Annotated in this window: 56 protein-coding genes and 6 tRNA genes (1 of these 62 cut by a window edge); 38 read left to right on the forward strand and 24 right to left on the reverse strand. The window is 63.9% G+C overall.

Translation table 11 applies throughout. From position 1 onward, the window contains the following. Positions 1 to 1616: carbamoyltransferase HypF (gene hypF / locus V6K60_RS10940; protein WP_332450559.1), on the reverse strand; the 1616-nt coding region annotated here is incomplete at its 3' end. Between the two features lie 57 nt (positions 1617 to 1673). Here hypF and V6K60_RS10945 point away from each other — a divergent pair. The 3 genes from V6K60_RS10945 to V6K60_RS10955 are packed head-to-tail and all read left to right on the forward strand — an operon-like array spanning position 1674 to position 4985. Then, positions 1674 to 2186: an ArsR family transcriptional regulator gene (locus V6K60_RS10945; protein ID WP_332450560.1), complete on the forward strand. Its 513-nt coding sequence runs from the start codon at positions 1674 to 1676 to the stop codon at positions 2184 to 2186. After that, on the forward strand, positions 2170 to 2979 hold the full coding sequence (locus V6K60_RS10950) for a DUF7839 domain-containing protein (RefSeq protein WP_332450561.1): 810 nt from the start codon (positions 2170 to 2172) through the stop codon (positions 2977 to 2979). Before V6K60_RS10945 ends, V6K60_RS10950 begins: the two co-directional genes overlap by 17 nt. Continuing rightward, a complete protein-coding gene (locus tag V6K60_RS10955; RefSeq protein ID WP_332450562.1) occupies positions 2976 to 4985 on the forward strand; it encodes a DEAD/DEAH box helicase in 2010 nt (669 codons plus the stop codon). Before V6K60_RS10950 ends, V6K60_RS10955 begins: the two co-directional genes overlap by 4 nt. A 50-nt stretch (positions 4986 to 5035) precedes the next feature. Here V6K60_RS10955 and V6K60_RS10960 read toward each other — a convergent pair whose 3' ends face one another. The 9 genes from V6K60_RS10960 to V6K60_RS11000 form a co-directional block, all read right to left on the reverse strand. Next, positions 5036 to 6229: an MFS transporter gene (locus V6K60_RS10960; protein WP_332450563.1), complete on the reverse strand. Its 1194-nt coding sequence runs from the start codon at positions 6227 to 6229 to the stop codon at positions 5036 to 5038. A gap of 108 nt (positions 6230 to 6337) precedes the next feature. After that, on the reverse strand, positions 6338 to 7174 hold the full coding sequence (locus V6K60_RS10965; protein WP_332450564.1) for a hypothetical protein: 837 nt from the start codon (positions 7172 to 7174) through the stop codon (positions 6338 to 6340). Further along, a complete protein-coding gene (locus tag V6K60_RS10970; RefSeq protein ID WP_332450565.1) occupies positions 7171 to 8019 on the reverse strand; it encodes a polymer-forming cytoskeletal protein in 849 nt (282 codons plus the stop codon). Before V6K60_RS10970 ends, V6K60_RS10965 begins: the two co-directional genes overlap by 4 nt. Positions 8020 to 8033: 14 nt before the next feature. Next, a complete protein-coding gene (locus V6K60_RS10975) occupies positions 8034 to 9269 on the reverse strand; it encodes a 2,3-bisphosphoglycerate-independent phosphoglycerate mutase (protein ID WP_332450566.1) in 1236 nt (411 codons plus the stop codon). Positions 9270 to 9314: 45 nt separating this feature from the next. Next, positions 9315 to 9743 carry a hypothetical protein gene (locus V6K60_RS10980; protein ID WP_332450567.1) on the reverse strand — a complete coding sequence of 143 codons (429 nt, stop codon included), beginning with the start codon at positions 9741 to 9743 and terminating at the stop codon, positions 9315 to 9317. 127 nt (positions 9744 to 9870) lie between these two features. Further along, on the reverse strand, positions 9871 to 10464 hold the full coding sequence (locus V6K60_RS10985; RefSeq protein ID WP_332450568.1) for a 30S ribosomal protein S3ae: 594 nt from the start codon (positions 10462 to 10464) through the stop codon (positions 9871 to 9873). Positions 10465 to 10496: 32 nt separating this feature from the next. Next, a complete protein-coding gene (locus tag V6K60_RS10990; RefSeq protein WP_332450569.1) occupies positions 10497 to 10742 on the reverse strand; it encodes a KEOPS complex subunit Pcc1 in 246 nt (81 codons plus the stop codon). Continuing rightward, complete coding sequence (locus V6K60_RS10995; protein WP_332450570.1) at positions 10739 to 11956, reverse strand: DHH family phosphoesterase; 1218 nt, start codon at positions 11954 to 11956, stop codon at positions 10739 to 10741. The genes V6K60_RS10990 and V6K60_RS10995 overlap by 4 nt, the downstream gene beginning before the upstream one ends. Before the next feature lie 6 nt (positions 11957 to 11962). After that, complete coding sequence (locus V6K60_RS11000; protein WP_332450571.1) at positions 11963 to 12421, reverse strand: 30S ribosomal protein S15; 459 nt, start codon at positions 12419 to 12421, stop codon at positions 11963 to 11965. 244 nt (positions 12422 to 12665) lie between these two features. Between V6K60_RS11000 and V6K60_RS11005 the strand changes: the two genes are divergently transcribed. Both V6K60_RS11005 and V6K60_RS11010 read left to right on the forward strand, forming a co-directional pair. Continuing rightward, positions 12666 to 14882, forward strand: a complete 2217-nt coding sequence (locus V6K60_RS11005; RefSeq protein ID WP_332450572.1) for a sensor histidine kinase — start codon at positions 12666 to 12668, stop codon at positions 14880 to 14882. Between the two features lie 45 nt (positions 14883 to 14927). After that, a tRNA-Gly gene (locus V6K60_RS11010) sits at positions 14928 to 14998 on the forward strand. Positions 14999 to 15024: 26 nt separating this feature from the next. Here V6K60_RS11010 and V6K60_RS11015 read toward each other — a convergent pair. Next, positions 15025 to 15792, reverse strand: a complete 768-nt coding sequence (locus V6K60_RS11015) for a V4R domain-containing protein (protein ID WP_332450573.1) — start codon at positions 15790 to 15792, stop codon at positions 15025 to 15027. 134 nt (positions 15793 to 15926) lie between these two features. On the opposite strand from V6K60_RS11015, the gene V6K60_RS11020 reads away from it, so the two are divergent. The 5 genes from V6K60_RS11020 (at position 15927) to V6K60_RS11040 (ending at position 20739) form a co-directional block, all read left to right on the forward strand. Then, positions 15927 to 17141 carry an FprA family A-type flavoprotein gene (locus V6K60_RS11020; RefSeq protein ID WP_332450574.1) on the forward strand — a complete coding sequence of 405 codons (1215 nt, stop codon included), beginning with the start codon at positions 15927 to 15929 and terminating at the stop codon, positions 17139 to 17141. A 260-nt stretch (positions 17142 to 17401) separates the two neighbouring features. Continuing rightward, positions 17402 to 18460 carry a lysylphosphatidylglycerol synthase transmembrane domain-containing protein gene (locus tag V6K60_RS11025; RefSeq protein ID WP_332450575.1) on the forward strand — a complete coding sequence of 353 codons (1059 nt, stop codon included), beginning with the start codon at positions 17402 to 17404 and terminating at the stop codon, positions 18458 to 18460. Positions 18461 to 18560: 100 nt separating this feature from the next. Beyond that, positions 18561 to 19238 carry a DUF5612 domain-containing protein gene (locus V6K60_RS11030; protein ID WP_332450576.1) on the forward strand — a complete coding sequence of 226 codons (678 nt, stop codon included), beginning with the start codon at positions 18561 to 18563 and terminating at the stop codon, positions 19236 to 19238. After that, entirely contained in the window at positions 19238 to 19816 is a 579-nt protein-coding gene (locus tag V6K60_RS11035; protein WP_332450577.1) for an L-threonylcarbamoyladenylate synthase, read from the forward strand. The genes V6K60_RS11030 and V6K60_RS11035 overlap by 1 nt, the downstream gene beginning before the upstream one ends. Beyond that, entirely contained in the window at positions 19813 to 20739 is a 927-nt protein-coding gene (locus tag V6K60_RS11040; RefSeq protein ID WP_332450578.1) for a DNA polymerase subunit beta, read from the forward strand. The genes V6K60_RS11035 and V6K60_RS11040 overlap by 4 nt, the downstream gene beginning before the upstream one ends. Here the strand turns inward: V6K60_RS11040 and V6K60_RS11045 are convergent. Then, entirely contained in the window at positions 20736 to 21398 is a 663-nt protein-coding gene (locus tag V6K60_RS11045; RefSeq protein WP_332450579.1) for a CRISPR-associated protein Cas4, read from the reverse strand. The genes V6K60_RS11040 and V6K60_RS11045 overlap by 4 nt on opposite strands. Positions 21399 to 21548: 150 nt before the next feature. On the opposite strand from V6K60_RS11045, the gene V6K60_RS11050 reads away from it, so the two are divergent. Together V6K60_RS11050 and V6K60_RS11055 are read left to right on the forward strand one after the other, a co-directional pair. Continuing rightward, complete coding sequence (locus tag V6K60_RS11050) at positions 21549 to 21845, forward strand: DUF3467 domain-containing protein (protein WP_332450580.1); 297 nt, start codon at positions 21549 to 21551, stop codon at positions 21843 to 21845. Positions 21846 to 21907: 62 nt separating this feature from the next. Then, positions 21908 to 21979: transfer RNA gene (locus V6K60_RS11055), tRNA-Thr, on the forward strand. Here V6K60_RS11055 and V6K60_RS11060 read toward each other — a convergent pair. Further along, positions 21961 to 22986, reverse strand: a complete 1026-nt coding sequence (locus tag V6K60_RS11060; protein ID WP_332450581.1) for a sensor histidine kinase — start codon at positions 22984 to 22986, stop codon at positions 21961 to 21963. The two genes, V6K60_RS11055 and V6K60_RS11060, sit on opposite strands and share 19 nt — an antisense overlap. A 236-nt stretch (positions 22987 to 23222) precedes the next feature. Further along, entirely contained in the window at positions 23223 to 23888 is a 666-nt protein-coding gene (locus tag V6K60_RS11065) for a dihydrofolate reductase family protein (RefSeq protein WP_332450582.1), read from the reverse strand. Positions 23889 to 24001: 113 nt separating this feature from the next. Between V6K60_RS11065 and V6K60_RS11070 the strand changes: the two genes are divergently transcribed. Both V6K60_RS11070 and V6K60_RS11075 read left to right on the forward strand, forming a co-directional pair. Beyond that, the gene (locus V6K60_RS11070; RefSeq protein ID WP_332450583.1) at positions 24002 to 25198 is read left to right on the forward strand and encodes a deoxyguanosinetriphosphate triphosphohydrolase family protein; all 1197 of its coding nucleotides are present in this window, start codon (positions 24002 to 24004) and stop codon (positions 25196 to 25198) included. 183 nt (positions 25199 to 25381) lie between these two features. Then, a complete protein-coding gene (locus V6K60_RS11075) occupies positions 25382 to 26188 on the forward strand; it encodes a lipase family alpha/beta hydrolase (RefSeq protein ID WP_332450622.1) in 807 nt (268 codons plus the stop codon). On the opposite strand, the gene V6K60_RS11080 is transcribed toward V6K60_RS11075, so the two are convergent. Further along, entirely contained in the window at positions 26142 to 26483 is a 342-nt protein-coding gene (locus V6K60_RS11080) for a hypothetical protein (RefSeq protein WP_332450584.1), read from the reverse strand. The genes V6K60_RS11075 and V6K60_RS11080 overlap by 47 nt on opposite strands. Positions 26484 to 26951: 468 nt before the next feature. Between V6K60_RS11080 and V6K60_RS11085 the strand changes: the two genes are divergently transcribed. From V6K60_RS11085 to cysE, 9 genes are all read left to right on the forward strand, one after another. After that, positions 26952 to 27023, forward strand: a tRNA-Cys gene (locus V6K60_RS11085). A gap of 18 nt (positions 27024 to 27041) precedes the next feature. Further along, positions 27042 to 28415, forward strand: coding sequence for an O-phospho-L-seryl-tRNA:Cys-tRNA synthase (gene pscS, locus V6K60_RS11090; RefSeq protein ID WP_332450585.1), 1374 nt, complete (start codon positions 27042 to 27044; stop codon positions 28413 to 28415). Next, on the forward strand, positions 28412 to 29707 hold the full coding sequence (locus tag V6K60_RS11095; RefSeq protein WP_332450586.1) for an O-acetylhomoserine aminocarboxypropyltransferase/cysteine synthase family protein: 1296 nt from the start codon (positions 28412 to 28414) through the stop codon (positions 29705 to 29707). The genes pscS (V6K60_RS11090) and V6K60_RS11095 overlap by 4 nt, the downstream gene beginning before the upstream one ends. Position 29708: 1 nt before the next feature. Continuing rightward, entirely contained in the window at positions 29709 to 31178 is a 1470-nt protein-coding gene (gene metX / locus V6K60_RS11100) for a homoserine O-acetyltransferase MetX (RefSeq protein ID WP_332450587.1), read from the forward strand. Then, positions 31175 to 31648 carry a DUF1890 domain-containing protein gene (locus V6K60_RS11105; protein ID WP_332450588.1) on the forward strand — a complete coding sequence of 158 codons (474 nt, stop codon included), beginning with the start codon at positions 31175 to 31177 and terminating at the stop codon, positions 31646 to 31648. The genes metX and V6K60_RS11105 overlap by 4 nt, the downstream gene beginning before the upstream one ends. Beyond that, positions 31636 to 31923 (forward strand): DUF1894 domain-containing protein, encoded by a 288-nt coding sequence (locus tag V6K60_RS11110; RefSeq protein WP_332450589.1) that lies wholly within the window; start codon positions 31636 to 31638, stop codon positions 31921 to 31923. The genes V6K60_RS11105 and V6K60_RS11110 overlap by 13 nt, the downstream gene beginning before the upstream one ends. Next, the gene (thiI, locus tag V6K60_RS11115) at positions 31920 to 33056 is read left to right on the forward strand and encodes a tRNA uracil 4-sulfurtransferase ThiI (protein WP_332450590.1); all 1137 of its coding nucleotides are present in this window, start codon (positions 31920 to 31922) and stop codon (positions 33054 to 33056) included. Before V6K60_RS11110 ends, thiI begins: the two co-directional genes overlap by 4 nt. 23 nt (positions 33057 to 33079) lie before the next feature. After that, on the forward strand, positions 33080 to 34009 hold the full coding sequence (gene cysK / locus V6K60_RS11120) for a cysteine synthase A (protein ID WP_332450591.1): 930 nt from the start codon (positions 33080 to 33082) through the stop codon (positions 34007 to 34009). A 4-nt stretch (positions 34010 to 34013) separates the two neighbouring features. Beyond that, positions 34014 to 34967 carry a serine O-acetyltransferase gene (gene cysE, locus V6K60_RS11125; protein ID WP_332450592.1) on the forward strand — a complete coding sequence of 318 codons (954 nt, stop codon included), beginning with the start codon at positions 34014 to 34016 and terminating at the stop codon, positions 34965 to 34967. Positions 34968 to 34974: 7 nt separating this feature from the next. Here cysE and nadA read toward each other — a convergent pair whose 3' ends face one another. Continuing rightward, positions 34975 to 35922, reverse strand: coding sequence for a quinolinate synthase NadA (gene nadA, locus V6K60_RS11130; RefSeq protein WP_332450593.1), 948 nt, complete (start codon positions 35920 to 35922; stop codon positions 34975 to 34977). Between the two features lie 52 nt (positions 35923 to 35974). Here nadA and V6K60_RS11135 point away from each other — a divergent pair, with 52 nt between their 5' ends. Next, a complete protein-coding gene (locus V6K60_RS11135) occupies positions 35975 to 36364 on the forward strand; it encodes a hypothetical protein (RefSeq protein WP_332450594.1) in 390 nt (129 codons plus the stop codon). 9 nt (positions 36365 to 36373) lie between these two features. Here V6K60_RS11135 and V6K60_RS11140 read toward each other — a convergent pair whose 3' ends face one another. After that, positions 36374 to 37366 carry a radical SAM protein gene (locus V6K60_RS11140; RefSeq protein WP_332450595.1) on the reverse strand — a complete coding sequence of 331 codons (993 nt, stop codon included), beginning with the start codon at positions 37364 to 37366 and terminating at the stop codon, positions 36374 to 36376. 191 nt (positions 37367 to 37557) lie between these two features. Here V6K60_RS11140 and V6K60_RS11145 point away from each other — a divergent pair, with 191 nt between their 5' ends. Together V6K60_RS11145 and V6K60_RS11150 are read left to right on the forward strand one after the other, a co-directional pair. Further along, the gene (locus V6K60_RS11145; protein ID WP_332450596.1) at positions 37558 to 37752 is read left to right on the forward strand and encodes a MoaD/ThiS family protein; all 195 of its coding nucleotides are present in this window, start codon (positions 37558 to 37560) and stop codon (positions 37750 to 37752) included. Between the two features lie 4 nt (positions 37753 to 37756). Beyond that, on the forward strand, positions 37757 to 38674 hold the full coding sequence (locus tag V6K60_RS11150; protein ID WP_332450597.1) for a TIGR00269 family protein: 918 nt from the start codon (positions 37757 to 37759) through the stop codon (positions 38672 to 38674). A gap of 17 nt (positions 38675 to 38691) precedes the next feature. Here the strand turns inward: V6K60_RS11150 and larE are convergent, their stop codons facing one another. Then, positions 38692 to 39486, reverse strand: coding sequence for an ATP-dependent sacrificial sulfur transferase LarE (larE, locus tag V6K60_RS11155; protein WP_332450598.1), 795 nt, complete (start codon positions 39484 to 39486; stop codon positions 38692 to 38694). A 510-nt stretch (positions 39487 to 39996) separates the two neighbouring features. Between larE and V6K60_RS11160 the strand changes: the two genes are divergently transcribed. The 4 genes from V6K60_RS11160 to V6K60_RS11175 all read left to right on the forward strand — a co-directional run bounded on the left by V6K60_RS11160 (position 39997) and on the right by V6K60_RS11175 (position 42337). Next, positions 39997 to 40068, forward strand: a tRNA-Cys gene (locus tag V6K60_RS11160). Positions 40069 to 40239: 171 nt separating this feature from the next. Then, positions 40240 to 40986, forward strand: coding sequence for a HesA/MoeB/ThiF family protein (locus V6K60_RS11165; protein ID WP_332450599.1), 747 nt, complete (start codon positions 40240 to 40242; stop codon positions 40984 to 40986). Then, a complete protein-coding gene (locus tag V6K60_RS11170) occupies positions 40983 to 41261 on the forward strand; it encodes a MoaD/ThiS family protein (protein WP_332450600.1) in 279 nt (92 codons plus the stop codon). Before V6K60_RS11165 ends, V6K60_RS11170 begins: the two co-directional genes overlap by 4 nt. A gap of 1004 nt (positions 41262 to 42265) precedes the next feature. After that, positions 42266 to 42337, forward strand: a tRNA-Cys gene (locus V6K60_RS11175). A gap of 72 nt (positions 42338 to 42409) precedes the next feature. Here V6K60_RS11175 and V6K60_RS11180 read toward each other — a convergent pair. Further along, positions 42410 to 42589 carry a hypothetical protein gene (locus tag V6K60_RS11180; protein ID WP_332450601.1) on the reverse strand — a complete coding sequence of 60 codons (180 nt, stop codon included), beginning with the start codon at positions 42587 to 42589 and terminating at the stop codon, positions 42410 to 42412. A gap of 142 nt (positions 42590 to 42731) precedes the next feature. Here V6K60_RS11180 and V6K60_RS11185 point away from each other — a divergent pair. The 4 genes from V6K60_RS11185 to V6K60_RS11200 all read left to right on the forward strand — a co-directional run bounded on the left by V6K60_RS11185 (position 42732) and on the right by V6K60_RS11200 (position 46142). Further along, positions 42732 to 42802 (forward strand) — tRNA-Cys (locus V6K60_RS11185). Positions 42803 to 42814: 12 nt separating this feature from the next. Beyond that, positions 42815 to 44179 (forward strand): O-phospho-L-seryl-tRNA:Cys-tRNA synthase, encoded by a 1365-nt coding sequence (pscS, locus tag V6K60_RS11190; protein ID WP_332450602.1) that lies wholly within the window; start codon positions 42815 to 42817, stop codon positions 44177 to 44179. A gap of 11 nt (positions 44180 to 44190) precedes the next feature. Next, positions 44191 to 45486, forward strand: a complete 1296-nt coding sequence (locus V6K60_RS11195; protein ID WP_332450603.1) for an O-acetylhomoserine aminocarboxypropyltransferase/cysteine synthase family protein — start codon at positions 44191 to 44193, stop codon at positions 45484 to 45486. 119 nt (positions 45487 to 45605) lie between these two features. Then, a complete protein-coding gene (locus tag V6K60_RS11200; RefSeq protein WP_332450604.1) occupies positions 45606 to 46142 on the forward strand; it encodes a threonyl-tRNA synthetase editing domain-containing protein in 537 nt (178 codons plus the stop codon). A gap of 300 nt (positions 46143 to 46442) precedes the next feature. On the opposite strand, the gene hgcB is transcribed toward V6K60_RS11200, so the two are convergent. From hgcB to hgcC, 3 genes are read right to left on the reverse strand one after another with little or no spacing between them, the layout of a single operon-like run. Next, positions 46443 to 46754 (reverse strand): mercury methylation ferredoxin HgcB, encoded by a 312-nt coding sequence (hgcB, locus tag V6K60_RS11205; protein ID WP_332450605.1) that lies wholly within the window; start codon positions 46752 to 46754, stop codon positions 46443 to 46445. Continuing rightward, complete coding sequence (gene hgcA, locus V6K60_RS11210) at positions 46754 to 47788, reverse strand: mercury methylation corrinoid protein HgcA (protein WP_332450606.1); 1035 nt, start codon at positions 47786 to 47788, stop codon at positions 46754 to 46756. Before hgcA ends, hgcB begins: the two co-directional genes overlap by 1 nt. A gap of 8 nt (positions 47789 to 47796) precedes the next feature. Continuing rightward, positions 47797 to 48072 (reverse strand): HgcAB-associated protein HgcC, encoded by a 276-nt coding sequence (gene hgcC / locus V6K60_RS11215; RefSeq protein ID WP_332450607.1) that lies wholly within the window; start codon positions 48070 to 48072, stop codon positions 47797 to 47799. Between the two features lie 375 nt (positions 48073 to 48447). Here hgcC and V6K60_RS11220 point away from each other — a divergent pair, with 375 nt between their 5' ends. From V6K60_RS11220 to V6K60_RS11230, 3 genes are read left to right on the forward strand one after another with little or no spacing between them, the layout of a single operon-like run. Continuing rightward, positions 48448 to 49338, forward strand: a complete 891-nt coding sequence (locus V6K60_RS11220; protein ID WP_332450608.1) for a nitrogenase iron protein NifH — start codon at positions 48448 to 48450, stop codon at positions 49336 to 49338. A gap of 26 nt (positions 49339 to 49364) precedes the next feature. Beyond that, positions 49365 to 50918: a nitrogenase component 1 gene (locus V6K60_RS11225; protein ID WP_332450609.1), complete on the forward strand. Its 1554-nt coding sequence runs from the start codon at positions 49365 to 49367 to the stop codon at positions 50916 to 50918. A gap of 1 nt (position 50919) precedes the next feature. Then, positions 50920 to 52275 (forward strand): nitrogenase component 1, encoded by a 1356-nt coding sequence (locus V6K60_RS11230; RefSeq protein WP_332450610.1) that lies wholly within the window; start codon positions 50920 to 50922, stop codon positions 52273 to 52275. Between the two features lie 196 nt (positions 52276 to 52471). Here V6K60_RS11230 and V6K60_RS11235 read toward each other — a convergent pair whose 3' ends face one another. Continuing rightward, on the reverse strand, positions 52472 to 52726 hold the full coding sequence (locus V6K60_RS11235) for a winged helix-turn-helix domain-containing protein (protein WP_332450611.1): 255 nt from the start codon (positions 52724 to 52726) through the stop codon (positions 52472 to 52474). Positions 52727 to 53142: 416 nt separating this feature from the next. On the opposite strand from V6K60_RS11235, the gene V6K60_RS11240 reads away from it, so the two are divergent. After that, positions 53143 to 54645: an ASKHA domain-containing protein gene (locus tag V6K60_RS11240; protein ID WP_332450612.1), complete on the forward strand. Its 1503-nt coding sequence runs from the start codon at positions 53143 to 53145 to the stop codon at positions 54643 to 54645. Between the two features lie 4 nt (positions 54646 to 54649). On the opposite strand, the gene V6K60_RS11245 is transcribed toward V6K60_RS11240, so the two are convergent. Then, positions 54650 to 55243, reverse strand: the 3' portion of a protein-coding gene (locus tag V6K60_RS11245; RefSeq protein ID WP_332450613.1) for a cobalamin B12-binding domain-containing protein. Its footprint extends 147 nt past the window's final position; only the last 594 of its 741 coding nucleotides appear in the window; its start codon lies off the right edge, out of view; it ends in the stop codon at positions 54650 to 54652.

Raw genomic sequence — 55243 nt, forward strand, 5'->3', positions numbered from 1 at the left:
AGCATCCGCTCCGGGAACCGGGTGGCGAGGTCGCCGCCCGGCATCGGGACGACCTCCAGGTGGGCGACCCGGTCGAGGTGCGGGACCGTCCCGCTAAAGACCTCGCCGCCCCAGATCGTGGCGTCGTCGCCGTAGCCCACGCCGTCGATCGCGATCCCGACGCACTCCTCCCGGGTCGCGGCGGCGATGTGCGCCCGGTGGTGCTGGACCGCGAGGAGTTCCGCCCCGGCCGCCTCGGCAACCTCGCGGGCGTAGCGGGTCGAGAGGAACTGGGGGTGGAGGTCGTGGACGATCAGATCGTATCGTGCGTCAAGAAGCCCCCCGATCCGCTCCGCCGTCTCCTGCAGGTAGGCGAGGGTCTGGGGGTTCCTGACGTTCCCCACGTGGGGCGAGGTGATGCAGAACCCGTTCCGGTAGACCGAGACGTTCGCGTTCAACTCCGGCCCGACACCGAGGATGGTTGCATCCCCGAGGTCGATCGCCGCCCGCTTCGGGGCAAGGCCCCGGGAGAGACGGATGATGTAGCCGTCCCGGACGACGGAGTCGTCGCACCGGTTGACGATCCGGCGATCATGGGTGAGGATGTAGTCCACCTCCTCCGAGAGCCGGCCGAGGGCGATCTCAAGATCCGTGATCATCGGGTAGCCCGGCAGGTTCGCGCTCGTCATCACCAGGAGCGGGTGGGCGAGGTGGGCAAAGAGGAGGTGGTGCAGCCCGGTGTAAGGGAGCATGCACCCGATGGTGTGGAGTCCTGATATCGCCGGGAGCGAGGTGGGGTCCAACTTTTCGAGCACCACGATCGGCCGCTCCCGGGAGTGGAGAACCCGTCGCTCCTCGTCCGAGACGACCGCTATCCGCTCCACCTCCTCTGCGGTCGCCATCACCGCGAGCGGTTGCTCCGTCCGGCCCAGGCGGCGTTTCAGCTCCCCGGCCGCCCCCTCGGTACAGGCGATGTGAAACCCCCCGATCCCCCGGATGGCGACGATCGAGCCCCCGTCGAGGAGGGCGGCCGCCTCCCGGATGGGATCGGCAGCAGCAACCGGCGTCCCATCGGCCTTAAACAGAGCGAGACGCGGCCCACAGGCGGCACAGGCGATCGTCTGGGCGTGGTGGCGCCGACAGGACGGGTCGGTGTACTCGCTCTCACAGGCACCACACATCGGAAACGCCGTCATCGACGTCCGCTCCCGGTCGTAGGGGATGGCGGTGATGATGCTGTACCGGGGCCCGCAGTTGACGCAGGACGTGGCCCAGTAACCCTCGTACCGCCCTCCCGGCGTGAAGATGTCGGTGATACAGTCGTCGCAGGTGGCAATGTCGGCCGGGATGAATCCCGAGCGGCTCCCGGAGCCGCTCTCAAGGATGGTAAACGTATCGGGCGGGGTATCGCGCAGATCCTGGACCTCCACGGAATCTATGTGAGATAACGGCGTCCCCCGGGAAACAGCCGCAAGGAACTCCTCGAAACGGTCTCCGAACGCGTGGATCTCCACCTCGCTCCCGAGGTTTTTGACCGTCCCGGTGATCCCGAATTCCCGGGCCTTTGCATGGACAAAGGGGCGAAAACCGACTCCTTGAACGATGCCCCGGATGATGATTGTGCCACGTGTACGCATTGAGTATTCAGCAAAAATTTATGGAGTTATAGAACGATATAATAATAGGGTATCGCATTGACGGGACATATTAAAATTCTCAATGATCCGGTTGAACTGGTTCCTCTTCTTATAACGTTCAATAATGCTGATTATAAAAAGATCTATGAACTCTTAAACAAAGCCTGGCTGACCGAGGAGGAGCTCGGGACCTATGCCGGGACCTCGATGGTGACCGAGTGCCTCTCCATCCTCAAGAAGGGCAACTTGATCGAAGAGCAGTGGCGGATGCCGAAGCCCGGAGAAAAGCCGACGAAGGAGTACCGTGCGACATATAGCAAGTTCCGGGCCAGCTTCCAGTGTTCTATGGGTGATATCGGGGACCTGCTGCACATCGCCATATCAAACGACGAAGGCCTCCGGACGATTGTGGATTCGGTCGAGCAGGAGATCCAGGCCGGGACCACCTCGATCAGCGACATATCCAGGAAATACGGCGTGAGCCCGACCTTCATCCGTGGGCTGGCGAAGAGGATCAACGGCCTTGACGTGAAAGGACAGGGAATGGTGTTGCTTGACCGACATCAGTGACGATCCTCTCCACCTCATTCTGCGCAGCAAACGGGAGTCGACCCGGTTCCAGATCCTGGTGGAGATCGCCGAGCACCAACCAGCCGTCCGCCAGCAGGAGATCGCCGGGAAACTTGGCGTGACGCCCCAGGCGGTCTCCGAGTACATCCGGGAGCTCGCAGACGAGGGCCTGGTCACCGCACATGGCCGGGGCCGGTACGAGGTGACGAAGAACGGGATCGAGTGGGTCCTGCGGCACGCCGAGGCGCTTGAGGCCTATGCCCGTCACGTCAACCGGGACATCATCCAGCAGGTGGCGGTCTGGACGGCCATCGCCCGTGACGAGATCCAGAAAGGGGATACTGTCGGCGTCTTTATGCAGGACGGGTGGCTCTACGCGACGAAGGAGGAGCAGAGCGCCACCGGCACCGCGACCATGGATGCGGTTCCCGGAGAGGATCTCGGTGTCGCCCGGTTAAACGGCATCATCGAGCACAGGGAAGGGCTCGTTCATGTCTGCAAGGTGCCGCGGGTCGAGCGGGGCGGCTCGCGACACGTCAGGACAGACCTTCTTCAGGAGGCCGTCCGGGACGTGGAGATGGTGGCCGCCGTCGGCCTCGAGTCCTACGTGGCCCTCCGGAAGGCAAACATCGATCCCGATATGTTCTTCGGATCCCGGGAGGGGGTCATCGAGGCGGCGTTCCACGGCCGGGAGTGCGCAATACTTATTGTTGATGAGGAGTTTACCGACTTCCTCAAGCGACTGGAGACGGTGGGGCTCACCTATACGATCCACGACCTGATCGCGCCATGAAGGTTATCGTCCAGCCCCAGAAAGGCACGTATAAACTGTTGTTCGTTGAAGGCGGCCGTGTCGAGGGCTCGGGTTTCGTCGACCTGATCGCGACCCCGAAGGGCCAGCGGCCCAAGAACTTCAAGATGCGCCGGCGCGGTAAACAGCTCAAGCCCACCCCGACCCGTGACCTGATCACGCTCTTGCGCCGGTCTTCAGTCCAACTTGCGGGGAAGAGCCCGGAGTTTGAGTCGTTCCTTGCCGACCTCCAGATCGCGTCTTCGCGGATCAACATCTGCCGGCTCTGCCAGCTCGAGGATCGATTCGTTCCCGTCGACAAAACGACGGGTGTCCGCTACGGCGGCGAGTGGATCTGCATGGACTGCGCAAAGCGTGAAATGCGCCGGGAGCTCGGCTACCTGGGCAAATTCGGCGGCTCCGTCCTGGTCCACCTGGAGAAACTCCTTACCCAGGTCCGTGACCTCGATCGGGTGCTGGCATCGGTGGGCCCCGAGCACCCCGACCGGAAGCGGACCCTCTTTGACCGGCTCGAGGCGCATGAGGTCCAGAAGACCTCCCATATCACCGAACTCCCGCTGCCCCCCGCGTTTGCGAAAGCTTCCGGGGTCGAGCACCTGATGCCCGTCCAGCAGCTCGCCGTTCAGGACGGCCTCCTCGAGGGGCAGCACCTCCTCGTCGTCTCCGCCACCGCGAGCGGCAAGACCTTCATCGGCGAGATGGCCGGGATGAAGAACTTCCTCGAAGGACGGGGGAGGATGCTCTTCCTGGTCCCGCTGGTCGCGCTCGCCAACCAGAAGTACCAGCGGTTCCGCGACCGCTACGGTCACCTGGTGAGGGTCACCCTCCAGACCGGGATGAGCCGCCTCAACCTCCCCGAGACCCGTCCGGCAGGAGAACGGGACGTCCATGCTCCCGTCGTGGTGGGGACCTACGAGGGGATCGACCACGCCCTCCGGACGGGGAGATCCTTGAAGGACATCGGGACCGTCGTGATCGACGAGGTCCAGATGCTCGAGGACCCCGATCGGGGTCATCGTCTCGACGGGCTGATCGCCCGGCTCAAGCATATCGCCCCGGAAGCCCAGTTCCTCTACCTCTCGGCCACGATCGGGGCCCCGGGGCTGCTCGCCGAGAAACTCCGGGCGAACCTGGTCCGCTACGCGGACCGGCCGGTTCCGCTCGAACGGCACCTCATCTTCGTGGAACGGTCCAAGAAGATCGGGTTCATCAAACAGGTGGCCGCCGAAGAGTACAAGATCAGGTCATCGAAGGGCTACCGGGGCCAGACGATCGTCTTCACGAACTCCCGGGCCCGCTGCCACGTCATCGCCGACTCTCTCGGCAAGAACGCCGCCGCTTACCACGCGGGGCTGACCGCCCAGGAACGCCGGGACGTGGAGCGTCGGTTTACGAACGGCGAGATCGCGACCGTCGTGACCACGGCGGCGCTCGCCGCCGGCGTCGACTTCCCGGCGTCCCAGGTGATCTTCGACGCCCTTGCGATGGGCATCCAGTGGCTCACCGTCCAGGAGTTCCACCAGATGATGGGCCGGGCGGGCCGGCCCGACTTCCACGACCTCGGCCGGGTGGTCATCCTTGCAGAGCCCGGCGGGTCCTACTCCCGGACGTCTGGGAAGACCGAGGAGGAGGTCGCCGTTGGTCTCCTGCGGGGCGAGATGGAGGAGGTCGCTCCCGAGTACGACATGGAGCAGAGCACGGAAGAGTTCGTGGCGAACGCCGTCGTCTGCGGCGGCGACGAGCAGGAGGTGATCCGTATGACCCACACGATGGTCGGGACGCTGGAGCCGGCCCTCCCGACGCTCCTCGACTACGGGCTGGTCCGACGGCGTGCCGGCCGGATCGAACTCACGGATATGGCCCGGGTGATGGCCGAGCACTTCATCGGCGCCGAGCGCCTGATCGAGATCAAGGACCTGGTCCGGCGGATGGACGACGCCGCCGAGGTCGTCGCGGAACTCGAGTGCGCCGAGAAGAAGGAGCCGTAGGGACGGTACCCGGACCTCCTCCGGTGGAGCAGTGAGGGTGATGGGGTCGTTCACCCGGGCCCCGGAGCCTCTCCCGCGGTGCCTTCACGAGCACTTCTCCGCATCATCACGGCGAAGACCGCCGTTCCGAGGAGGCTTATCACCCCGCTCACGTAAAAGACGGCGTCGAGCCCGATGTAGTCCATGAGGACGCCCCCCATCAACGGTGCGATGATCATGCCGATGCCGAAGACCGTGTTGTAGGCACCCATCGCGGTTCCCATCCCGAGGGTCCGGCCTGCGCCGACCGTCAGGGCCATGATGGCCGGCTGCTGGATGGCGCCCCCGACGCCCACGAGGGAGGTGAACAGGAGCAAGGGCAAAAACGACCCCGAGAGCGGGATCACACCGAGCGATACCGCTGCTACGGCCGACCCCACGACGATCAGGGCGACCTTGTTCCCGGTGTCGGTGAGCCTCCCGATCGGGACCTGGAGGAGCGCCATCAGGAAGGTGTTCGCGGAGAGGACGATGCCCACCTCGGTCGGGCTGATCGCGATCAGGGGGGCGAAGACCGGGATGAAGACCATCATGCCCCCGCGGCCGAGGGCGCTGATGAAGGTGAAGACCAGAACCCCCCGCATGACCGGCAGCGTGAAGATCTCCCACATCGGGACGGGTTCCACCTTCGGGATCTTCAGATGGCCCGGTTTTGCCTCCGGGAGCGAGACGGCGACGAGGAGCGTGGCGAACGCCGAGAGGCCGGCCATGACGTAGAAGACCGAATCCATCCCGAACGCGTCGTTTAAGAACCCACCGAGGAGCGGTCCCACCCCCATGCCGAGGAACATCGATATGGAGAAGTTCCCCATATGGCTCCCTTCCTTGCCCTTCTCCGAGAGGTCCGCGATGTAGGCCATGGCTATCGGGACGACCATGGCCGAGGCGATCCCGTGGGCAAAGCGGACCACGGTGAGGGAATAGACGCTGTCGGCGAGGATGTAGGTGAGCGAGAGGGCGGCGTAAGCGAACATGCCGATGAGGATGATCCACTTCCTCCCCCGCCTGTCCGATATCCGCCCGATGATGGGCATGAAGACCGACCGGGAGAGCGAGAAGGCCGAGAAGATGATGCCGAGCCAGATGCCGGTTGCTCCGAGGTTTTCTGCGTAGATGGGGAGGAGCGGGCTGACGACACCGAGCCCGAGCATGGTGGCAAAGACTGAGATGAATAAGACGTTGTATACTCGTTTGGCAGTATTCATGGGATAGTTACCTGATCTGGCGCCGGGGTCTCCTGACCGGTCTGCGGTGAGTTCGGTTGCGAGGAAAAAAGTTGGCGGCACTCCACCTTATACGTTCGGTAGCCGGGATCACACCCGGCGCGCGACGCAGCACCACCGGTCGTAGATGGGGTCGCGCCGGTTCTCGAAGACCTCGGTCTCCCGGTCCTCCGCGGCACACCACTCTTCCACCCGAGTTGCCTCAGCCTCCGTGCCGACGGTGATCAGTGTCTCATCGGTGAGGAGAAGGAGCTCGGTGAGGATCGACTCCCAGAGGGGCGCGTTGTACGAGTAGATCTCTCCGGCCATGAACGCGGCGCCGAGGGGCACCGGCGCGATGTAGCAGGAAGCTTCCTGGGCGTCGATGTAGATGGTATCGGCGGGCGCGAGGCGGCCCCGGGTAAGCCCGAGTGCGAGAAGCGCCGGATCGTTGTCGTAGGCGAGCGTCCGCACCCCCCCCGCCCGGAGGGCCGCGGTCCCAACACCCGAGCCGCAGCAGCAGTCGAGGCAGGGGGTTTTCGCCCGGTCGCCCCAGACCTCGGCCACCAGGTCGCGGACATTCCCCTCCCGGTCGGGGCGCAGGTCCTCATAGGCAGGGACGACATTTGCCTGGATATCGAGGCTGTAATATTCGCGAACCGCCGAGAGCCACACCTCCCGGCTCTCCTGGTAGATATCGCCGCCGACGGCCTCGAAACACTCGATCGCTTCAAGCGTCGGGTCCCGAAAGAGGAACGAAGCGGCGTGCCATCCCTCATTGTCGTGGAGCGCGAGCGCAATCGGCTCCTCCTCCTCGTCGACCAGGAGCCGGGCTTCATCCGGCTTTTCCCGGAACAGCAGGGCCGTACAGGCATCTATCGTCAGTTCCGCAAACGACGGTTCAACCAACCGGCAGCCGTCGGCCTCAAGGATCTCTGCAACCTTCATACCGTTCTCCTCTTGATCGTCAGGCCCGCCGGCGCCCGGATGACCCCGTCCACGCGGGCGTCCTCGTGCAGGGTGAGGCCACGGCAGGAGACGTTCCCGAGGATATGCGCCTCCTGCTCGACCATCACGTCGCCGTCGCTCTGGACGTCGCCGTGGATGACCGATCCTCGTGCGATGCTCGCGTCTTCCTTCACGTGGAGGCTCCCGAAGATCGTCGTCCCTTCCCGGACCGCGATCGAGCCGGCACGGATGTTCCCGTGCAGTCGGCACCCTGCCCCGATGGCCATGCTCTCCGGAACCGAGAAGGTCTGCATATTGAGGATCGCGCCGGCCGGGATCATCAGCGGCGTGGCGGCAGGGGCCTCGTCATCGCCGAAGACCTTCTGGAGGACGGCGTCGAGTTCCTCCTGTTTCTCGATCCCGAGGACGGCAACGAGGTACATCATGATGTAGATGATGACCGGCATCGGGTTCCTTATGGAGATCCAGCCCTTCGCCTCAAACCCGCGCGCGATCTGGACGTTGTCCCCGATATCGAGGTCGCCTTTGACGACCAGTTTGCCCTGGATCTTCACTCCTTCGCCGAGGTAGGCGTCCTCTTCCACGATGACGTCGCCGGCGACCTCGCACCAGTTGTCTATCCGGACGTCGCCGGCCGCAACGATGTCGCCGTCTATCTTGCTGAATTCACAGACCACGACGTCGTTTCCGGAGAGACCGTAATCGATCCGGCACCGATCGCCGATGACGATATCCAGATCGGTCTTGAGCGTTCGCTCCTGGAGTTCGGTCTGGTCCGGGAGGTTACAGACCCTGATCCAGTCGTGGTCTCCTGTTGTCTCCATTTATGGTATAATCTTCATGCCCCATACTTATGACTCTTATTGATTAGATCCAGGGCGATCGGCATGAGATCGCAGCCGCGAATGCGGTGGAGACCTCCCTCTGCACACGATACCTCGTCAAACCGGACCGTCCGGTCCACCCGGACCCCGGGACCCCTGATGACGACCGGAACGGGGTCGGCGCTGTGGTCTTTGATGGAACAGGGGGTGCTGTGGTCCGCGCAGACGACGAGCAGGGTGTCCTGGAGGTCGAGCAACGGCGCGAGCGCCGTGTCGATCACCTCGATGAAGTCCCGCTTCTGGATCCCCTTCCCGTCGTGGCCGGCCTCGTCCGCGCCCTTGATGTTCATCAGGACGAACTCCTTTCTGTCGAGTTCGCGTACGGCCGCCTTCACCTTGGCGTCGAGGTCGGAGTCGACCGACCCGGTGGTCCCCGGCACCGGGATGTGCTCAAGCCCGACGACCTTCCCGATACCGGAGATGAGGGTGGCTGCGGAGATGACACTCCCGGAGAGGCCGTAACGCTCGGAGAACTGCGGAAGCGTGCCCATCTTCCCGGCACCCCGGATCAGGAGGAGGTTTCCCGGCAGGAGGCCTTCCTCCATCCGTCGGCGGTTTTCCGGGTGGTCGGCAAGGATTTTTGCGGACTGGCGGATGAACTCGTTACAGGCCTCGGCGGTCTTTGCGTCCGCGGGATCGTCGGTGCAGGGCCGGACGGCGAGCGGCGGCACCCCCTCTTTTTTCGGGTCGTTCGAGGAGACCTTATCCCCGAGGCCGTCTCCGGTGAGAGCGAGGGCCGCACGGTGGCCGGCGCCCGACTCGAACCTGAAATTGAGGCCGAGCGGCGAGAGGTCGACGCCCTCCCGGATCGCTTCCGCGAGGGGCTCGGTCGCAGAGATCCGCCCGGCCCGGCGGTCGGTGATGCGGCCGTTTTCGTCGACCGTGGCGAAGTTGCACCGAAAACCGATCATCCCGGCGGTCATGTGGATACCGGTCCCCTCGGCCTCGAGCGGGCCCCGGCCGGTGTAGTACTCCTGCGGCGGGTAGCCGAGCAGGGCGAGGTGGGAGGTGTCGGACCCGGGGCGTATGCCGGGTCCGATGGAGTCCATGATCCCGCAGACGCCCTCCGCAGCGATCCGGTCGAGGACCGGGGTCCGTGCGGCGGCGAGAGGGGTCCGTCCGTTCAGCGCTTCACAGGGACGGTCGGAGATCCCGTCCAGCACCAGGAATAACACCTTGTGAGCAATCATCAGAACAGGTGAGATCCCGAACCCGATTATTCTTGCCGGTCCGGATCACCCGCTCCTCACCACCGCTCTCCGGTGTGCGAGGCATCGCTCGGCCTGACGGAGCGCCTCTTTTGCGAGCGCGTCGCCCTGCCTGCAGCACTCTTCCCCGCAGTCGACCATGATGAGAATGTTGGTCGTCTCGATCATATCAGCCGAGAGGCACCGGATCTCCATGGCAAAGTCATCTTCGACGGTCGTCTCCAGGCTGCCTATGAGATCGTAGATCTGGTGCGAGTAGCGGTCGAGCAGCGCGTTTGCAGCGAGGGTCCAGGTCTCGTTCACCTCCCTCTCCCGCAGGTCGGTCCACTCCCGGTGGAACTGAACGAGCACCCTCCTGATGATCCCCCGGGCCACCGTCTCACGGTCTGCCGGGGACTCACGGTCGAGCAGAACCAGTTCTTCCCGCGCACCCGGCTGCTGCTCCTTTGCCGTCATTCTTCTTCCCTCCAATTTCTGTGGAGGTATACCCGGTCATCAGGCATATACCCTTCGTGCCGCCTCAGACGGGTTCAACGCAGGGCGTTGCAAAAATGCCTGAAGTAAAAGGGGTGAGCAGCCGGCCTTATACGGCCGCGACCTGCTCCAGTTTGGACTTGGTGATCTCGACCCGGCGGATCGGGTAGATCGTCTTGACGACCTTGAAGACCTCCCGGGCCATGTCGCCGGAGACGATCTCCTTGACCAGGGTCTCGAAGTCGCTCTCCGCCGCATGGGCAGCGAGGGCCTGCGAGATCGCCTGCCGTACAGCATGGACCTGGCTCTGCTCGGCCCTCGAGAGGGTGAGACAGACGACCGTCACCCGCAGGAGCTTGCCGTCCTTGCTGACGATCGGGTGGATGGTGTCGATGCGGGATGCCCGCCGCTTGACCATCGACCGGAGGTAGTCCCGGGTCACCTCGTGCCCGATGAACTCGGTGTATGCGGCGTCGCCGGCCACGTTGTTGATCTTGAACCGCATCTTGATGTGGGACTTTGAGTAGTCCTGGACAACTTCGCCGAGTGTCGCGGTCATGACCCGACCGACCATGTTCTCGGGGTCGGCCGAGATGGTGTCGCCAATCTCAACTTTGCCGAAGGCGTCGGGTACGTAGACACGGTACCACTTCTTGGCCTTCCAGCCTTCCAGTCTTCTTCCAACCTGTTTCTTCTTTGCCATGGTATCACTTCTCTATTGATTTTAGCCCAAATTCACTCCGAAACTCCCCGTTGCTTGCCTGATGCCGCGGTGCACATCTCTTCTGCTATCGCCAGGTTCATGAGGTAGTCGTCCACCGTGGCGGTGATCGACCGGAGCCTGGTCCCGCCGATCTCGGCCCGCACCCCTCCCTCGATCGGGTAGGTCCTGATCAGGGTGAGGTTGTCGGGCTCGAGCGCAGCCGCCACGCATTCGGGACGACTGTGCGGGGTCTTTATGACGCCCTCGATCCGGGTCATGCAGGCACCTCTCTCTCGAGTTCCCGCCTGAACCGGTCCACCTGGTCGGCGTCGATCCGGGCGCCGGCCCTCCGGTGATGTCCGCCACCCTGGCCGCCGCACGCCTCCGCGACCCTCCGCATCAGCGGATCGAGGTCGAGTTCGATGCCCGGGGGGCAGCGTGCCGATATGAGGCAGTGGGGTCCATGCTCGCCGATGACGAAGACGGGCCCGCTCTGGACGAGGTCATTTGCGAGCGCATCCGCGACGTCGCTTGCGACTGCTCCGTCGTCCACCGCAAAGAGGGCGAGGTGCCCGTCAAGGCGGCGCGCCCCGCGGATGCTGGCGATGACCGCCTGCCGGTAGCGGGCGGTGATCTCCCAGGCCTCCTTGAGCGCGTGCGTCGAGCGGAGACAGAGCGATGCGCCGATATCCCCGCGCCCGGCCTTGCCACAGGCGTCGACGACGGCGGCGAGGTTCACGGCCTCGTCGATCACCTCCCGCCCGAGGCTGTAGGTGGTGCCCCATATCCCGCAGAGCGCGGAGAGCGAGGCGTCCGGTGCGGCCGTGAGCACGACCCGGGAGAGGAGGGACTCGAGGTCTACGTCGTCCTCGTCGGTGACCTGTGAGACGAGCGCCCTCGCCGCGTCGGGATCGCCCGAGAATCCCGTGAGATACGGGTTGACGGCGAGCGTGAGTTGCTCGACGAGACCCCTTCCCGGGAGGCGGAGGCCGCGGCGGGGTGTGATGAACCCGTTCGCGATACCTTCGCCGGATATGTCCCGGTTCGGGCCCTCGATCTCCTGACCGTCTCCGATGATCCCGAGGAGCGCGAGGCTTGCGAGGTCGCGATTGTCTCCCATGTGCTGGGCGACGAGGTAGGCCGCGCCGGCCGCCGAGAGGTTCCGGTCACCGTCGATTCCTGCGAGACGCGGGTTGACATGGTAGTCGCCCTCGAAGTGGGGCAGGTGGTGGTCCACCACCATCACGTCGCTGGGGAGGTCCGCGAGTGTCGACCCGAAGTCGCAGAGGAGCACGCTGCCGTCGTGCGGAATCTCGGCCGCGGTGATGCCTGCGTGGGTCCTCAGCCGGAACTGTCCGCCCTCGCGGAACATGGCGTGGCAGAGGATGGATGCGGCGGCTATGCCGTCCGCATCATGGTGCGCGAGCACCTCCACAAACTCCTGCTCGAGCAGGTGATCGGCGAGGCTGGCAGCAGCGGCATCAAGCGACATGGGGTCTCAGCGGGAAAGCAGGATCTCCGCAGTCTCCGGTTTATACGTCCAGCCTTTCGGCATCCGTCCGGACCCGACGTAGTACTTGACCAGCCTGCGCACCTTGGACTCGACGATCTGAAGTTGTCGAGCGTTGTGCACATCCTTCTTGTTCTCCGCAAGGTGCTTCCTCAACCCGAGCGCCTTCTGCATCAGGTTCCGGAGATCTTCGGGGATCTCGGACTCAAGCCCGTTCTCGCGAAGGATCTCGTTTACACGCTTGCCTGTGGCGAGCTTGACGTCAGGGACAGCGTACCTGTCCCGCAGTGCAAGACCAATCTGGCTGGTCGACATACCGTCTTTGCGGAGATCGACGATGATCTTCTCGATCTCCGTAGTGTCCGTATTGGACCACTCGGGGGCATCCTTCCGGTAAGGCCGGACGGAACCGCTGGTTCCACGACGCCGAGCATACATTCTTGCCATTCATACACCTCCGTTAGATACACTACGTAAGTCCAGAAAAGAGTCCGTTGACTGACTAATTTCTGTAATCCCGAGCCCTTACGGGCAGTGCTTCCGGGAGCACGTCGGACTTACCATAGCCAGCACATGTGGTGCTGCATCATATTCTCCGGGTAAAGGCTTAAGGGTATCGGGTGGAGTGCGGGATCCAGGATAAATCCAATTAGTGGGGGTTTATTGCGATTCAGCGCGATTATTGTTCTTTATGAAGGTGGTCCGGTCGGCTTACCGGTCCGGGAGTCCGTTCACCCGGGAGAACCTCATCTCCTGCGCCATAGCCGCCTCGATGCTCCTTGCGCTGGGTATCACGGGATATTATCTCTCCAGCGGGGTATCCGTCGTCGCCTCTCACCTCTTCTACATTCCGATCGTCCTTGTGGCCTACCGTTACCCCGACCGCGGTCTCGCGTTTGCCGGCGTGCTTGCCGTCGCCTATGTCGTGGAGGTGCTCTTCTTCATACCGGGCGACGGATTAGAGGCGCTGAACGCCCTGCTCCGCGCGGGGTTCTTTCTCATCATCGCCGCCGTTGTATCGCATCTCTCCGCCCGCCTGAATACAGGGGAGAGCCGGTACCGTGGAATCTTCGAGACGTCCGGCGCGGGGTTCTTCCTCTTCTCGCCCGAGACCGAGAATGTCGAGGAGATGAACCGCGGGTGCCTGGCGATGCTCGGGTACTCTGAGGATGAGGTCCCGTCTCTTGATCTGCGCACGATCTGGCCGGCGTATCCCGGGGATCTCGGCGCGGTCGGGATCGAAAGCCTTGACTGCGTTCTCATCCGCCGGGATGGGACGCCCTGTCCGGTCCTCCTCTCGGCCAATCTCCTTCCCGATGGGCGGACGGGCTGCGCGGTGGTCACCGGGACAACGGAACTGAAGCGCATGGAGAGCCGGCTCCGCCGGTCGGAGGAGACGTTCCGGGTCATCCTCAACACCGCCGATGTCGGGATCCTCCTCACCGATCCGGGTAAAAGGGTCATTGAAGCGAATACCGCGGCGATCCGGCTCTTCGGCGGGACCCGACGAGAGGATCTGATTGGGCGGAGCCCTGAGGACCTGATTGTTGAGGGATACCGGGAGGCAGCGCGGGCATACCGGGAACGGGTCCTCTCCGGAGAGACGCCTCCACCGGGGGAGTGCACGTTCCGCAGGCTCGACGGTACGGAGTGGGCCGCAGAGGTCTCTGCGACCCATCTGGCGCGTGACGGCGACGCCCCGGAGCGGCTGGTCATATCGGTACGGGACATCACCGAACGGCGGCGGGCAGAAGAGGAGATGCGTGAGGAGTACCGGTACCTTTCCATCGTCAACGGTGTCGTCGCCGCCGCAACTGCCTCTCGCCGGCTGAGCGACCTCCTCCAGGTCTTGATCACAAAGGCCGTCGGCCTGCTCGGATTTGATCTCGGGGTGATCTACCTGATGCGCCCCGACGGCGAGGGGGCGGTCCTCCGTGCCTGCGAGGGAGAGGGCTGGAACCTGCCGGCGAGGGTGCAGCGGGATGATCCCCTCTTTTCGGACCTTTTTCTCGCAGACGGGGTCTGCTCCATCAAAGACTGCGCGGGACGGTGCCCCGACTCCGGGTTCCGGGTTCTTATCACGGTGCCCATTCCAGGCGATGATGGGCCGGTGGGATGGATCGGTCTTGCGAGCCGTCTCCGGGAGACGATCCCTGAGAGCGAGCGCAGGATCCTGCTTGGCATCGCTGAAGAGCTCGCGAGCGCCGTCGTGAAGGGGATGCTCCGGGAGGACCTGGAGGGGGCGCTTGCCTCCGCCAACCTCTACGTGGATATCCTCACGCACGACGTCAACAACGCGAACGCTGCGGCGATGGGCTACCTGCATATCCTCCTTGAGTCGGCCACTGAGCCGGATGAAGTTTTTCTCAAAAAGTCGCTTTCGGCCGTCTACCAGAGCAGCGATATCATCCGGAACGTCTCGACGATCCGCAGGCTCAAATCCGGTCCCGTCGAACTCGGCCCGGTGAGGCTTGGGCCGGTGATCCAGGGGATCTGCAGTTACTATACCGATGCCCGCATCGCCTGCGACGGAGTTGATGCAACAGTTCTTGCCGACAACCTTATCAGTGAAGTCTTTGTGAACCTGATCGGCAACGCCACGAAGTTCGGGGGGCCGGATGTCGAGATCGCTATCGGTGTTCACGAGGAAGGAGAGCATGTCCTGGTGACGGTTGCCGATACCGGCCCCGGTATCCCTGACAGTCTCAAACCGCGTGTCTTCGGGCGTTACGAACGCGGCGATCCGCACAAGAGCGGGAAAGGTCTTGGCCTCTACATCGTCAGAACGCTTGCCGAGCGCTATGGTGGAGACGTCACCGTGAGTGATCGGGTCCCCGGCCAACCGGAGAAGGGGGCTGCGATCACGTTCACCCTGCGGCGCTCCTCCCCGGCAACGGGGGATGAGTGAGCCGAATCTTTATCTCCTCCCCGGTCAACCTGTATTGGTACCGGAGCGATAGTAGTCTAGCGGTAGGACAGGGGCTTCCCAAGCCTCTAGCCCGGGTTCGATTCCCGGCTATCGCATGGGTTTAATCTTCTTTTCTCCGGCGTTACCCGGTATCGATCGGTCTCTCTTCATCGCCTTTCACCAGCAGTATCTCGAAACGGCAGTGGTCGAATCCCATCGAGTAGCACCGGGTCTCGACCGCCGTCGCCGGTCGCCCATAGTGGCGGGAGAAGAGCGCCCGGAGGACGCCGGAGTCGAACGCACATGAGGGCTTCCCGGTTACGGGCAGGTCGATGCACTCAAAGCAGTCGTAGACGAGGAGCGTGAGCGGTTCCGTCCCGGCGACTTCGACCCGCCCTAGCTGGTGCTCGTCCCAGAACCGGGCGATATTCGCGCAGAACTGCCCGGTCTCCAGAGCGGCCACTGCCGGGTAGAGTTCCTCCCCGACCCGCTCGCCGGCACGGGTGAGGAGCGGGTCGAGCAGGATTCCTTCCCGCATGAGCGAGACCCGGACCGTCCGGAAGGCCAGCTTGTAGAACACAAAGGGGTCGCCCGACCCGGCCCGGTACGCCCCCGCGTAGGCGGCGAGTGCATCGGCTACCCGGTCCTCGGGCGTGACGATTGCGACGAGTTCACCGGTGAGGAAGAAGATCTTCCGCCTCGCATCCTCCGGATCGACCCGGGACCCGATCACGCCTGCCGCCGTGAGGTCCTGGAGGTGTACCGAGACCGTTGATTTTGCCCGCCCGGCGAGGGTGACGATCTCGTCGAACGTGTACTCGTGCTCCCGGAGTGCTGCCAGGATCGCACGCCGCACTGGGTTCTCGATCGCCCGCGTCCCATCCGGGGTCGAATACAGGTCTATCTCCATATTCGCCCTGGGCCGGCTGGTTTTCCCTCCGCCGGCCATCCCCTGCTCCATAGACTAAGATCGAAAGGGTGATATATCAAATGTTCGGATATAGTAGAATGTTCGTATATTTGCGAATTACATGAGGAATGTGTATGATGGCTACGAAACTTGCCCCCGGCGTCCACTGGGTCGGGGCGATCGACTGGAATCTCCGGGAGTACCATGGCTACACCCTCCCCGGAACGACCTACAACGCCTACCTGGTTCAGGGTGAGAAGACGGCGCTCATCGACGGCGCTTACCACGGGTTTGAAGGGGAGGTTCTCGGCCGCATCAGGTCCGTCTGCGACCCCGGCACGATCGATTACATCATCGTGAACCACATCGAGATGGACCACTCCGGCACCCTGCCCGCGTTCGTAGAAAAGATGCCCGATCTCCCGATCTACTGCACGGAACGAGCTCGCGCCGGCCTTGCCCGCCACTACGACACGACGGGCTGGAAGATCAACGTCGTTAAGACCGGCGATACCCTCGACCTCGGGGGAAAGACGCTCACCTTCCTTGAGGCGCCGATGCTCCACTGGCCCGACTCGATGTTCACCTATCTCGCTGAGGACGCTATCCTCTTCTCGAACGACGCCTTCGGCCAGCATCTCGCAAGCGCCGCCCGGTTCGACGATCAGCTCGGGAAGGATGCAGCGCTTGCCCACGCGCAGAAGTTCTTTGCGAACCTGATCATCCCTCTCGCGCCGAAGGTCCTGAAGAAACTCGATGAGGTCGGGGGGCTCGGGATCGATATCAGGATGATCGCGCCGAGCCACGGTATCATCTGGCGGTCCTACCCCGGGGATATCCTCAAGGCCTACACCGACTGGAGCCGGGGCGTATCGAAGAACAAGGTCACGATCGTCTATGATACGATGCACGGCTCGACCACGATGATGGCCTCTGCGATCGCCGAGGGTGTCATGGCCGAAGGTGCCGACGTCCGGGTCTGCCTCCTCCGGGACGGCCGCTACGAGGGGACGCACCGGAGCGACGTCGTCACGGAGGTGCTCGACTCGAAGGCGGTCATCGTCGGGTCGCCGACGCTTCAGGACGAGGTCCTCCCTACGGTGGCCGGGTTCCTCAGTTACCTCCGCGGGTTACGGCCGGGTCGCCTTACGGAGAAGAAGATCGGGTGCGCGTTCGGGTCCCACGGTGGCATGGGCGGTGCGGTCGCGCAGGCGGAAGAAGCCCTGAAGGCGGCCGGGATCGAGGTGATCGACGGCGGTTTCCACGTGAACTACCGCCCGGACGGCGACGAGCTTAGCCGGGCGTATGAACTCGGGCGGAAGGTGGCGCGGGAGATCCGCGGCCGCTGATCTCGTCCTGCATCCTCCGAATCCAGGTATGCACCCAGTGTGTGAATCGCCGGGTGCCCAATACGCCAGACAGATCGTCCAATATCCCCGGGACGTTACCCGGGGTCCATACTCTTTTTCGCCCTTTTTCGCCGGTGCAGCAGACACGCGCCTTGCTCTCGGGCGGGAGAATACTCCGGGAAAAGGTGTAACCGTGATGAACAGCATCTCCCTGCCGTGGCGTCGTACCCGCGGAGTGGTCAGCCGGGAGTGGAGTGGGCATGAGAAGCCGGCGCTGGATCGCGCTCTCGCTTCTCGTCAGCGGCGCGGTCCTCGCAGTCCTGCTCGCGGCGACCTTCACCCCCGAGACCCGGGCCTATCTTGGCGAGGTCAGCATCGCCGCCCTTCTCCTCGCTGTCGGGCTCCGGGCCGGGGCAATCCTCTGCCGGGTGGCGCGGATCCGGGTCCTCTGCGGCGGCCTTGGCTACACCGTCCCGTTCCGGAGCATCATGGTCGCCCAGCTCCTCTCGCTCTTCGCCGGCTCGATCACCCCCGGCCAGGTGGGCGGCGAGCCCGTCCGGATCCACCGGCTCTCGCGCTCGGGGCTCGCCGTCGGGGACGCTGTCGCTGTCGTGGTCACGGAGCGGGTGCTGGACCTCGCCGTCTTCGTCGTTCTCACCCTGGCAGCCCTGCTCGCCGTCCGGCACCTCTGGAGTTACCTTGCCGCCACGGTCCTCTACCCGGTGGCGGCCTTCCTGCTCCTTGTCCTCGTCCTCCTGCTCGCGCTTGCCATCTTCGTCCGCCGCCCGTCGCTCACAAAAAGGGTAGCGGTCGGCGTCGCCGCCCGGGTGCTCGACCGGTGCGACCGGAGCCGACGCTGGCTTCGGTTCTGTCCGGGCTCTGAGGGTGCGAAGACCCTTACGGAGCGGATCGGCCGCGAGATCGAGACCTTTACGACAGGTTCCTCCCGGTTTGCACGAGCCGGCCGTCGGGCTCTCGGCGGCGCGCTCCTCATCGCCGCCCTCGAGTGGATCCTCTACTTCTCCGTGGCATCGGCCCTGCTCGTCGCGCTCGGGCTACCGCTGTCCTTTCCGGAGTCGCTCCTCTTCCAGGGGGTCCTCCAGATGGTCGCGACCATCCCGCTCATCCCCGGTTCGGCCGGGATCGCCGAGATCGGCGCTGCCACGCTCTATCACCGGATCGTGCCCACCTATCTCCTCGGGCTCTATGTCGTCCTCTGGCGGCTGATCCTCTACTATCTCAACATCCCCCTCGGCCTCCTTGCGGGGGCTCTTGCCGCGAGGGAGGGGGCCGATTCCCGGCGCACTGAAAACCTATAACCCTTATGAGACCAAAATTATCATTCAGCGCGAAAATGACCGAATTTTTCCCGTTCATCAGACTATCGGAGAGCCTCCGAATCCCCGGCGGGGGAAGATCATGATCAGCGATACCGATATGTACGCCCTCTCGATCATCACCGAGAACAGGGCTGGCGTGTTGCGCGATGTGGCCACGGTGATGGCGAATTATCAGGCTAACATCCAGATGATCCAGCAGTCGATCATCACTACCGGCCCAAACACCGGGAAGGCCTACCTTTACTTCGAGTTCGAAGAGTGCGGGAACCACGGCGAACTCATCGCCGACCTATCAAGGGTGTCGTCGGTCGTCGAGGTCACGTTCTACCCGCCGTTCTCCCGGATATTCGGGTCACGGGTGATCATCATCGGCGGCGGCGCGCAGGTGGCGCAGGTAGCGATGGGTGCCGTGAACGAGGCGGACCGCCACAACATCCGCGGCGAGCGGATATCGGTGGATACGATCCCCCTCGTCGGGGAGCAGACCCTGGCCCTCGCCGTGGACGCGGTGGCCCGGCTCCCCCGGGCATCGATCCTGGTGCTTGCCGGGTCGCTGATGGGCGGCGAGGTCTCACGGGCCGTAGAAAGGGTCCGGGCGGCGGGCATCCCGGTGATCGCCCTCAAGATGGCCGGGAGCGTTCCTGCGCATGCCGACCTGGTCGTGACCGACCCCATCCAGGCCGGTGTCTTTGCTGTGATGCACGTCAGCGGCAAGGGCGTCTTCGATATCAACCGCGTGCGTGGACGTGAGTTCTGATGGATCCCATCGATATGGCCGTTAAGGTGCTCTCGCGAGATGGGCTCGTTGTCTACCCCACCGAGACGGTCTATGGCCTCGGGGCGGACGCCCTCTCCGAGGATGCGGTGATGCGGGTATATGAAGCCAAGAATCGGCCGGTCAGTAAACCGATATCGGTCGCGGTCTCGGATATGGATATGCTTGCCGCCATTGCGGTGGTCGACGAGGCCGCACGTGCCTTCATCGAGCGGTTCCTGCCCGGTCCGGTGACGGTTATCCTCCCGGCGAAGTCCTGTCTGCCGGATATCCTCACCGGCGGCACCGGTCTCATCGGGATCCGGTGGCCCGCAAACGAGGTCGCGATCGCGATCATTGAGCGGCTGGATGCGCCGATCACGGCTACGAGCGCGAACATCTCCGACGACATCCCGCCGGTCCGGCCCGAGGAGGTCTCGGTCCCGAACGACTATGTCGTCGACGGGGGGGAACTCCCCGGGACGCCGAGCACGGTGGTGGACCTGACCACCCGGCGCATCCTGCGGAAGGGTGTGGAATGGGAAGCGGTGCAAGCGTTCCTGGAGACCCTGCAGCCATGACTGCCATACGGCTCCGTGACTTCATCGAGGACCGCGAGGGCTGCATCTACGCGGTCTCGAACTACGACAACGCCGACCGGATCGGGTGCATCCTCCGTTACGTCCCCGATACGGACGGGGAGCGGACGGACCTCTCGGGCCGGCGGTACCGGAAGTACGACTTTGCCGAGGCGTTTGCCTGGGTCCGGGAGCATAAGCCGGAGTATCTCGACTCGGTCCACCGGGTGCCCGTCGCCGATGTCGCCCGGGTCTACAAGCCGGAGGAGGAGATCGGCCGGGTTGCGGCCCGAAACCCCCGGGTGGCGAGGCTCCTCTCCCGCCTTGACCTCCCGGCCGGCTCGTTCGGGTGCACGGGCTCGCTCCTCTGCGGCCTGGAGAACGCTGCCTCCGATATCGACCTGGTGGTCTACGGCGACGCCTGGTTTGGCGCCCAGCGCCGGCTCCGGCACCTGGTGGAGGCCGGGGAGATCCCGGGGATGAGCACCGCGATGTGGCGGAAGGTCTACGAGAAACGGGTGCCGGAGATCTCGTTTGACACCTTCGTCCTGCACGAGCAGCGGAAGTGGAACCGGGGTGAGTTCGAGGGGACGTATTTCGACCTCCTCTACACCCGTGCGTATGGGAACCTGGACGCGGTCCCGGCCGGGAAGGGGACGGTCCTCGGCCGGGCGACGATCGAGGCGACGGTCACCGACGCCTCCCTCTCCTTCGACAGCCCGGCGGTCTACGCCGTCGACCACGACGAGATCTCCCGGGTCCTCTCCTTCACCCACACCTACTCGGGGCAGGCGCTGGCCGGCGAGGTGATCGAGGCCCGGGGCGTCGTCGAGGCGCACGGCGACGAACGGTGGCTGATCGTCGGGACGACCCGCGAGGCGAAGGGCGAGTACATCGTCTCGAAGACGCTGCTCGAGAGTCCTTAGAAGAGGTCGGAGAGCCGCCGCGGGCCGGCCATGCACCGCTCGAAGTGAGGGCAGCCGTCGCAGGGGGCCCGGATGGGCCGCGGGGGGAGGTCGCCTGCAATCACCCGTTTTGCGGCCCGGATCGCCCTGACCATCTCCCGCCGGTCGCGCGGCTGGGGCTCGACGAACCGGCAGACACCGTTTGCGACGTATTCGACGTAGCCGCCGGCGACGGGGCGGCCGAGGGTCTCGGTGAGGCATGCGGTGTAGCAGGCGACCCGGAGGCGGTCGGTGCCGTAGGCCCCGGCCTTCGGGGCGGCGCTCGACCGGGTGACGGCGAAGGTGTTGTCGGGAAAGACCTTGTCGACGCGGCCCCTGATACCGAGCCGGTCGGACTCGACGGCGAGGTCGGTCTGGACCGGTGTCTGCCAGGCGGTCTCGCGACAGGCGGCGATGCACTCATCGAAGAAGTCCCGGGTCTCCGGCGGGGCGTCGGGGAGGATGCAGAGGATCTCCTGCCAGACCGATTCCGGTTCGAGGAGTTCCCCGAGGTGCGCGGAGACCTGTTTACAGACGGTGTAGCGGGGCGACTCTTCGTGCTCCTCCGCCCGCTCGAAGTAGTAGCGCCGGGGGCAGATGTGGCAGGCGACGACGCCGGAGACCGGGATGTAGTCAGTCATGCGCGGGGAGTCTCGTTTGAGAAGACGTATGCCGTCCCGCTATATAGCGAGATATGCTCTGCGCCCGGTTACCCGGAGTGGTATGCCCCGGGCCGGCGGGGATGCGGCCGGGACGAACGCTTATGCCGGAGCGGGACAGAGATGAGTGGTATGGCTAACCGCGAGATATCGGTCAACATCCCCGGCGACCTCGACCCGGTCTACTCGAACCGCATCCAGATCGCCTACAAGGAGGACGAGTTCACGTTCCTCTTCCTGCACGAGATCCCCGGTACGAATCAGGCGCGAGCGAAGGCGATCGTCTCGATCAGTCCCCGGCACGCGAAGAACCTGGTCGAGGTGCTCGCGAAGAGCGTCGCCGACTACGAGCAGAAGTTCGGCAAGATCGCCGCCGCGGAGGCCGCCCCGCACCAGGAGGGCAACGTCACCATCCGGGGTTACTCCTGACCCGTGGGGCCCCGGCAGGTGATACCTTTTTAATTCTGGAGGTACAATCTTTTAAGGCAGTCGCCGCTGTGGCTTAGCGGTATAGCGGCTGATTCGTAATCAGCAGGTCGGGGGTTCAAGTCCCCCCAGCGGCTTCTTTTCGTCGGCTTCGATGTTCTTCTGTGATATCTTTCTGGCTATCCCCGGCCGCGGTCTCCCGGAGCGTGAACCGGAACGCCGCTCCCTCTTCCGGGTGGCCCGGCACCCGGTCTTTGGCCCAGATACGGCCGTGGTAGCGCTCCACCAGGATCTGCACCAGGTAGAGCCCGAGTCCCTCCCCGACACCCCGTTTCTTCTGCACGTACCGGTGGAAGACCACCTGCTTGTCTTCGTCCGGGATACCGGGTCCGGTATCCTCGACGGATACCAGCACTTCGCCGTCCTGCTCCTCGACCCGGACAGTGATCTCGACCCCGGGGCCGCCGTGCCTGACGGCGTTGCCGATGAGGTTTGAAAAGACCTCCGGGAGGAGATCGTCCGCACAGACCCGGCAGCAGGATCCGTCATACTGGATGGGGGTATCGGGAAACTGCCCGATCTCCCTCCGGATCACCGTATCGAGGTCGACCGGCGCGAGCCCGGAGGGTGCCTGGTGGATCCGGCGGATGGTGGAGACGGTCCTCAGGATCTCGATGCTCTTTGCGATGCTGCGCTTCAGTTTCTCCGCGTAGCCGGCAGCCTCCCCGTCCAGGGTCTCGACAAGCAGTTCGGCATACAGGTTCGAGACGTTCTCAGTGTTCCGGATATCGTGCGTCAGGATGTCCAGGTAGAGGTTCGCCTCCCGGTGCGACGCCTCCAGCTGCTGGTGGAGCCGGTCCAGTTCCTCGGTGCGGCGCTGGAGTGCCTCTTCCGCTCTTCGCCGTTCCCGGACCTCGGCCGTCCTTGAGGCGAGGAGTTTCTGCTGGTTGCGGAAGACGAAGAACGCGGCGAATACGGCGAGCACGGTGGTGAACGCGACTGTGGTGATGTGCGTCTCCATGAGGGTGATGTTCGGGTAGAAGAACGTCTTTGCTAACTGGAATACGGTCATCAGCAGGAGCGTGATGACGGCGACCTTTCCGAGCGCAAAAAGCATGCTGGCGGACCTGGATTCCTTGCTCACGGTTCTCCCCCGGAGAAAAGATGTATCTTCGTAAGGATCGTCTCGTCGTGACAGCGCGCTACCGGCACCGGTGTATGCGTGGACATGGTCTGTGGATGCACTCTCCGACGCCCTTGAGCGACCGGGTGGGCCCCGGATCTGCACCCACCATGAATGATGCACCACGCTTTCGATAAAAATATTTCCGGCATCCTCGGAGATGGACTCCGGCAGGCTCCACTGCCGGAAGCGTCCTCTCACGTCTTCACGGCATACATCAGGTGAACCGTGCCCTGCTCCATCGGCACGGCTTTGCGGAGTTCCAGCAGCACCCGTCCGTCGACCCCGCCGAAGAGTCTCTTCTCCCCCTCGCCGGCGATGACCGGATAGACGATCAGGCTGAGCGTGCCCGCAATCCCTTCCCCGATCAGGACGTTATTCAACTCAGGGCCGGAATCGGAGATCACCCGCGAGACCCCGAACCGCTCACCGAGTTCCCGTATGGCCCCCCGGAGGTCCACCCGGCTCCTGCCGCACCGGATGAACGGGTACTCCCGCTCGCGGAGGTAGTCGAGGTACTCCTCCGGCGTCGTCTCCGAGACGAGGACGACGACGTCTTTTGTGTGCTCCATCTTCCGGTAGAAGTGGAGCAGGCCCTTGAGCACGCCCCTGCTGTCGACGATGACGCAGATGGGGCGGCGGTCGGCCGGCCGCACTTCGGGCCGGTGCCGGTCGGCCTCTGTCTCGGGCTCGTTGATGTCCAGAAAAAGTTCGATCCCGGTCTTTGCCGTGGTCGAACCCGCGAGGACCGCTTCCGGCTCGAAGGCGAGCAGGGCGCCGTAGTGGAGGCCGAGGTCGATCTCAAAGCCCCTGATCGCGTGGTCCAGGCTCACGCTGTTGTGGATGATGACTTCCGGGTGCATGCGGGAAGGATACGTCTGTTTCGGATATAATCTGCGCGGATCCGCGCTCTCCCCCGCCGATACAGAAAGCCCTATCCCCTCTCCCGGCCGAGAACTCTTCACTGGAGGATATCATGGAGATCCCGCAGAGCATTGCAGATCGGATGGCCCGGAGCGTGGCCGATCGTGAATCGCTCCTCTCGCCCCGTGCGACCCGGAACGCCGACTACCTCCGGAGGTCCGGCCACAGGCCCGAGGAGCCGGTGATCCGGCCGCCGTTCTCCCGCGACGCCGACCGGATCATCCATTCGAAGGCTTACTCGCGCTACATCGACAAGACCCAGGTCTTCTACCTGGTCGAGAACGACCACATCACCCACCGCGTCCTCCACGTCCAGCTCGTCTCAAAGATCGGTAGGACGATCGGCCGGGCTCTCGGCCTGAACGAGGACCTGATCGAGGCGATCGCCCTCGGCCACGACATCGGCCACGTGCCCTACGGCCACCTCGGGGAGGAGATCCTCGACGACCTTTGCCGGGAGCAGAAGATCGGGGGGTTCCGGCACAACGTTCAGAGCGTCCGGTTCCTCGACGACGTCGAGGACTGCGACCTCACGCTCCAGGTGCTGGACGGGATCCTCTGCCACAACGGCGAGACCCACGCGCAGAGCCTCATGGTCGAGGGGGATGCCGATTGGGATGCATTTCGGGAGAAACTGCGGCGTATCGAGGGCGGGGGCGACGCCCTCCCCCTCACCGTCGAGGGGTGCGTCGTGCGGATCGCCGACAGCATCTCCTACCTCGGTCGCGACCTTGCGGACGCTCTCGAAGTCGAGGTGATCGGCGATGACGACCTCGCAGCGTACCCGGAGAACTGCATGGCCTTCTTTCAGATCCCCGGGAGGGAGAAGGGGGCATTTGGGGATATCAACCGGACGGTGCTTGATGTCCTCATCAAGGACATCGTCGCGAACAGCTACGACACCGACTGCATCACCCTCTCCGCGGAGGCGTCGGCGTGCGTGGAGACCTTCAAGGGGTTCAACATGCGCCACATCTACCAGAATCCAAGGCTCCTCGCGAACCGGGAGAAGATCCGGTATATGTTCCGGTACCTCTTCGACCACGTCCTTCAGGATATCACGGAAGAGCGAGAGGCTTCACCGGTCTATACCGACCTGATCCGGGCGCCGTGGGTCTCCCGGGATTATACCGGCACGCCGGCGGAGGTCGCGAGGGACTTCATCGCCGGGATGACGGACCGCTACTTCGAGCAGGTCTTCCGGCGGAGCATCCTCCCGGAGCGGGTCCGGTCGCGGTACCGGGGATGAGGAGCCTTTGCGGGAGTTTTGGGCGGCCGTGAGCGAAGGCCGTTGTTTCGGCCGGTAGCTGACGGGATAGTCCATCCGTCGAAATCTACTTCGTGCAGAATCGTCAGATCATGAAGGAATGAACTGCTGCCGGCGTAGAGAGAGCGTGGTACCATTCTGACGAACGGGAGATGCCCGGCCGTCCTGGTCCACGGATGGCGGAGCCACCCCGGCATCTGGAACCGCCTCACCCCGGGGCTCCGGGAGGCCGCGGTGCCCGTCTGGAGTTTCGACCACACCGCGCTGCAGAACGAAGGGACGGAGACGATCGCCGTCGCGCTCCGGGACTACATCCACGCACGGCGGGAGGAGACCGGCTACGGCGGCCCGGTCGACGTCGTCTGCCACTCGATGGGGACCTGCATCGCCCGCTACCTCCTCGAAGTCATCGACGGCAACAGACGAGAAGAGCAGGTCCGGCTCCTGGTCGGGATCGGCCCCCCGAACAACGGCTCCGCCATGGCCGAGCTCTTCAACGACCCCGAACGGGGCCCGGAGGTGATCCGGCGGCTCGCCGGGGTTTTCGTGCCGGAGGGTTACGACCCCGGGGAGGATACCATCGTCCAGGAGTTCCGCCCCCGGAGCCGAACTGTTGCGGCGCTCCGGGCCGCCGGGACCCGCGACGACATCGACTACCGGATCGTCCTCGGCGCGAACCTCACCGGGACCCCGGCGTTCTTCCCGGTCTTCGGGGGCCGGACCTGGGAGATCGCCCCCGACGGGGAGTGGCGGGCGACCTATGCCGGCGACGGCATCGTCCCCCACATCGACTCCTACCTCCCCGGGGCCCGGATGGATGTGGTCCCGGCAGACCCCGGGAACCTGGCCCGGGACCCGGAGCACTACTGCCACATCCGGCTGCCGAGGAACCCCGAGGTCGTCACCCGCGTCAGGGACTACCTCCTCACCGCCTCTGCAGGGCCCGCCGGGCAGACTCCGCCCAGCCTTTGATCGCCCGCTCCAGGTCCTCCCCGGCCTTCCGTGCCGCCTGCTCGATCTGCTCGTGCCCTTCCGGTGTCCCGAGCAGGCGGTGCCCCGCATTCATCACGTCGTTCGCCGCCTTCCTGACCGACCGGGATGCCTCGTGGAGCTGCGCTTCGACGGTAGGCGCGGTCTCTGATCTTGGTTCGGGTTCTGCTCCGGCTTCGGGCTCAATTTTCACCGCCGGCTCGGGTTCTGCCTCCGTTACGGGGGGAGGAGCCAGGACCCAGCGCCCGTTCTCGTAGTGGCCGTTTGTCTCGTTCATATGTGTGGGTACCTGTTTGTCCGGGATACTATCAGATTTTACCCCGGACACCGGTTTTACCACCACTTCGGGGGTGAGATCCGCGACCCAGCGCCCGTGTGCGTAGTGACCGTTCATCTCGCTCATGAACGTGGTGTATGTCCACCCTGGATAAAAATCTGGCTCTTTTGTATCAGCGCTTCCGCCCCTCGACCTCTTCGAGCTATTTCTCCTCATTATAATGGGCATGGTGCGATTGCTGCCCTTGAGGGCCGCTGTTCTCCAGAAGTCCTCGGATGGCACCGGTGTACCCGGACCCACCATAGACTGCCGGGGTTGCTGCAATTCTTGCCCCGGAGACAGGTCTCCGGCATCCCTGCGCCGCTACTTCTCCCCGGGGCGGGTTGGCGGTGGCACAATCCGAAGATATAAATATTCACAATTGTTATCTAGTACTGGTCGGATTAACAATTGTTAATTTCGCGCCATGCCGAGGTGGCGGAACGGCTACGCGGTTGACTGCAGATCAACTCCATCCCGGTTCGACTCCGGGCCTCGGCTCTCTGTGAGGTCTTATCCATGAAAGAACAGGTAAAGAAGACGTTTGAAGCGCTCTTTGCGCTCGAGGATATCCGGGAAGTCCTGCGGGAGGCACTCCCGACCGGCCCGGACCCCGATGAAGAGCGAGCCATCCGGGAGGGCGTCGCCCGGGTCCGTACCATCCTCGACGACCTGGAGGCGGGGAGAGGCTCCCCGGCGGTCACGAAGATCGCAGGCACCCTCGATATCCGCGACCGGGAGGAGGCATACATCAATATTCAGCCGATCCAGGCCGCCGGTCGCCTGACCCCCGAGGCCAGAAAGGCTCTCATTGCCTACGGCGACGGCTACTCCACCTGCGACGCCTGCCGGAAGCCTTTCCGGCTCGACAAGATCACCAAACCCCCCATCGCGGCGTTCCACGAGGATCTCGCGAAGTTCCTGAACATGGACGTGGTCCGGGTCGTCCCCGGCGCCCGCCGTGGGTTCCAGGCGGTCGCCTCAACGCTCGTCGAGCCAGGCGACCCGGTCATCGTCTCGTCTCTCGCCCACTATACTGAGTTCCTGGCCGTCGAAGGGGCGGGCGGTGTAGTGAAGGAGGTCCCGCTCTCGAAAGGGAACCTCGTCACCCCTGATGCCGTCGCCGCAAAGATCGAGGACGTCCGGCGCGAGACGGGGCGGAATCCGGCGCTCGTCATGATCGACCACGTCGACTACCAGTTCGGGAACCTCCACGACGTCGCCGGCATCGCGAAGGTCGCCCACCAGTACGGCATCCCCTTCCTCCTCAACGGTGCCTACACCGTCGGCACCATGCCCGTCGACGGAAAGGCGCTCGGGGCCGATTTCGTCGTCGGGTCCGGGCACAAGAGCATGGCCTCCCCGGCTCCTTCCGGGGTCCTCGCTGCTACCGCTGAGTGGGGACCAAGGGTCTTCCGGACCACGGCGATGACCGGGGACCTCACTCACCGGAAGTTCGGGGTCAAGGAGGTGGAGATGCTCGGGTGCACCCTGATGGGGGCAACCCTCATGGCCATGATCGCCTCGTTCCCGACCGTCCGGGAGCGTACCCTCCGCTGGGACGAGGAGTTGAAGAAGTCCAACCACTTCATCGACGGCCTCCTCGCCATCGAGGGGACGAAGGTCCTCTCCGAGTACCCCAGGAAGCACACCCTCACCAAAGTGGACACCACCGGGTCCTTCGATACGGTCGCGGCGACCCACAAGCGGCGGGGCTTCTTCCTCTCCGACGAGCTCTCAGGGCGTGGGATCGCCGGGGAGTTCGCCGGCGCCACCCGGACCTGGAAACTGAACACCTTCGGCCTCTCCTGGAAGAAGATCCGCTACCTGACGGAGGCTTTCCAGGAGATCGCCGCAAAATACGATCTGAACGTCAGGAAAGAATCAACATGAGCACGCACCACTACCGGCCGGGCACGCTCGCCCTCCACGCCGGGCAGTCGCCCGATCCGGCGACGGGAGCCCGGGCCGTACCGATCTACCAGACGACCTCCTACGTCTTCCGCGACACGGAACACGCGGCGAACCTCTTTGCGCTCAAAGAGCCGGGAAACATTTACACACGGCTGATGAACCCCACCACCGACGTCTTCGAGCAGAGGATGGCCGCGATCGAGGGAGGAACCGCGGCGGTGGGGGTCGCGTCGGGGATGGCGGCGATCTCAAGCGCCCTCCTTGCGGTCACGCGGCCGGGCGACGAGATCGTCGCCGCCGACAACCTCTACGGCGGGACCTACGAGCTCTTCAACTACACCTTCCCGAAACTGGGACGGCAGGTCATCTTCGTCGACTCGACCGACCCGGAGGCGTTCTCGGCGGCGGTGACGGAGAAGACCCGGGCGGTCTACGCCGAGTCGATCGGGAACCCGAAGCTGGACGTCCCTGACTTTGCGGCCATCGCGGCGATCGCCCACGACGCCGGGGTGCCGTTCGTCGTCGACAACACCGCAGCGGTCGGTCTCGTCCGCCCCATCGACCACGGCGCCGACATCGTCGTCCTCTCGGCCACCAAGTTCGTCGGGGGTCACGGCACCTCGATCGGCGGGGTGATCGTCGACTCCGGCAACTTCGCCTGGGACAACGGAAAGTTCCCCGGCTTCACCGAGCCCGACCCCTCCTACCACGGGCTCCGGTACTGGGAGACGTTCGGCAATTTCCCGGGGATCGGGAACGTCGCCCTCGCCTACAAGGTCCGGCTTGAGGTCCTCCGGGACATGGGCGCGTGCCTCTCGCCGATGAACGCCTTCCTCCTCCTGCTGGGGCTCGAGACCCTTCACCTCCGGATGGAGCGGCACTCGGAGAACGCCCTGGCGGTCGCCCGGTTCCTCCGGGACCACCCGAAGGTCGCCTGGGTGAACTACCCCGGCCTCCCCGATCACCCGGCCCACGCCCTCGCCCGGAACTACCTTTCCGGCGGGTTCGGCGCCCTGGTCGGGTTCGGGGTGAAAGGGGGGTGCGAAGCGAGCAAGAAGGTGATCGAGCGGCTCCGGCTCTTCTCGCACCTGGCAAACATCGGCGACGCGAAGAGCCTGGTCATCCACCCGGCGAGCACCACCCACCAGCAGCTGACGCCGGCCGAGCAGGAGTCGTGTGGGGTGACCCCCGACTTCATACGCCTCTCCGTCGGGATAGAGGACGTCAGAGATATCATCGAGGACCTCGACCAGGCGCTCGGGGATGCGTAATATGCCCGGATCGGTCGGCACCGTCAGGACGGAGTACGTCACCTTCCCCGAACCCCTCACCCTCGAGAGCGGTGCGGTCCTCGCGCCGGTGACGGTCGCCTACGAGACCTACGGTCGGCTGAACCGGGAGAAGAGCAACGCGATCCTGATCTGCCATGCTCTCTCCGGCGACGCCCATGCGGCAGGCTACCACGACGGCGAGACCCGGGCAGGATGGTGGGACGGCGTCGTCGGGCCCGGCAAGGCCTTCGACACCGACCGCTACTTTGTCGTCTGCTCAAACGTCATCGGCGGCTGCAAGGGTTCGACCGGGCCCGCCTTCGTCAACCCCGCGACCGGCCGGCCCTATGCCCTCACCTTCCCGGTGATCACCGTGAAGGACATGGTCCGGGCGCAGAAACGGCTGATCGAACACCTCGGGATCGATTGCCTCGCTGCGGTGGCCGGCGGTTCGATGGGAGGCATGCAGGCGCTCTGCTGGGCGGTTACCTACCCGGAAGCGGTCCGGAAGGTGATCGCCATCGCCACGACCGCACGCTCGACCGCCCAGCAGATCGCCTTCAACGAGGTCGGGCGGCAGGCGATCACGACCGATCCTGCATGGGCAGGAGGGGACTACCCGGCCGCCCGTCCCCCGGTGCAGGGGCTTAGCCTCGCACGGATGATCGGGCACATCACCTACCTCTCCGATGGGGCGATGCGCGAGAAGTTCGGGCGGAACCTGCAGGACCGCAGCAGCGTCGGCTACGGCTTCTCCACCGAGTTCCAGGTGGAGAGTTACCTCCACCACCAGGGCGACACCTTCACCCGGCGGTTCGACGCCAACTCTTACCTCTACATCACCCGGGCGCTCGACTACTTCGACCTCGCCGTGGACGACTCGCTTGCCGCCGGATTTGCCGGGGCGAAGGCCTCGTTCCTGGTCGTCTCGGTCTCTTCGGACTGGCTCTACCCGCCCTACCAGTCCGAGGAGATCGCGAACGCCCTGGCCGCTAACGGGGTCGACGTCCAGTACTGTGAGATCCGGTCGAACTACGGCCACGACGCCTTCCTCCTCGAAGACGGGCAGATGAACTACCTCATCGGCGCGTTCCTCGACCACCTGCTCGTCCGGGACGTCATGGAGGCGGGTGTTCCGACCATCGCCGAGGAGGCATCCATCCACGACGCCGCACGGGTCATGATCGAGAACGCCGTCAACCACCTCCCCGTCCTCGCCGGGAAGGGCGCCCTCGCCGGGATCGTCACCTCCTGGGACATCGCGAAAGCGGTCGCCTGCGGTTACGGGAGCCTCGACGAGATCATGTCCCGCTCGGTCGTCACCGCCGCGCCGGACGAACCGGTCACGGAGGCTGCGCGGCGGATGGAGGAGCGCTTGATATCGGCCCTCCCCGTCGTCGACGCCGACCGGCGGGTGATCGGCCTGATATCGAGCGACGCCATCAGCACGCTGATAGGACGATGCGCATGACGACGGATGTACAGGACGAGAAGCAGGCCCTCCTGGTCTTCGGGTGCCCGGAGGTCCCGGTGCAGGCGGCGATCGGTCTCTACCTCGCAGGCAGGCTCGGTGAAGACGGCTACGACGTGCTCAGTGCCGGGAACCCCTCGGTTCTCGGGCTTCTCCGCGTCTCGGACATACAGAAGCACTACATCGGAAAGACGATCGACCTCGACCGCTGTATCGGGGAGCTGGCGGAGAAGAAACGGGACGCATCTCTCTGCGTGATCTTCGCCCATAACGATGCCGGCATCTCGTATGCGGCCTCGATGCGCTACCTCCTCCCGGAGGCACGCCTCGTCGTCATCGTATTCGGCCGGAACGCCGAAGAACTCGCAGGAGGGGTCGACTTCCCCTGTGAGAAGATTGTGGAGAAGGCGGTCCACAATCCGGGAAAACTGAGGAAAGGTATCGACGGGGTCTTCGGATGGCGTGCATAGACGAACTCGACCCGGAGGTCCTCCTCCGGGGTGCCTCTTTTGCGGAGTGCCGCGCTCTGACGGAGAAGCGCTGCCGCGAGGTCTACTACGTCGACCCGGGGTACGCGATCTTCGATACGCACATCATCGGGGTCCCGCCGATCGCCGTCGGGGTTGAGGAGGATGCCTTCATCGTTCTCCCCTACACCAAGCCCTGCTACGGGACGTTCCTGATCCGGGTGCCGGGGGGCGAGGAGATCGAACGGCTCAGGCGGAAGGGGAGACGGAGACCATGACCGATCCGGACCGGGTCTGGCTGGTGCGCTACTCCGAGGTCTTCCTCAAGTCGGAGCCCGTCCGCCGGAGATGGGAGCAGACGCTTATCCGGAACATCAAGAGGGTGCTTCCGGCGGCGGAACCCCTGCGTGAGCGCGGGAGGATCTGGCTCAGGGGGGAGATCGATCAGGAAGTACTCAAGAATGTCTTCGGGATCGTCTCGTTCTCGCTCTGCGACATCGTGCCGCTCGACGATCTCCCGGCAGGCATTCTCGGGTTCTGCGAGCGCCGCGGCATCGGGGACGCCGCGACCTTCGCCCTCCGGGTCCGGCGCGTGGGGAAGCATCCCTTCACCTCCCGGGATCTCGCCCAACGGCTCGGAGACCTGATCCGGGCGGAGTACCCGCACCTTTCGGTCGACCTCGACCATCCCGGGCGGGAGATCTTCGTCGAGATCCGCGACGGGACCTGCTACCTCTTCGACCAGAAGATCCCGGCCGTCGGCGGCATCCCGCTCGGCGTCGAGGGGACGCTCGTCGCGCTCGTCTCCGGCGGGATCGACTCCCCGGTCGCGGCCTACCTGATGATGAAGCGCGGGTGCCGGATCGTCCCGCTCTACATCGGGCTCGAAGGTTACCTTGACGAGACGAACCTCGCCCGGACGAAGGCCACGGTCGAGGCCCTCCGCCACTACCAGCCGGATATCGAACTCCTGGCCATCGAGGACGGCTACCTCGCCCGGGCACGGGGGATGCTCGAAGAGCGGGGAGAGGAGCGCTATACCTGCCTCCTATGCAAGCGGAGGATGTACCGGATCGCCGCCGAAGTCTCCCGGCAGGTGGGGGCGAAGGGGTTCGTCACCGGCGAGTCGATGGGCCAGGTCGCGTCGCAGACCCTCGACAACCTGATGGTGCTCACCGATGCGGCGACGATCCCGGTCTACCGGCCGCTGATCGCGTTCGATAAGGAGGACGTCGTCCGGCTCGCCCGCGGGATCGGGACGTTCGATGCGTCGATCACCCCTGCCTGCGGGTGCGGGGCGGTGCCGGCGCGGCCCTCCACTGCCGCGAGGATCGAGACGGTTCGTGCACTCGAAGAAGCGGTGGGAAACGCTGAAGACGTAGGAGCGCTTGCAGGTCTGAAAGATGCGTGAGTGAGAGAAGGAGACTGATCCAGATGGGACGGATATACCATGACATCACCTGGACGATTGGGAACACCCCGCTCGTCCGGCTGAATCGGGTGACGGAAGGCTCCCGGGCGACGGTCCTCGCCAAGGTGGAGTCGTTCAACCCGATGGGAAGCGTGAAAGACCGGATAGGAGTCGCAATGATCGACGAGGCCGAGCGGACCGGCGAGATTCGGGAGGGGACGACGGTCGTCGAGGCGACGAGCGGTAACACCGGGATTGCACTTGCATTCGTCTGCGCGGCCCGCGGCTACCGGCTCAAGCTCGTGATGCCCGAGACGATGAGCGTGGAACGGCGCAAACTCCTCGCGGCGCTGGGCGCCGAGGTGATTCTCACGCCCGGAGCCGGGGGTATGACGGGGGCGGTCGATCGTGCCGCCCGGATCGCCGCCGAGAGCCCGAACACCTACTTCGTGCCCCGGCAGTTCGAGAACCCGGCGAACCCCGCCGTCCACCGCCGGACGACGGCCGAGGAGATCTGGCGGGACACCGACGGGACCGTCGATGCCGTCGTCGCCGGTGTCGGAACGGGGGGGACGATCACCGGGATCGCCGAGGTTATCAAGGCGCGAAGACCCTCTTTTGCGGCGATCGCCGTCGAACCGGCGGAGTCCCCCGTCCTCTCCGGCGGGGCGGCCGGATCGCACCGTATCCAGGGGATCGGGGCCGGGTTCGTGCCGGGGGTGCTCAAGACCGATCTCATCGACGAGGTACTCCAGGTCACCTCCGCGGACGCCTTTGCGATGAGCCGCCTGCTTGCCCGGAAGGAGGGTATCCTCGCCGGGATCTCGTCCGGGGCGGCGGTCCACGCGGCCCGCGAGGTCTCCCGCCGGCCGGAGTTCGAGGGGAAGACGATCGTCGCGATCCTCCCCGACACCGGCGAGCGGTATCTCTCGACCGATCTCTTTGAAGGGTGACGTGGTGACCATCAGGGAAGACATCCAGACGGTCTTTGACAAAGACCCGGCAGCCCGGTCGACGATCGAGGTTATCCTCTGCTACCCGGGCCTCCACGCCATCTGGGCGCACCGGGTCGCGCACGCCTTCTACCGCCGCCGGCTCTACTTCCCGGCCCGTCTGGTCTCTCATATCGCCCGGGCGCTGACCGGGGTCGAGATCCATCCCGGCGCGAAGATCGGCCGCCGGGTCTTCATCGACCACGGCTCGGGGGTCGTGATCGGCGAGACGGCGGAGGTCGGCGATGACGTCCTGATCTACATGGGCGTGGTGCTCGGCGGCACGGCGCTTGAGCGGACAAAACGGCACCCGACGATCGAGGACGGCGTCGTCATCGGGTCGGGGGCGAGCGTCCTCGGCCCCATCACCGTCGGGCGCGGAGCGAAGATTGGGGCGGGTTCCGTCGTTGTCCGTCCCGTCCCCGCCGGTGCGACGGTCGTGGGCGTCCCGGGCAGGCTCGCCGGCCCGCAGTGCCGGAAGGGCCAGGAGAAACTCGACCGTGGCGACCTCCCCGACCCGATGCTCCGGGTGGTCAGCCGCATGCTTGATAGGCAGAACCGGATCGAAGAGCGGCTCCGGGCAGTGGAGCGGTCGGGACTGGTCGGCGGTAAACGGCAGGAGGAGATCGTGATCGAGGAGCGTGTCCGGGCGGCGCTCAGAGAGGTGATCGACCCGGAGGTCGGGATCGACGTCGTCGATCTGGGGCTGATCAAGGGGATCACTGTCCAGGACTCCTCGGTGCTGGTGGAGATGGTCCTGACCACCACCGCCTGCCCGCTCGTCGAGCACCTCACGGAGCAGGTCCGGCGCCGGGTGCTCGATATGAGCGGCGTCCAGGACGTCGAGGTACGGGTCTTCGATGAGCCCTGGGACTGGGACCGGTACTTCGGCCAGCGGGACGTTCTCGGGGAACCCTGAAGACGGGCTACCGCGGCAGGTTCAGCATCCGCTCTATTGCCGTCCGTGCCCTGGCGGCGGTCTCCGCGGGGACCGTCACCCGCGGCTCGAGCCTCTCGAGGCCCGCGAGCACTTTAGGGAGATCGGTCTTCTTCATGTTGACGCAGACCGCCTTATTCGAGAGGGGGTAGAAGACTTTCCCCGGGCACTTCTTTTCGAGCTGGTGGAGGATCCCGACCTCGGTGCCGATGACGAACTCGCGGCGCGGGCTTTCGCAGGCGTGGCGCACCATCCCCGATGTCGAGAAGACGTGATCGGCACGGTCGATCACCCCGGGCCGGCACTCGGGGTGAACGAGCACCTCGGCCTCCGGGTGAGCACGGCGGGCGGCCGTCACCTCTTCGGCCGTCATCCGGTCGTGAACGATGCAGTAGCCGTCCCAGGGGAGGATCTCCTTCTTCGTGAACCGGGCGACGTAGCGACCGAGGTTCCGGTCGGGGAGGAAGATCACCTGCTCCGGATCGAGCGACTCGACGACGGCGACGGCGTTTGCGGAGGTGCAGCAGATGTCGCTCTCCGCTTTCACTTCGGCGGAGGTGTTGACGTAGGCGACGACGGCGGCGTCCGGGAACCGCTCGCGGAGCACCCGGACCTCGCCGGCGGTGACCATCTCCGCCATGGGACAGCAGGCGTCGACTGCGGGCAGGACGACCGTCTTTGCCGGCGAGAGGATCGCCGCCGTCTCAGCCATGAAGTCGACGCCGCAGAATACGATGACGGCAGCATCGTTCGTCGCCGCCGCCCGTGCGAGTTCGAGCGAATCCCCGACGAGGTCGGCGACCTCCTGCACCGCCGGGATCTGGTAGTTGTGCGCGAGGATGACGGCGTCGCGCTCCTCTTTCAACGCGGCTATCCGTTCGGCGAGGGTTCGATCGGGACTGGTGGACGGGATGGTATCACAACCTCTTCTGGTCAAAGGTGCAGCCTTCTTCACAAACGTTATCCCTGCGCAACCTTAACAATTGTGAATGTGGTGCGGTCCGGGAGCCCGGGCCCACAGGGACGATCCCATGGCGCGAATTTTATCTGAACGAGACACGACGATCCTGAAGAAGGCCGCTCCTGAATGCACGGGGCTGGTATGTGCGGGATCGGGAGGGCCATATAGGTCCATCCTCCCTCCGCTTGCAAACCATTACGCGACGGACGCCCGGGACTTCCTTGAGCGGCTGGAGCGGCTCGACGATGACGACCTCCATTACCTCGTGGAACTGGTGCTGGACGGGAGCGAGAGCCTCGGATGTGTCCCTCCCGAATATATCGAGATCTTCCTCACCTTCGTCGATACCCGGCTCGGCCGGGACGCCGCCCTCTCGATCCTGCAGTGCTACGAGAGTGAGGACGGGTGCGTTCGGTGAGCGTCCGCCTCATATGTCCCGGAACGGGGTGAGATCGCATCCGGTGCAGGGAAGGCACATCGTCCTCGCCCGCCGGGGGTCAAGACTGTGCCGTTCCAGTGTTTCGCGGGTCATCCCCGCGAGGCGGAGGAGCCGCTCCGCCGACGGACGCTCGACGGCGATCTCGCCTGCCCGGAGGGGCGATGCGGAGATCGGCCGGAGGATGGGGATGACGCCCAGTTCTGCGAGATAGGTGACGCCGTCCCTGACCATTTCGTCTTCTTCCCCGATACCGATGATGAAGTTCGAGAAGACCGCGTTCCTCCCGAAGACCTCCACCGCTCCTGCGAGCGCGTCGAGGATGAACGGAAGGGAAAGATCGGGGCAGACCTGCGCGAAGATTGCCGGATCCATCGTCTCGACGTTGTACTTGATCTCGTCGGCACCGGCGGCGCGGAGGATTGCGGTCGAGTCCGCGGTCGGGTAGACCGAGACCCCGATCGGGAGGTCGAACCGCGCCCGGAGCGCTTTCACCACGGCGGCCATCCGGTCCACCTCCTGCTCCGGCGATCCGGCGACGCCGCTCGTGAGGGAGATCGCAGAGAGGCTCCCGCCGGCGGCGGCCTCCTCGACCATCCTGATGACCGTCTCCGTATCCTTGATCGCCCCGCCGAGTTTCGACACCGGGCAGAACTTACAATCGTAGACGCAACGTTCGCTGACGGTGATGTAGGCCTGTTCCGGGCAGTGGCAGAGCGGGCGCTCGAGCCTGCCCCGCGCAATCGTCTTCCCGTCCCGGATGACGGCGACGGCGTCTCCGTCCGGGACGACCCGGAGCGGCGAGGCGGCGTTGATGGAGAGTCGAACCCGCCGGTCGCCGGAGCGGATGAAGATGGACGACCCTCCGGCGCCCGGGCCTGCCGTCGCCGTCGTCGGCAGAAGAGCCGCGCCGAGCGCCTCGTCGATGCTCGCCGATCCGATACTGATGAGGTATGCTTTCTCCTCGGGTGTCATGGTGTGCATCTCTTCTCCTCCCCCCGGTCGTTGTCATGGTTGCCGGGATGCCGGGGCACTTTATTCACAATTGTTAATTCGCACATGGATCTCTCCAGAGATCCATATATTACTTGTTGTTGAGGCAGATCCGGCCGTATTTATCTCCTGATTTCTGAAGATATTTATGGGGTGGTAAAACCAACACTCAAGGGTCAGCTATGCAGATCATCCTCCCGGACAGGAGCGTGCGGACGCTCTCCCGCACCTCCGCGCCGATAGAAGAGATCCTCATCGAACTCGGGATCAACCCGACGACCGTGATCGTCGTGAAGAACGGCAAGGTCGTCCCCGAGGACGTGACGGCAAAAAAGGGCGACGAACTTCGGATCCTCCGGTTCTCGCACGGCGGGTGAGCCGGTGTCCTCTGCGGAGAATCGGTGCTCCTTCTGCCGCGAACCTGCGGTCGTCCGCCTTACCGAGCCGGAACGGCGGCTTTGCGCCGCCCACTTCATCGAGGACGCCGGGGCCCGCGTCCTCGCCGCCATGAAACATGAATGCATGGTATCGCCGGGCGACCGGGTCGCCGTCGGCCTGAGCGGGGGGAAAGACAGCACCGCCCTGCTCCTGCTGCTCCACCGCTTCCTCCCCACACTCGGCGCAACCCTCGTCGCGGTCACCGTCGACGAAGGGATCGCGAGCTACCGCGAAGAGACCCTCAGGGCCGCACGAGACCTGACGACGGAGCTCGGCGTCGAGCATGTGATCGTCACGTTCGCCGACCTCTTCGGAGAAGATCTCGATCGGCTGCTCGTCGGGAGAGAGTCGCAGGGCTGCACCGTCTGCGGCGTGCTGCGCCGGCGGGCGCTTGCCGAAGCAGTGAAACGGGTCGGCGCGACGAGGCTCGCCACCGGCCATAACCTCGACGACGAGGCACAGTCGGTCCTGATGAACGTCCTCCGCGGCGACCTGCCCCGCCTCGTCTCCGACACCTCGACCGGGCAGCCCGGGCACTTCGTCCCGCGGATAAAGCCGCTTGCCGTCCTCTCCGAGAAGGAGATCGTGACCTACCTCCTCCTCCGCGGTTACTTCCGCGACCTGCCCGAGTGCCCCTACGCGGGGACGGCGCTCCGCTCAGAGGTGCGGACGATGCTTGCGGAGCTCGAGCACCGCCACCCGGGGACGATGACCCGCCTGATGCGGTTCCGCGACGGGGCCAGGCGGTCGGCCGGTTCGGCGGCGTCGACGGGTGTGCTCGGGACCTGCCGCATCTGCGGCGAACTCACGAGCGGCGAGGTCTGCCGGGTCTGTGGGCTGCTCGGGCGGAAAGAGCGGTAGCGGCGGCACGCCAATGGTTAGAGCACCTCGTCCATGCTCCCGCTCCGGTAGCCCTCCAGATCGAGTGCGACGTAGGAGAAGCCAATCTCTTTTAACCGCGCGACGATCGCCCTGCGCTCCGCAAGAAGGCGCTCCATCTCCGCCGGTTCGACCTCTATGCGCGCAATCGCCCCGTGGCACCGGACCCTGGTCTGTGCAAAGCCGAGTTCATGGAGGAACTCTTCGGCCGATTCGACCATCCGGAGTTTTGCATCGGTGATCTCCTCTCCGTAGGGAATACGGGAGGAGAGGCAGGCGGCCGAGGGTTTGTTCCAGAAGGGGAGGCCGCTCTCCCGCGCAATGCGCCTGATGTCGGCCTTCGTCATACCCGCCTCGATGAAGGGATGCACAACCCCCTCTTCCGAGCTCGCCGCAAGGCCGGGGCGGTGCTCGGTGGTATCGGAGAGGTTGATCCCGTCCGCGACGACGGCAAGGCCGCGCTCTTTCGCTTTCGTCTTCAGGAGTGCCGCATCCTTCTTTTTACAGTGATAGCAGCGGTCCGGAGGGTTTCTCCGAACGTCTTCGTCAAGGCCGGGCGCCCGGACGATCTCAAACGAGAGGCCAAGATCTCGCGCCATGGCCTCTGCCTCCGCGAGCGCCGATCCCGGCACGAGCGGGCTGTCGATAAAGACGCAGTGCGCCTTCTCCCCGAGCACATCTCTCGCAATCACCGCGAGGAGCCCGCTGTCCACGCCGCCGGAGAAGGCAACAAGCATCGAACCCCTCTCTGCGATCTTCTGCTCAAGGAGGGCTCGCTTCGTATCGTGCATCATGGCCCCGGGCATTCCTGACCGGTCCCGCACCGGTCATTCTCCCGCCGGACCTGCTTGCATATCGCGCATATCCGGTCGACGAGGCTCTCCACCCGTCCAGCCTTGAGATCCTGTGCAAGAGACCTGATGGATTCCTTCGCCTCTTCATCGAACTCGACACAATATCCCACGTTTCCCTGATGTGCCGGGAGGCTGCGGAGGGGGTGACCTCCGCCATCCGTGCCGTTTCGGTCCGGGAGACTCCGCATCTTACCGGCTCTACCGCGATCGCCGCCCGGATTGCAGGCAAGACGTCCCATTATGATCTTCCGACAGGGTAGATCCATGTTCAAACCTCGTGTGCTGCCGGGAGAGGGCATTCACAATTGTGAATTGACGTGAGAACAGAAAATGATTTGCTGTATTCAGCCCGTATCCGGCTGAGATGCGGAAAAAATTGCCTGAAGATGAACTATAATGGCATGAGAAGGAACATAGTGGTATAGTGGATTCACAATTGTGAATCTCAGCGCCAAGGTGGCGGAGTGGCTACGCGGTTGACTGCAGATCAACTACATCCCGGTTCGAATCCGGGCCTTGGCTCTTTGCGATTGCCCTGCTCCCGGATGCAGGAGACCGATCCTGGCGGTACGGCAGAGCGGACTCGCAACATCGGGCTCATGCCTGCGTGACGGCCTCATCTTCCTGTTCGGGAGCCTGTACTCGAGAAACCGTCCAGGCAGGTATATGCCGTAAAGAGAGATGAGGGTGCAGATGCTTTCACAGAACGAACGTGAACGATATTCACGACAGATCATGCTCTTCGGCGAGGAAGGCCAGGAGCAGCTGAAGGGCGCGACGATTTTCATCGCCGGGGCGGGCGGCCTCGGCTCTCCCATCTCCATCTACCTTGCGGTTGCGGGGGTGGGAAGACTTATCCTCGTCGATAAGGATACCGTGGAGCGGACGAACCTGAACCGCCAGATCCTCCACCACGACCGGGACATCGGCAGGAAGAAGACTGCATCCGCAGAGGAGAGACTGCGGGCGATCAACCCGGACATCGCCGTGGAGGTCGTCGATACGACGATAGACGAGACGAACGTGCATGAACTCGTAGGGGATGCCGATGGGATCGTCGATGCGATGGATAACTTCCCCACCCGGTACCTGCTCAATCGGACCGCCCTCGAGAAGAAGATCCCTCTCTTCCACGGTGCAATCCGGGGGCTCTACGGTCAGGCGACCACGGTTCTCCCCGGAAAGACCGCATGCCTCCAGTGTACGTTCCCCCATCCCCCACCGAAGGAAGTATTCCCGGTCGTCGGGGTTACGCCGGGGTTCATCGGCATGGTACAGGCCACCGAGGTGGTCAAGTACCTCGTCGGGACGGGCGAGTTGCTCGCGAATCGTCTCCTTCTCTGGGATGGAGAGCGGGCCGTGGTGGAGGAGGTTACGCTTGAACAGAACCCGTCCTGCGAAGTATGCGGCGGGAAGAATCAACACAGGGATGCACCATGAAGGTTACTCTTCGTTTCTTTGCCCGGTTCGGGGAACTCCTCGGAAAGGACCGGGTCGTCGATGTGCCGGAGAATACGTCGCTTGCCGATCTCGTAAGGGGTGCTGCGTCGCAGAACGGCGAGGGCTACGGATCGATCTTTGACGGACAGGGAAGGTTTCGTGATTTTGTCATCGTGATGCGGAACGGAAAACGGGTCTCCGCGGCCGCTGCAGACAGGACCACCCTCTCCGAGGGGGACGAAGTTGCCGTCTTCCCGCCGGTCGCGGGAGGATAGCGAACCCGGAGAAGAATCACTTCATCTCCCGGGCGGGGTTACCTGCTCCGCCCCGAACTATTCTGTAGGTTTCCCGGACAAATCCAGATCGACCCTGCTTGTGACCCCGGGACCCTCGTTCACAGCATCTCTACGGTCTCATCCCGATCGGCACAGAGAGGGCGCCCGATTCCGGCCACAGTCAGGCAGGACGCCTTGCACCGGGGCGGTTCTGTCCGAACGTGCCGCAACCGGCCGGGCGACCGGTGGTCTGGAGGAAAGGGGGGCGCATCCGGGGAAGAACGGAGGTTGAAGGTATCTGCAGGTCGAAGCTTCCGGATGCACGGCGTCCCGGTTCGGAAAGAAGGGCATGAGGAGGGGGAGAAAACGCCTTTCGGCGGATTGATCACCTCTTCCTCGTTGTTCCGGCCTGGCTCATCTACTTATTCCGTATGAGCCATTCGTCAAGGTCCACGCTTATGATGGTGTCGGCATGGAGATCCCCCTGTTTTGGCGCTCTTTTGCGGGGGTATAACGTCTCCTGACCGGCGAGGTGATCGCCGGATCGGAGGATGCGAACGTTTCGTCTGTGCATTCTGTTCACCTCGTATGGGTTCTGTGTTCAACCGGCTGTAAGTCCGCTTGGGAGGTCGCGCTCGTTTTTCACGACGCCGCTATGGGATTATGGGGATGCAACCAGATCGTTTCGTCTTCAGGCTGCTGCCCGGTATGCGGAAGATGGGCGAACACGAACGACAGTACTCTTTCGCACCCCGGGCCCCGCGTTCCGTAACGGTGAACCCCTCCTGGTTCTTCCATCTGTCGGGGAAGATCCCTCCGAAACCCGGTGCCGGTGTACGCATGGTCGTCGCCTGTTCACAATTGTGAACACAACGTATCTGGCTGGCTTTACGATAACCGTTGGGGAAGCGGCAAGATTATGCGGCAGAGATTGCCGAAATATCTGCACATTTATAGGCCGACAGCCTACAGAGTGAGCAGGTCACTCAGAGGTGAACCGACCTGCCAGGGTGGCGGAACGGCTACGCGGTTGACTGCAGATCAACTCTATCCCGGTTCGACTCCGGGCCCTGGCTCTCTTCCTGTTGCATCGTTTCGCGGCGACGCCGCGATCCCGCTTTACACCTGCACCGGCTTGCTCCCCCGCATCATGACTCCCGGACCACGATGAGGGTGATCGCGAAGCCCGCTCTCTTCTCCGCGCTTCTGCTCTCCCTCCCGGGTGCGGATCGTTTCACGTCCCGGATGGATTCCTGCGTATTGCAGAGGCCACCGCCGCATCCCGCATCTCCGGCATACCCCGTCTCCAGTCCGGAGATGCCGCACATGATTCGGTCCTGCCTCCCTGCTCCCCGCGCCTGCCACACCCTTCCGTTCGGAGGGAAAGCCGGAAAAACTCGCCGCTTTGTGAATCTATATCTATCTGCAGGGGGTATCTACTATACAGAGTTCACAATTGTGAATTCGGGTGCCCGGGTGGCAGAGGGGTTATGCGTCCGACTGCAGATCGGAGAAGATGAGTTCGAGTCTCATCCCGGGCTTTCGAGGAAACCATGAGTGTTAGAGTCCAGAAGACGTTCGAAGCCCTCTTCGCCCTTGAGGACCTGCGGGGAATCTTTCGCGGTTCGCTCCCGACCGGCCTTGACGAGGAGGAAGAGAAGGCGCTTCGCGATAAGATCGCAGATCTGAAGTCCATCATCGCGGAGCTCGAAGAAGACCGGGGTACTCCCCGCACCACGAAGATCGCCGATACCCTCGACATTCGCTCGCGGGAAGAGGAATACATCAACATCCAGCCGATCCAGGCGGCGGGCCGGCTCACCACGGAGGCGAGAAAAGCCCTGATCTCGTACGGCGACGGATATTCCACCTGTGATGCCTGCAGAAAGCCGTTCCGGCTCGATAAGATCACGAAGCCCTCCATCGCAGAATTTCACGGCGACCTCGCGAAGTTCGTGAACATGGACCAGGCGCGGGTCGTCCCTGGCGCACGGCGCGGGTTCCAGGCAGTCGCCTCCACCCTCGTCTCGAAGGGCGACCCCGTCATCGTCTCGGCCCTTGCCCACTACACGGAATTCCTCGCCGTGGAAGAAGCGGGAGGCGTCGTGAAGGAGGTGCCGCTTGGTGCTGGCAATCTTGTCACGGCGGATGCAACGGCGGAGAAGATCGAGGAGGTCGTCCGGGAGGCCGGAAAACCCCCGGCCCTCGTGATGATCGACCATTACGACTACCAGTTCGCAAACGAGCACGACATCCGGGGGATCGCGAAGGTCGCGCACCAGTACGACATCCCGTTCCTCTACAACGGCGCCTACACGGTCGGCGTCATGCCGGTCGACGGCAAAGCGATCGGGGCCGACTTCGTCGTCGGCTCCGGACACAAGAGTATGGCATCGGTCGCGCCGTCCGGAGTGCTGGCGACGACCGATGAATGGGCATCAAAGGTGCTGCGCACCACCGCGATGGTCGGCGACGTAACCAGCCGGAAGTTCGGGATCAAAGAGGTTGAGATGCTCGGGTGCACCCTCATGGGGGGAACGCTGCTCTCGATGATGGCCTCGTTCCCCACGGTGAAGGAGCGTACACTCCGGTGGGACGACGAGGTGAAGAAGTCGAACTACTTCATCGACGCGCTCCTTACCATCGGGGGCACGAAAGTCCTCTCCGAGTACCCGAGGAAGCACACGCTCACCAAGGTCGACACCACCGGGAGTTTCGACACGGTCGCCCGGACCCACAAACGACGCGGGTTCTACTTCAGCGACGAGCTCTCAGAGCGTGGGATCGTCGGTGAGTTCGCAGGAGCAACGCGCACCTGGAAACTCAACACCTACGGTCTGTCCTGGAAGCAGATCCGCTACCTCGCCGGTGCGTTCACCGAGATTGCCGAAAAATACGAACTACCCATCACCAGCTAAGAGAGAATACCATGACAGAGAAAGCATTTCGTTTAGGAACCATTGCATTGCATGCAGGACAGGAGCCCGATCCGACGACCGGGTCGAGAGCGGTACCGATCTACCAGACATCGTCTTACGTCTTCCGCGACACGGAACACGCCGCGAACCTCTTCGCCCTCAAAGAGCTCGGGAACATCTACACCCGGCTCATGAACCCGACGACCGACGTCTTCGAGAAGCGCGTCGCGGCGATCGAAGGGGGCCGCGCCGCACTGGCGACCGCCTCCGGACAGGCGGCGATCACCTACGCCCTCCTTGCGGTCACCCAGCCCGGAGACGAGATCGTCTCGGCGGATAACCTCTACGGCGGGACATACGAACTCTTCAACTACACGTTCCCGAAGCTGGGCCGAAAAGTAGTCTTCGCCGACTCCACGGACCCGGAGGCGTTCCGCGCGGCCATCACCGAAAAGACGCGGGCCGTGTACGCCGAGTCGATCGGCAACCCGAAACTCGATATCCCGGACTTCGAGGCGATCTCCCGGGTTGCCCACGATGCAGGGATACCCTTCGTCGTGGACAACACGACGGCGGTGGGGCTCGTCCGGCCGATCGAGCACGGTGCGGATATAGTCGTTCACTCGGCGACGAAGTACATCGGCGGCCACGGGAATTCGATCGGCGGCATCATCGTCGATTCCGGCAACTTCGCCTGGAACAACGGGAAGTTCCCCGAGTTCACCGAGCCCGACCCCTCGTACCACGGGCTGAAATACTGGGAGACGTTCGGGAACTTCCCGGGACTCGGCAACGTCGCACTGGCCTTCAAGCTCCGCGTCCAGCTCCTCAGGGACACAGGGGCGGTGCTCTCTCCCTTCAACGCCTGGCTCTTCCTGCTCGGGCTCGAGACGCTCCACCTCCGGGTAGAGCGGCACGGGGAGAACGCCCTGGCGGTCGCCGAGTTCCTGAAGGCGCACCCGAAGGTCGCGTGGGTGAACTATCCCGGCCTTCCCGGGCACCCGAGCCATGCGCTGGCGAAGAAGTATCTCCCCGGGAACTTCGGCCCGATCGTCGGGTTCGGGGTCAAAGGAGGAGAGGCTGCCGGGAAAAAGTTCATCGAGGGCCTCAGCCTCTTCTCGCACCTGGCCAACATCGGGGACTCAAAGAGCCTCGTCATCCACCCGGCGACGACCACGCACCAGCAGCTGACGCCCGCAGAGCAGGAGGCATGCGGTGTCACGCCCGATTACATCCGGCTCGCCATCGGCACCGAGGATATCGAGGACATCATCGCCGACCTCGATCGGGCGCTGGAAGGCGTGTAGATGGTCCGCAGGTCCTGCTCCGTTGCAGCCGCCTCCGGGCGTTGTCACGGCCCGGAGAGCACCTGTCCGCCCCGCTCCCCCCTTTTTGAGTCTCACCCCGCCGGGAAGAGGCCCGGCATATGAGGATACTCTCCATCCATGCGGATACTATGTGGTATCGCACCACGAGGAGGACGAAGATGGCGGAGGCTGCGGAGCCCCGCGAAGGCAGGATGGACGAATGCGTGGTTCTCTTCTGCTGCGTTGAAAAACTCGACGAGCGAAATCCGTCGCACATTGTCGCAAGTGCGAAGGCGAATATCATCGATCGGCTCTCTAAGTTGAAGGCGAACCGGGTTCTGATCTACCCGTACGCCCATCTCACGAGCACCCTCGGGTCTCCGGAATGTGCGCTTTCCATCCTGCAAAACCTTGAAGACGAACTCCGTTCTTCCTCAGTCGAGGTGAAACGAGCGCCGTTCGGCTGGTATAAGGAGTTCGAGATCCGGGGGAAGGGCCACCCGCTCGCCGATCTCTCCATGACGATCTGCCCGTACGAGGGGTGGGAATGCGACTTCCGGTGTCCGCACTGCAAAAACCCGATCAAGGAGGCCGACCTGGAATCGTCCCTCGCGCCCGGCACCCGGACGCCGCCGGAACGCGAGATCGATCGGTGATGGCGGACCCGTTCCACAACGCATCGATATATCGATGAACGGCCCTGCTGCAGGCCGTCCGGACACGTGCCCCGAGCCCAACAGGACGTTTTTCCTCCTTCCGGTCACGTACACGGAGGCATATTCCCGAAAAAGGATCCATTGGGGAATCTCTTCCCCGGTATCCCCTCACCCGGTGAGATTCCCGGCATGGCCGTGCGGGTTGCGCAAAGGTCTGCGACAGAAAAATCGGTTGCGCACCTGCGCGAGCATCTCTCCTAAACCGCTCCCGGTGAAGAATCCGGGATCCATCTCCTGTCCTCACCGGCCGCTGCCGCAGCAGGGCTCCCCGTCTCCTTCGCAGCCGCAGGTGCCGCTGTCCATATCCCTGCCCCGAAGGGCCGCCCCGATCATCGCCCAGGCGCACCCGACCCCGCTCTGCACCTCGATCGCCTGCGCCGGGCAGTTTCTGGCGCACGCCCCGCACTCCATGCACTCCTCCGGCCCGACGACCTCGACCCGTCGGTCTCTTCTCGCAAAGACCCCGTGCGGGCAGACCTCGGTGCACCGCAGGCAGCCGAAGCATCGCTCCGGGTTGTAGCGGAGGGTGTTCTCCCGGTAGGAGTCAAACATCAGACCGCCCCCAGAAAGCGCGCCACCCCGAGGAGGACGGCGAGGGCGATGCCCGAGATCGCCATCGCCGCCATGAACGGCACGTACCGGAAGATCTCTCGCTTCACGCCGGTCCGCGACGTGAACGGGGTCGAGCCGGTGAAGTTGAGGGCGAGGTACGCGGTCACGGGCGGCATCAGGAGGAGGGGCGCGAACGCTGCAAGCACGTTTGCCCACCCGGGCGCGGCGGGGCTCCCGAAGAAGGCGGCCGAGAATGGAAGGGCGACGGCCGCGCCCAGGATGAGCCCCTTCGTGCTGAAGTCCCGGGTGGGGATGAACGGCAGCAGGACCGGGAAGAGCACCGTCCCGGCGATGACCGCGGCGACGGCTCCGAGCGCGGCCGGGAGGCCTGCGAGGAGGTAAAGGACGATCGCGCCTGCGATGGTCGGAAGCGCGGCGTGAACGAGTTCCATCGGTGCGAGCGCGAGCCGGTCGGCGACCGGGAAGCGGACGCGCCGCATCTCTGGCGTTGCTCTTCCGAGAGCGAGGTACTCCGGGAGATCCTTCGCCCTCACCGGCCCGTACTCCACGGAAAATCCCGAACGCCGTAGCACTTCGTGGGCAGAGACACCCGGGGCGCCGAGCTGGGGGACGATGAGCCTCCGGTAGCTCACGACGGAGCCGAGACCGGTGCATGCTATCCTCCGGACGATCTCCTCGGTGCCGAACGTCCCTTTGCCCGCGGCGCACCAGACGTTGATCCCGTGCGTGTCGATCACGAGGATGTAACCATCGTGGCCGGCGAGGGCTGAGCGGAGCGCATCGAAACTCAGGGTATAGTTCGCAGAGACGAAGACCGGAGAGTCGGGCGTCGGATCCCCGAGCCCGTAGAGCCCCGGCTCCACGCGGTGGCCCATCCGGTTCACCCCGAAGCGGGCGAGGAGGTGATCGAGGCGGTTGGCCGCCGTGATCGTGCTCTCCGTCGTCCGGATCTCCCGGTCCGGCTCGCCGGTCGATGTGCAGGACGGGCAGCACGGCTGCGGCGGGGAGGCCATCGCTCTCCTCACTCCGCCTCATTCATCAACGGCCCGAGGACGCGCTTTACCATATCGCCGAGGCCTTCGGCTTTCATCAGCGCAAGGCAGCAGACCTCGCCGTCCTTCTCCCAGGTGATGAGCGCCAGCCTGTCGCCGGGCCGGATACCCGCCTTTTTGCGCACGTCTTTGGGCAGCACCATCTGTCCGCGCTCATCAACGCTGAGTACCGCCTCCACGCTGCAGACGGAACCCGGGGGGCACCTGCACGAGGCCTCTTCTGTATTGCTGTTCTTCTCCGGCATACCGTATCGTATATTCTGGTTACTATTCAAAGTAGTTATATTATACTGAATTTTCAGAAAAAATTGAATTTTCCAAAATCCTCGGGGGCCTCGGGGCCGGTTCCGGAACCCTCCTCCGGTGATTATCGGAGGACGAAACTGCCCGCCCGGGAATGATTGAAGGCAAATACTCCGCCTTTGCGACCGTGTTGCTCGTACACAGTCGTTGTAATGCTCTTTTTCACCGGCAACAGCGATCATCACTGTTTCTGCAAAGGTTCTCATCGGCAGATTTTGCCGCAAATCACTATCTTTTTAGTAAATCGAGCAATTTTAGCCGTTTTACCCGTTCTTATCCCCTTTCGTGGAGACCTGTATATTCCACAAGGAGGTTCCATGACGAAGATCCGAAGTGTTGCCATCTACGGCAAAGGCGGAATCGGGAAATCGACGACGACATCCAATCTCAGCGCAGCCCTTGCCGATATGGGAAAACACGTCATCCAGATCGGATGCGACCCAAAGAGCGACTCGACCAACAACCTCCGTGGAGGGAGATCGATCCCGACGGTCCTTGATGCTATCAGGAGCGGGAAGAAGGTCGAGGTCGAGGATATCGTGTACGAAGGGTTCGGCGGCGTCCTCTGCATAGAAGCCGGAGGGCCGGAGCCGGGTGTCGGCTGCGCCGGACGCGGGATCATCGCGGCAATCGAGCTCCTCCGCCAGAAGAAGGTCTTCGAGGAGTACAGGCCCGACGTCGTCCTCTACGACGTCCTCGGCGATGTGGTCTGCGGCGGTTTCTCCGTCCCCATCCGCGAGGGCGTTGCCGAGCAGGTCTACACCGTGACGTCTGCGGATTTCATGGCCGTCTACGCTGCAAACAACCTCTTCAAGGGGATACAGAAGTACGCCAACAGCGGCGGGGCGCTCTTCTCCGGCATCATCGCCAACTCGGTGGCGCTGCCGGTCCAGCGGGAGATCATCGATGATTTCGCGTCACGGACGGGTACCACCATTGCAGAGTACGTTCCGCGATCTGATACGATCACCCGGAGCGAACTTCTGGGCCAGACCGCGGTCGAGTACGACCCGGACTCCGAACAGGCGAACGTGTACCGCAGTCTTGCAAGAACGCTGCTGCAGAACGAGCTGAAGTACGTGCCGAAACCGCTGGAGGCGGGGGAACTGAAAGAGTGGGCGGAGTCGTGGTCAGACAGGCTCCTCGCGGAGAAGAACGACGTGCGATCGGGCCCGGGGCCCCGGAACGTCGCCTCGACGAGCACGTAATCGCATACGCATGTGGAGGAGTAGATATGGTATTTGAGACACGAGATGAGGCGGATTCGGCTCTCTACGAGAAGAAGATAGACCTCTCCCAGACGACCTGCCCCAACCGCGAACAGAGGGCGAACGGCATCAACATCTTCTACGGCAAGGCAAGCGACCTCATCGGCAAGGCCAGGTCGGGGTGCCTGCAGAACCACGAGCGTGGTTTTGCGCAGTCGTCCGGCTGCTCGCTGAACTTCTACCTCTCGGTTCGCGTCGGCACCATACGGGATGCTGCGACGATCTTCCACGCGCCGGTCGGATGCTCTTCGTCGGCACTCGGGTACCGGGAGCTGTTCCGGGGGGTCCCTGTCGAGCTCGGAAGACCGGCGGAGTACGACCTCCACTGGATGACCACAAATCTGCGCGAGAAGGACGTCGTCTACGGAGCGGGGGACAAGCTGAAGAAGGCGATATACGAGGCTCAGAGGAGATACGATCCGAAAGCCATCTTCATCCTCACCTCCTGCACCACCGGCATCATCGGGGAGGATATCGAGGGGGCGGTTGCCGACGTTCAGCCGCACATCGACGCACGGATCGTTCCCATCCACTGTGAGGGCGTGCGCTCCAGGCTCGTGCAGACCGGCTACGATGCCTTCTGGCATGCGGTGCTGAAGTACCTGGTGAAGAAGCCGGAGGAGAAACAGACGGACCTCGTGAACGTGGCGAGCATGCTCTCGTATACCTGGCAGGACCGCCTTGAGATCCAGCGTCTCCTCGGCAAAGTCGGGCTTCGCGCAAACCTGATCCCCGAGTTTGCGACGGTCGAGCAGTTCCAGCAACTCTCGGAGGCCGCCGTAACCGCACCGCTCTGCCCCACCTACACCGACTACCTCTCACGCGGGCTCGAGCAGGAGTACGGCGTACCCTATTTCATGTATCCTCCGCCGATGGGAATCACCAACACCGACGAATGGCTCAGGCAGATAGGGAAGCACACCGGCAAATCCGACGAGGTCGAGGAACTCATCGAAGAGGAGCATCGGGTCTGGCAACCGAAGATGCAGGCCATACGGTCCGAGTTCGACAGGATCGCCGCGGAAAAGGGCAGCAAGGTGAGCGTTCTGGGCTCGCTCGGCCAGGGACGACTGCTGGCGCAGATGCCCTTCTTCGACGAACTCGGACTGGCCTCGCCCGCGGCGATGTCGCAGGACTACGACAACCTGATCCTCGAAGAGCTCGAGGAGGTCGTCTCCCGGGTCGGCGACTTCGACCTGCTGGTCAATACGTTCCAGGCGGCGGAGCAGTCGCATATCACGACGAACCTCGACCCCGATCTGACGCTCACCTGCCCGTTCCAGGGGGGAGCGTACAAGCGGATCAAGGGTGCGACCCGGATCCACGCCCTTCGCGGCGACCCGCATCCCTGGAGCGCCCAGAGCGGCTATACGGGGGCGGTGGCCTACGGGAACTTCCTGCTCCAGGCATTGAAGAGCAGGTCGTTCCAGAAGATCCTCAAGGAGAAGACGAAAGACAGCTACCGCGAGTGGTGGTTCAAGCAGGGCAACCCCCTGTATTACATGAAATCGGAGTTATAATATGGCGAATTCTAAGGCAGAAGGAGCATACGGCCCGGGAGAGATCACGGAGCCATCTGCAATTGAAGCCCCCAGGTTCTCCTGCGCCCTCGGCGGCGCTCTCGGCACGGCGGTCGGGATCTACGGCGTTGTCCCTATCCTTCACTCCGGCGCCGGATGCGGTATCGGGCAGCTCTTCGGGCAGCTGTACGCCGGCGGACAGAACGCCGGCGGCCCCCAGGGAGGGACCAGCACCCCCTGCTCTTCGCTGGTGGAGCATCACGTGGTCTTCGGAGGAGGGGAAAAACTCCGGGACCTGATCCGCTCCAGCACGGAGTTGATGGACGGAGAGATCTACGCGGTCATAAACGGCTGCGTCCCGTCGCTGATCGGGGACGACGTAAACGCCGTCGTCAAGGAGTTCCGCGAGAAGAACGACATCTTCTTCGTGCGATCCTCCGGATTTGCCGGAAATTCGTATGAAGGCTACGAGCTCTTCTTCGAGGGGCTGATACAGGACCTCCTCAAACCTGTAGAGAAGATCCGGCCAAAGACGGTGAACGTATTCGGTATCGTCCCGTACCAGCATGTCTTCTGGAAAGGCGATGCAAGAACCGTCAAAGACCTCCTGGCCGAGATCGGGATAACGGCCAACGTCTTCCTCACGGAGTTCGACGGGGCGGCTCAGCTGCGCGAGATTCCTGCTGCGGAGTACAACATCGTGCTCTCCACCTGGAACGGCCACAGGGCGGCCAGGCTGCTGGAAGAGAAGTTCGGCACGCCGTACCTGGCCTTCCCCTCGGTCCCCGTGGGGCCGAAGCAGACCGCGGAGTTCCTGCGCAGGGTGGCGAAGGCATTCGATATATCGGAAGAGGTCGTCGAACGCGTGATCGCGCGGGAAGAGCAGCGGGTCTACCGGTTCATCGAGTACGGGGGGGATGCGCACATGCTTGTCCGGCCGCATCCGTTCTTTGCGGTCGCGGCGGATTCGGGGACTGCGATCGGCATCTCGCGCTTCCTGATCAACGAGCTTGGGTACCTTCCGGATATCGTGCAGATCACCGACGACCCGCCCATCGAGGTGCGCGATGAGATCGTCCGGAACCTCACGGAGGACCTTGAAACCCCTCTCTCGCCGGAGGTGATCTTTGAAGCAGATGCGCACCTCATACGGCAGAACTTGAAGGGCAGGCCGTTCCTGTTCCTGTTTGCAAGTTCCCTCGAGGCCCCGATAGCTCTTGCGGAGTGGGGCGCGCTCCCCATCACCGTCGCGTTCCCCGCGTTGAACCGGCTTGTCCTGAACCGGACCTACGCCGGGTTCGACGGAGCCCTGACCCTGTTCGAAGAGATCATCAGTTCGTTCGTCGGGCCGCTGTGAGGGAGATCTCCGTCTTCCTCTCCTTTTTCCGGCAACGTGGCCTCCGGGCGGGTTATCGGCGAATGCACCGGTGCAGTGATAGAGAGAGCCCGGAGTTGAGGCGTCCGGCGCGAAAAATGGTGTCAGGGTTGGTCCACGGAGGGACAGAGGAGGACGTGCAGGGAGGATATGCCGATGAAACGCATAGGCGGCCGCATCATGCGGTCATCACCTCCGGCTTTGGGACGTTCAGCCCGTACAGGCTCTGGCGGGCGTCGATGAAGTAATGGCGCTCTATAAGTATCTCTTCTTCTTTGAGCCTGTTCAGAGCGTATCTCACGGTGCGCGCCGGCAGCGAGGTCTCGCGGATCAGGTCTTTCTGGGTGAACTGACCGCCTGTTTCGAGAACCTTGTACACGAGTTTTGCCGACGGCGGGAGGTGCCCGATCTTTGCCAGTCTCTTCTCATTCACATTGCTTTCGTTGACAAAAACGATCCCTCATAGTGGAATCACCATACTCATGTTGTGATTCACAATTGTTAACTATTTCGATCGTTCCTGCGATGGCTTCGATGGTCCACCATAGAAGAATGATCGGGATTAGAGGCAATTGGAGCCTTATAACACTAAAATCGCTAAAAATTGCCGGTATCGGTGCGTGGATCGTCCGAGCGCCGTATGCTTCGAAGAGATGCCGGCGTCTGCAAAAAATTCTCGCCGCGCATTTGTGGTGCATGTTCCAGAAGCCCTGGATCTCCGGTCTCAAGGAGATCGGCGAACCTGCTCGTGTGTGGGTGCCGGGTGCATCGTTGCGGGCCGATCGAGCGCAAATTTTGCCGCCAATACAACTATTATCGTCGTTCTTCTTCAGATGAAATGAGAGAACCATGGCGTCAACCGGGGTCGCAATCGATATCGGTACAAGCGGGATCCGGGCGAGATCGCTCGACCTTGAGGCGAAAACGGCTCTTTCAGGCATCTCGACCGCCTGTCACCCGGTGCCCGGGGGAAACCTCTTCGACCATCTTCTGTATGCAACAAGGTTCGGTCTGGCTTCAGCTCACCGGATCGTGGTAAAAACCGTCAACGATCTGATCCGGAACCTCGACCTTCCCGGCGCTCCGGAGGTGATCGCGGTCTGCGGGAATCCGGTGCAGATCTCGTTTCTCACCGGCCGCGAGGTGCGGGATATTCGCTATGCTCCGGAGTCGATCAGAAAAGAGCCCGCCCTGCCGCACGGGGCGATGGTGCTGGACTCCCGGGAGATCGGCCTCGATGCATCCTGCGATCTGCTGGTGCCCCCGGCGATCAGGGCGGAGGTCGGGGCCGATGCCGTAGCGCTCATCCGGAGTGCGAGGATGGCAGGCGACGGCCCGGTGCTTGCTACGGACTTCGGGACCAACTCCGAGATGGCCCTGATCGCGGACGGCAGGGTCTTCGTCGGATCGGCGGCTGCGGGGCCTGCCCTCGAAGGGCAGCACATCCGGCACGGGATGCTTGCGGCTCCCGGAGCGATCGCCGACCTCGAGTACGACTGGGGCTGGAGAATACTGGTGCTCGACGACCGCATGGACCTCGCCCGGGGCGATACCGTCGACCTCAGAACCGGAGCGATCCTTGAGAAGGGGGCGGTGAAGGCCGCGGGGATCACCGGCGTAGGCGTCGTATCTCTGATATCCGCAGGGCTTGCCACCGGGGTCATGGAGCCGCCCCGGATCAGGGCTCCCGGGGGGGAAGTCTCGCTTCAGGACGGCATCGTCTTTACCGAAAGAGATCTCATAGAGGCGGGAAAGGCGATAGGCGCCATCAGGGCGGGCCAGATGGCGCTTGCAGCCCACGCGGGCATCTCGATTGAGGAGATCCGGACGTTTCATGCGGCGGGCACCGCAGGCTCCCACCTGGACCCCCTCAAAGCCAGGGATGCAGGCCTCATTCCCGGGGGAGTCGACCGGATCTTCCGGCACGGAAACACTTCGCTTGCTCTGGCATGCGATCTTGCCGCCGGAGAGGTGAGCCTCGATGCCCTGCAGTCGGTCGCCGATGCCGCCGATCATGTCGCGTTCTCGACGAGTCCGGCGTTTCAGGAGCACTTCGTCCGGGAGTACGCCTACTGGTGCGAGGGGGCGCCCCGAAAGCGGGAGAGTCTCTCCGGGACCCCCCGGGTGGAGCGGCTGCCCGACCGGTGGACCCCCAGCCGCACCGCCCGTATCAGTCCGCGATACCGCATCGCGGTGAGCGATGGAGAAGACCAGGCGCGGTATGCCCGCGCCTGCCCGAACCATGCAATCGTTACGAGAGACGATTGCCTTGAGATCGATCTTCGCCGCTGCCGCGGCGCATCGTGCCTCCAATGCGCCGAGCAGGGGCTTGTATTTGGAAAACAGATCTGAGGATTTATTTGGCCGGCAGTGCATCCAGCAGCTTCACGAGCGCCGTGGGGTCGCGGGCGTACCTGACGGTATCGCGCTGTGCTGCGAACCTCTCGTCGCAGGCGCCGCCCCCGACGATGAACGGGATGCTGATCCCGTCCTCCCGGATCCGGTCCGCGGTCGCCAGGAACGCACCTCGCGTGGAGGTCATCAGGGACGACCCGATCACGGCGACCGGCCGGTGCTCCCGGATGGCCGCGATCACCGCCGGCGTCTCGACCGAGGTCCCGAGGTCGATCACCCGGTACCCGTTCGCCGCGACGATTGCAGCGACGATATTCTTGCCGATATCGTGCAGGTCGCCCTCCGCGGTGTGGAGGATCACCACGCCCTTCCTCCCGAGGGAGTCCCTGGCCCCGCCGGATTCCTGCAGGCCTGCCTCCAGCGCACGTGCCGCGAGCAGAACCTCCGGGACAAAGGCCTGCCGGCGATTATAGAGGTCCGAGACCGCGTCCATGCCCTTGAGAAGGCCGCGAAGGGCGATATCGAGCGGGTCGACGCCCTCCCGCACCGCCTGCGCCGCCAGGTCTCCGGCCGCCGCCGCATCCCCCTTGAGCAC

The organism is Methanoculleus sp. (assembly GCF_036677455.1).
Taxonomy (GTDB): domain Archaea; phylum Halobacteriota; class Methanomicrobia; order Methanomicrobiales; family Methanoculleaceae; genus Methanoculleus.

Bases quoted from the DNA above. Each gene is read 5' to 3' on its own strand.
- V6K60_RS10995 (WP_332450570.1), bottom strand. From the start codon at position 11,956: ATGTCGCTTGATGCCGCTGCTGCCAGCCTCGCCGATCACCTGCTCGAG.
- V6K60_RS11035 (WP_332450577.1), top strand. From the start codon at position 19,238: ATGGATCCCATCGATATGGCCGTTAAGGTGCTCTCGCGAGATGGGCTC.
- cysK (WP_332450591.1), top strand. From the start codon at position 33,080: ATGGGACGGATATACCATGACATCACCTGGACGATTGGGAACACCCCG.
- V6K60_RS10965 (WP_332450564.1), bottom strand. From the start codon at position 7,174: ATGAAGGTTGCAGAGATCCTTGAGGCCGACGGCTGCCGGTTGGTTGAA.
- V6K60_RS11045 (WP_332450579.1), bottom strand. From the start codon at position 21,398: ATGACTGACTACATCCCGGTCTCCGGCGTCGTCGCCTGCCACATCTGC.
- V6K60_RS11170 (WP_332450600.1), top strand. From the start codon at position 40,983: ATGAAGGTTACTCTTCGTTTCTTTGCCCGGTTCGGGGAACTCCTCGGA.
- V6K60_RS11105 (WP_332450588.1), top strand. From the start codon at position 31,175: ATGACGACGGATGTACAGGACGAGAAGCAGGCCCTCCTGGTCTTCGGG.
- V6K60_RS11015 (WP_332450573.1), bottom strand. From the start codon at position 15,792: ATGGAGATAGACCTGTATTCGACCCCGGATGGGACGCGGGCGATCGAG.
- hgcB (WP_332450605.1), bottom strand. From the start codon at position 46,754: ATGTTTGACTCCTACCGGGAGAACACCCTCCGCTACAACCCGGAGCGA.
- V6K60_RS11020 (WP_332450574.1), top strand. From the start codon at position 15,927: ATGATGGCTACGAAACTTGCCCCCGGCGTCCACTGGGTCGGGGCGATC.
- V6K60_RS11225 (WP_332450609.1), top strand. From the start codon at position 49,365: ATGGTATTTGAGACACGAGATGAGGCGGATTCGGCTCTCTACGAGAAG.
- V6K60_RS11220 (WP_332450608.1), top strand. From the start codon at position 48,448: ATGACGAAGATCCGAAGTGTTGCCATCTACGGCAAAGGCGGAATCGGG.
- V6K60_RS11040 (WP_332450578.1), top strand. From the start codon at position 19,813: ATGACTGCCATACGGCTCCGTGACTTCATCGAGGACCGCGAGGGCTGC.
- V6K60_RS11030 (WP_332450576.1), top strand. From the start codon at position 18,561: ATGATCAGCGATACCGATATGTACGCCCTCTCGATCATCACCGAGAAC.
- V6K60_RS11135 (WP_332450594.1), top strand. From the start codon at position 35,975: ATGTGGTGCGGTCCGGGAGCCCGGGCCCACAGGGACGATCCCATGGCG.
- hgcA (WP_332450606.1), bottom strand. From the start codon at position 47,788: ATGGCCTCCCCGCCGCAGCCGTGCTGCCCGTCCTGCACATCGACCGGC.
- V6K60_RS11140 (WP_332450595.1), bottom strand. From the start codon at position 37,366: ATGCACACCATGACACCCGAGGAGAAAGCATACCTCATCAGTATCGGA.
- V6K60_RS11065 (WP_332450582.1), bottom strand. From the start codon at position 23,888: ATGCACCCGGAAGTCATCATCCACAACAGCGTGAGCCTGGACCACGCG.
- V6K60_RS10980 (WP_332450567.1), bottom strand. From the start codon at position 9,743: ATGACGGCAAAGGAGCAGCAGCCGGGTGCGCGGGAAGAACTGGTTCTG.
- thiI (WP_332450590.1), top strand. From the start codon at position 31,920: ATGACCGATCCGGACCGGGTCTGGCTGGTGCGCTACTCCGAGGTCTTC.
- V6K60_RS11165 (WP_332450599.1), top strand. From the start codon at position 40,240: ATGCTTTCACAGAACGAACGTGAACGATATTCACGACAGATCATGCTC.
- V6K60_RS11025 (WP_332450575.1), top strand. From the start codon at position 17,402: ATGAGAAGCCGGCGCTGGATCGCGCTCTCGCTTCTCGTCAGCGGCGCG.
- V6K60_RS10990 (WP_332450569.1), bottom strand. From the start codon at position 10,742: ATGACCCGGATCGAGGGCGTCATAAAGACCCCGCACAGTCGTCCCGAA.
- V6K60_RS11110 (WP_332450589.1), top strand. From the start codon at position 31,636: ATGGCGTGCATAGACGAACTCGACCCGGAGGTCCTCCTCCGGGGTGCC.
- larE (WP_332450598.1), bottom strand. From the start codon at position 39,486: ATGATGCACGATACGAAGCGAGCCCTCCTTGAGCAGAAGATCGCAGAG.
- V6K60_RS11080 (WP_332450584.1), bottom strand. From the start codon at position 26,483: ATGAACGAGACAAACGGCCACTACGAGAACGGGCGCTGGGTCCTGGCT.
- V6K60_RS10985 (WP_332450568.1), bottom strand. From the start codon at position 10,464: ATGGCAAAGAAGAAACAGGTTGGAAGAAGACTGGAAGGCTGGAAGGCC.
- V6K60_RS11145 (WP_332450596.1), top strand. From the start codon at position 37,558: ATGCAGATCATCCTCCCGGACAGGAGCGTGCGGACGCTCTCCCGCACC.
- V6K60_RS11005 (WP_332450572.1), top strand. From the start codon at position 12,666: ATGAAGGTGGTCCGGTCGGCTTACCGGTCCGGGAGTCCGTTCACCCGG.
- V6K60_RS11195 (WP_332450603.1), top strand. From the start codon at position 44,191: ATGACAGAGAAAGCATTTCGTTTAGGAACCATTGCATTGCATGCAGGA.
- V6K60_RS11230 (WP_332450610.1), top strand. From the start codon at position 50,920: ATGGCGAATTCTAAGGCAGAAGGAGCATACGGCCCGGGAGAGATCACG.
- V6K60_RS10960 (WP_332450563.1), bottom strand. From the start codon at position 6,229: ATGAATACTGCCAAACGAGTATACAACGTCTTATTCATCTCAGTCTTT.
- V6K60_RS11000 (WP_332450571.1), bottom strand. From the start codon at position 12,421: ATGGCAAGAATGTATGCTCGGCGTCGTGGAACCAGCGGTTCCGTCCGG.
- V6K60_RS11095 (WP_332450586.1), top strand. From the start codon at position 28,412: ATGAGCACGCACCACTACCGGCCGGGCACGCTCGCCCTCCACGCCGGG.
- V6K60_RS11200 (WP_332450604.1), top strand. From the start codon at position 45,606: ATGAGGATACTCTCCATCCATGCGGATACTATGTGGTATCGCACCACG.
- V6K60_RS11070 (WP_332450583.1), top strand. From the start codon at position 24,002: ATGGAGATCCCGCAGAGCATTGCAGATCGGATGGCCCGGAGCGTGGCC.
- V6K60_RS11050 (WP_332450580.1), top strand. From the start codon at position 21,549: ATGGCTAACCGCGAGATATCGGTCAACATCCCCGGCGACCTCGACCCG.
- V6K60_RS11180 (WP_332450601.1), bottom strand. From the start codon at position 42,589: ATGTGCGGCATCTCCGGACTGGAGACGGGGTATGCCGGAGATGCGGGA.
- hgcC (WP_332450607.1), bottom strand. From the start codon at position 48,072: ATGCCGGAGAAGAACAGCAATACAGAAGAGGCCTCGTGCAGGTGCCCC.
- V6K60_RS10955 (WP_332450562.1), top strand. From the start codon at position 2,976: ATGAAGGTTATCGTCCAGCCCCAGAAAGGCACGTATAAACTGTTGTTC.
- pscS (WP_332450585.1), top strand. From the start codon at position 27,042: ATGAAAGAACAGGTAAAGAAGACGTTTGAAGCGCTCTTTGCGCTCGAG.
- V6K60_RS11240 (WP_332450612.1), top strand. From the start codon at position 53,143: ATGGCGTCAACCGGGGTCGCAATCGATATCGGTACAAGCGGGATCCGG.
- metX (WP_332450587.1), top strand. From the start codon at position 29,709: ATGCCCGGATCGGTCGGCACCGTCAGGACGGAGTACGTCACCTTCCCC.
- pscS (WP_332450602.1), top strand. From the start codon at position 42,815: ATGAGTGTTAGAGTCCAGAAGACGTTCGAAGCCCTCTTCGCCCTTGAG.
- V6K60_RS10970 (WP_332450565.1), bottom strand. From the start codon at position 8,019: ATGGAGACAACAGGAGACCACGACTGGATCAGGGTCTGTAACCTCCCG.
- V6K60_RS10975 (WP_332450566.1), bottom strand. From the start codon at position 9,269: ATGATTGCTCACAAGGTGTTATTCCTGGTGCTGGACGGGATCTCCGAC.